This window comes from Pseudomonas sp. SA195 (assembly GCF_054131565.1).
Genome location: NZ_CP096392.1, coordinates 4421076 through 4477144, shown reverse-complemented (window position 1 = coordinate 4477144; position 56069 = coordinate 4421076). Strand labels below are relative to the sequence as shown.

Genomic DNA, 56069 nt, shown 5'->3' with positions numbered 1-56069 from the left:
CGTGAACTTCTCCCACGTTCACGGCAGCGGCCTGCCGCCGTCGGCCAGCGCCCACCGGCCGGAACTCGCTGGCCGCGGTTTCGAGGCGCTCGGTGTGTCGCTGGTGATCCACCCGCACAACCCTTACGTGCCGACGTCGCATGCCAACGTGCGCTTCTTCATCGCCGAGAAGGAAGGTGAAGAGCCGGTCTGGTGGTTCGGTGGCGGCTTCGACCTGACTCCCTACTACGGCAACGAGGAAGACTGCGTGCACTGGCACCGGGTCGCGCGCGACGCCTGCGCGCCCTTTGGCGCCGACGTCTACCCACGCTACAAGCAATGGTGCGATCGCTACTTCCACATCAAACACCGCAACGAGCCGCGCGGGGTTGGCGGGCTGTTCTTCGACGACCTCAACGAGTGGGATTTCGACACCTGCTTTGCCTTCATGCGCGCCGTGGGTGACGCCTACCTCGAGGCCTACCTGCCGATCATGCAGAAGCGCAAGGCTATGCCGTTCGGCACGCGTGAGCGCGAGTTCCAGGCGCTGCGCCGCGGGCGTTACGTCGAATACAACCTGGTCTACGACCGCGGCACGCTGTTTGGCCTGCAATCGGGCGGGCGCACGGAGTCGATCCTGATGTCGTTGCCGCCTTTGGTGAGCTGGGGTTACGACAAGCATCCCGAACCGGGCACTGCCGAGGCGCGTCTGACCGAATACTTTCTGCAGGATCGCGACTGGCTGGGCGCTGAACCGGCCGCTTGAGCCGGACAGCCGCGCCAGACCCAGCACGCCTCGACCTTTTCCCTATTCGATTCAGGTAACTCATGGACCGTTACGGTGTATTCGGCAATCCCATCGGGCACAGCAAGTCCCCGCAGATCCATAAGTTGTTCGCTGAGCAGGCCGGCCATCAGCTGAGCTACGAGCCGCTGCTGGCCCCATTGGACGATTTCCCCGGCTTTGCCCGTTCCTTCTTTCAACAGGGCCAGGGCGCCAACGTCACCGTGCCCTTCAAGGAACAGGCGTTTCGCCTGGCCGATCAGCTGACTGCCCGCGCTCAACGAGCCGGTGCGGTGAACACCTTGAAGAAGCTCGACGACGGGCAGCTGCTCGGCGACAACACCGACGGGGTCGGCCTGGTCCGCGACCTGCTGGATAACGCGGGCATTGCGCTGCGCGACCAACGGATTCTGCTGCTCGGAGCAGGCGGTGCGGTGCGCGGCGTGCTCGAGCCCTTGCTGGCGCAGGCTCCGGCAGCGCTGGTCATCGCCAACCGTACACCGGAGAAGGCCGAGGCGTTGGCCGAGGCGTTCGCCGATCTTGGGCCGGTGCGTGCGAGCACCTTCGAGGCGCTTGTGGGCCCGTTCGATCTGATCATCAACGGCACCTCCGCCAGCCTCGCCGGCGGGCTGCCGCCGCTGGCCGACAGGCTGGTCGCTGCGGGCGACTGCCTGTGCTACGACATGATGTACGGCGCCGAGCCCACGGCCTTCTGCCGCTGGGCCAGCGAGCGTGGCGCCCGCGCGCGCGACGGCCTGGGTATGCTGGTCGAGCAGGCCGGCGCGGCGTTCGAACTATGGCGGGGTGTGCGACCGGATACGCGGCCAGTGTTGGAGCAGCTTCGCGCGCAACTGGCTGCGCGCTAAAGCGAATCAAAGACGCAGGCGGATCTGCTCGCGAACATGTTGGGAATTCTCCAGCTCATCGACGATGCCGGCTGCGATGCGCCGCAGCTGGACACGCCGGTCGTCAGGCGCGAGGCCGCCGAGCTCGGCGAAATCCTCGATGGACAGGTCTTCGCCGGAGGTGGGTATATCGACCAATGTCCAGCGAGACGGGTGCGCCGCGATGCGCTGCAGCGCGGCATCCACCTCTGGCCCGCCCCTGTGTGCGCTGAAATCGCTGACCAGCAGCAGGCGTTCCACCCCGACTTTGGGCATGCCCGACAGCAGCGCATCGACCGCCGCGTAGAACCCCTTCGGCTGATGCGCCGCCGCCTCACCTGATGCGGAGGGCACCGAGGGGCTGTCATAAAGGCAGATCACCGCATCCATCCCGGCCACGCTTTGCGACACGCTGATGGCATCGAACAGGTCGCCGGTTTTGGCGCGCAGGCCAGGGCGCACTGTCATCGAGTTGAGATCGTCCACCAGCGTCACGGCTTCATGCTGACGGCTTAGCAGCTCGCACAGCAAGGCGTTGCCCAAGCTCGAATGGGCACCGAAAAGCGCGAATTTGAGCCTGGGTGTCTCGGCGTTGAGCATGACGGGCGGCCGGGATTAGCGGCGAGTCACCAGGTAGCCAATCATCGCAACCGCGCCAGCAGCGAGCGCAAGGGTGCTGAGCGGATGCTCGCGGGCGCAGTCACGGGCCATACGGCCAGCTTCGCGGCCACGGCGGGTCAGGTGCTCGCGATGGCCGTCCAGGTCGGCGTCATGCCACAGCGACTCGGCACGTGCGCGTAGGGAATTGAAGCGATGACGTGATTCACGCGAGGCGTCGTGCTTGAGCTCGTCGAGCGCGGCCATCAGGTTCTGGATTTCGCTTTCGATTTCGTCGCGGGTGGTGGGTCGGCGGCTGAAGCGGGACATGTCGTTTCTCCCTCGAAGTGTGTGCAGTTTTGGACCTTACGAAGCGGCGAAGGTGCGCTCTTGCGCGTGTGACGGCCTTCGGCCCGGCTGAATTTGCACAGTAGCGGTGCTGCATACCGGTGGCGTTCGCTAAGGCCACTAGTAGCGGACCAGAGGGCGGGCGTCGGGTTCCGCCCGTCGTGTCGGGTGCGGAAAAGCGCCGCATGGCCGATGAGTGAGAACGGCAGCGGCGCAGGCGAGCCGGCGATTGTTCTTCTACACTGCGGGCAGTTGCGCAGTGCTGGGTAGGAAGGCGCGTGTCGCGACCTGCACAAGGCATGTGCCTTGCCCTATTCGTGGCGCCTGCAGGCGCCGAAATAGCTGGGCTGCAGCCCTCCCGGCAGGTGTGCTTGACGTATACTGCGCGGCGCGCCCGAACCCCGGGCGCTTTTTTTTAACGGCCAATTCATCGGTGTCTGTCTTGAAACTACGTCATACCCTCCTGAGCCTGCTGCTGGTCTGCGGCAGTACCTTGTCCTCCCCTGTTTCCTTCGCCGCACCCAAGGCGCCTGTCCAGCAGGAACTGGCCTCCGGCAGCGCACTGCTGGTCGACCTGAAGACCAACGAAATCCTCTATTCCAGCAACCCCGACATGGTGGTGCCCATCGCCTCGGTGACCAAACTGATGACCGCCATGGTCGCGCTCGATGCCAAGCTCCCGCTCGAGCAGCCGCTGACGGTCACCATCCGCGACGCGCGCGAGATGCAGGATGTGTACTCACGAGTACGCATCGGCAGCGAGATCAGCCGCCGTGACATGCTGCTGTTGACATTGATGTCGTCCGAGAACCGCGCCGCGGCAAGCCTCGCCCATCACTACCCGGGCGGCTACTCGGCCTTCATCCAGGCTATGAACGCCAAAGCCAAGGCGCTCGGCATGACCCATACCCGCTATGTCGAGCCGACCGGCCTGTCGGAGCAGAACGTCTCCAGTGCCAACGATCTCGTGAAGCTGCTCAAGGCCAGCAAGGCCTACCCGCTGATCGAGCAGTTCAGCACCACCAGCGAAAAAAACGGTCGCCTTCCGCAAGCCCAACTACACGCTGGGTTTTCGCAACACCAACGCGCTGGTACGCAAACCGGACTGGAACATCCAGCTGACCAAGACCGGTTTCACCAACGCTGCCGGGCATTGCCTGGTGATGCGCACCGTGATGAATCGTCGTGACGTCGCCTTCGTGGTCCTGGATGCCTTCGGCAAGTACACCCACATGGCCGATGCCAATCGCCTGAAGAAATGGCTTGAGACCGGCAAGGTCACTCCGGTCGCCCCGGCGGCGCTGGCCTACAAGCAACAGAAGATGGCGCAGCGGCAACTGGCTGGGCAGCCGGCTGACGCAGCAGCGGCGGTGGCCGGCGCGCGCTGATCGAAGGGCCGTAGGGCCGCCTGACGCAAGCCCGCGTCGTTCCCAGCGATTCAATCGCGCCGGCCCTGTCCGGTGCGGTCGCCTGATGCTCAGTGCGTTTTCGATGCAACGATGCCGGGGCAGTCGACTCAAACGTCTACATTGACCCAGAGCGCAACGGGGAATCGAAGGCCGTTATGAGCACGCCAGACAACACCTACATCGAGTGGCTGCAAAACCAGTCCATGCTCCATGCCGCCCGCGAGCGGGCGCGTCTCTACGCCGGCCAGGCGCGCCTCTGGCAGCGCCCTTACGCGCAGGCGCGACCGCGCGATGCAAGCGCCATCGCCTCGGTCTGGTTCACAGCCTACCCCGCTGCCATCATCACCCCCGAAGGCGGCTCGGTGCTTCAGGCGCTCGGTGACGAGCGGCTCTGGAGTGCGCTGTCGGAGTTGGGTGTGCAAGGCATACACAACGGGCCGATGAAGCGCTCCGGCGGGCTGCGCGGACGCGAGTACACGCCAACCATCGACGGCAACTTCGACCGCATCAGCTTCGAGATCGACCCCAACCTCGGCACCGAGGCCGAGATGCTGCAGCTCAGCCGAATGGCCGCCGCACATAACGCCATCGTCATCGATGACATCGTCCCGGCGCACACCGGCAAGGGCGCCGACTTCCGCCTGGCCGAGATGGCCGTCGGCGACTATCCCGGCCTTTACCACATGGTCGAGATCAACGAGGAAGACTGGCCGCTGCTGCCGGACGTACCCAAGGGCCGCGACTCGGTGAACCTCTCACCCGTCGTCGTCGACCAGCTCAAGGACAAGCACTACATCGTCGGCCAGCTGCAGCGGGTGATCTTTTTCGAACCCGGCATCAAGGACACCGACTGGAGCGCCACCGGAATCGTCACAGGTGTCGACGGCAAGCGCCGTCGTTGGGTCTATCTGCACTACTTCAAGGAAGGTCAGCCCTCGCTGAACTGGCTCGACCCGACCTTCGCCGCGCAGCAGCTGATCATTGGCGATGCGCTGCACGCGATCGACGTCGCGGGTGCGCGGGTGTTGCGCCTGGATGCCAATGGTTTCCTCGGGGTGGAGCGCCGTGCCGAGGGCACCGCCTGGTCAGAAGGCCATCCGTTGTCGGTCACCGGTAACCAGCTGCTCGCGGGGGCGATTCGCAAGGCCGGTGGCTTCAGCTTCCAGGAGCTGAACCTGACCATCGACGACATCGCCGCCATGTCTCACGGCGGTGCCGACCTCTCCTATGACTTCATCACCCGCCCGGCCTACCACCACGCGCTGCTGACCGGCGACACCGAGTTCCTGCGCCTGATGCTGCGCGAGGTGCACGCGTTTGGCATCGACCCGGCCTCGCTGATCCATGCGATGCAGAATCACGACGAGCTGACGCTAGAGCTCGTCCATTTCTGGACGCTACATGCCTACGACCATTACCACTACCACGGCCAGACGCTGTCCGGCGGCATCCTGCGCGAGCATATCCGCGAGGAAATGTACGAGCGGCTGACCGGCGAACACGCCCCCTACAACCTCAAGTTCGTCACCAACGGGGTGGCTTGCACCACCGTCAGCGTCATCACCGCGGCGCTGGGCATCCGTGATCTTTCCGCGCTCACCCCAGCGGACGTCGAGCAAGTCCAGCGGTTGCACCTGCTGCTGGTCATGTTCAATGCCATGCAGCCCGGCGTCTTCGCCCTCTCCGGCTGGGATCTGGTGGGCGCGCTGCCGCTGGAAGCCGAACAAGTCGAGCATCTGATGGGCGACGGCGATACCCGCTGGCTGCACCGTGGCGGCTATGACCTGGCCGACCTCGCACCGGAAGCCGAAACCTCCAGCGAAGGCCTGCCCAAGGCACGCTCGCTGTATGGCAGCCTGGTCGAGCAGCTGCAGCAACCGGGCTCCTTCGCCTGCCAGCTAAAGCGCATCCTCAACGTACGCCGCGCCTACGACATCGCCGCCAGCAAGCAGATCATGATTCCCGATGTTCAGGCGCCCGGGCTGCTGGTCATGGTTCATGAACTGCCCGCTGGCAAGGGCGTGCAAATCACCGCGCTCAATTTCAGCGCCGAGCCCATCAGCGAGACGATTACCCTGCCCGGCATCGCCCCTGGCCCGGTGGTCGACATCATTCACGAGCGCATCGAGGGCGACCTGACCGAAAGCGGTGAGATGGAGCTCAACCTCGACCCGTACGAGGGCCTCGCCCTGCGTGTCGTCAGCGCCGCGCCTACGGTGCTCTGAGCCAACCGCCCGGCCGCATGCGGCCGGGCCCAGACGGAACCGCCATGCCAGTCACCGTGACCAAGCTGATGGGTCAGGACATCCCAGAACACCTGCGTCAGCCCGGCGTGGAGGTTGTTTTCCGCGTGCTCGACGAGCAGGGGCAGGAGCGCTATCTGCTCGATGACGTGGAGGCGGCCAAGGTGGCTGTGCAGGCCAGCGAGGCGCAGCGCAACCCGGACGCGTAACCGCCTAGCAGGCCGCACGTCGGGTTATTTCGAAATGCACTAAAACCGACCTGCCCGGCCGGTCAACTTCGCCCTGTCGGGGCCGATATCCATGATCTACACATCGGCGTCTCCACGCCTCGCCCGCGAGAGGTTCAGCGGTCATGGAATCTGCTACATCGTCACCCGATCCGGTGCTGGTCCAGGCGTTGCTCGACGCCATTCAGGAATTCATCGTCATGAAGGACGGCGACGGCCGCTGGCTGATCGTCAACCGGATCGTCCTCGAAGCGTACGCGCTGAACGGCGTGAACTACGTTGGCAAGACCGATCTCGAGCTCGCGGCTCATAGCCCGCAGTTCACCGAGGCCTTCGCTTACAACCTGGACACCGACGAGCAGGCCTGGCGCAAAGGCAGCGCGCTGATGATCGAGAAGTCGTTCATGGGCCGCGACGGGCGCATCAATACCTGGGAAGTCGTTAAAACCCCCATCTTCGATGCCCAGGGTCGGCGTGAACGGCTGGTCATCGTCAGCCGCAACATCACCGAGCGAATCGAGGCGCGACAGGCTCAGCTGGAAAGCGAACGCAAATACCGGCTGATCGCCGAGAACATGAGCGACATCATCGGTGTGTTCAATGTCGACGGCTCGCTCAAGTACGTGTCGCCGTCGTTGGAGCCCGTGCTTGGCTACCGCGCCAACGCGGCGACGGCCGAATCGGTAATGAGCATCGTGCACCCCGACGAGCAGGCCGCGATGAGCCGGGCCTTTCGACTGCTGCTCGAACGTAACGCGCAGCAGGAAAAGGTCGAGGGCCGCCTGCGCACGCTCGAAGGGCGCTACCTCTGGTTTGAGGTCGGCTTCTCCACGGTGCTGGCGAGCGACGGTCAGACGCTGGAAGGCGTGGTGTTCGCCTGCCGCGATATCACCGCGCGCAAGGAACACGACGAGCTGATGCGTCTGATGGTCAACCAGGACCCGCTCACCGGCGTGCACAACCGCCGCTACCTCATGGATCAGCTGCACGCCCGCCTGACCGCGCCCGCCGCACGCCAGCGTGGCTTTGCCGTGCTCTATATGGATCTGGACCGGTTCAAGGGCATCAACGATACCCTCGGCCACGATATTGGCGATGAGCTGCTTTGCCGAGTCGTCGAGCGGCTGCAACAGGGGCTGCGCACGCAGGACCTGCTGGCGCGCATCGGTGGGGATGAGTTCGTCATCGTGCTGGCCGACGTCGACCAGGCCGAGGCCCGACAGATCGCCGAGCGGCTGTGCCAACGGCTGCAGGACAGCTGGGCGCTGAGTTGTGGGGCGCTGAACACCACCTCTTCGGTAGGCGTCGCGCTCTACCCACGTGACGGCGATTCGGCGCACACCTTGCTGCGCCGCGCCGACGAAGCGCTCTATGCCGCCAAGCGCGCCGGCCGGTCGCAAGTGAAGTTCATCTGCGAAGTGACCGCCGGCTAAGCGTCGGCGGCCTGGCCCTACGTGGGCCAGCAGGCTGGTCAGCGCGTGTGGCCGTGCACCCAGCCGAGCAGCACATCGGCCTCCATCGGCCGGGCGATGTGGTAACCCTGCCCTTCCTCGCAGCCCCACTGGGCAACCAATTCCAACACGTGCTGCGTCTCGATGCCCTCGGCTACGACCCGCAGATCGAGGCGCTTGGCCAGGTCGATGAGCGTGCGGACCAGGCGCCGGTCCTTCTCGTCGTCGCTCAGGTGGCGAATGAAAGACTGATCCAGTTTCAGGGTCGTCGCCGGCAGGTCGCGCAGGTACGTCCAATTGCTGTAGCCGGTGCCGAAGTCGTCGATCGCCACATCCATACCCAAGGTGCGCAGGCGCAACAACTGGCGTCTCACCTCGGCCGGATTGCGCATCAGCGCGCTTTCGGTGAATTCGATCTCGAGCATTTCGGCGGGCAGCGCGTGCCGCGCCAGCAGGCCGGTGATGCGGTCGGCGAAGGCAGGGCCGTCCAGATCCGCGGCGGATACGTTGATCGCTACCTTGAACTGCGCGCCCTGCTGCCGCCACGCCGCCCCCTGCTCGATGGCGCGCTCGGCGACCCACAGGCTCAGTTCGCGGATCAGTGCGGTTTTCTCGGCCAGGGGAATGAATTCCGCCGGGCCGATCGGGCCGAGTTCGGGGTGGGTCCAGCGCAGCAACGCTTCGACCGAGGTGCAGTGCCCGTCCGCGAGGCTGATACGCGGCTGGTAGACCAGCCGTAGCTGGCCGTCGCATAGCAACGCGTCGGACAAGCCGCTCAACAGGCTGAACGCGCGTTGCTGGGCGACGTCCAGGCGCGGCTCGTATTTCGCCCAGCCGATGCCACGGCCACGCGCATCGTCCGCCGAGGTGATCGCCAGGCGCAGCCAATCCTGCTCCTGTGCGCCGGTCTGCAAAGGCATCACGCCGATGCCGACCTGCGTTTTGACCGGGATGCCCTTGCACGCCACCGGGGCCTCGAACGCTCCGATGATGCGGTCGTTGAGCGCGTGCAGCTCCCTCTGCTCCGTGGGTGCGAGCAGAAAAGCGAAGCGCGTCGGGCTGATGCGGTACAGGTCGCATCCGGTCGAGAGTTGCGCCTGCAGGGTGGCCTTCATGCACTGCATGACGGCCTGGGAAAAGTCGTACCCCAGCACCCGGACGATATCGTTCAGGCGCGTCGGGGCGATGACATCGACCACCACGAGCGTCATCCCGGGCTCTTCCGCAGCGCCGTGCGCCACGTCCTCCTCCAGCCGAGAGCGGTTGAACAGGCGGGTGGGCTGATCGATGAAGTTCTCGCTGCGCAGTGACAGGATGCGCGCCATGGTCAGCCGCGCCAGATGGCCGAGCATGGACAGGTCACGGTCGCTCAACGCTTCGCGCGGCTGGGTGTCGATCACACACAGGCTGCCCAGCCCCAAGCCGTCCGGCGTGACCAGCGGCATGCCGGCGTAGAACCGTATGCCGGGTTCACCGGTGACCAGAGGATTGTCCTTGAAACGCGGGTCCTTCGTGGCGTCCAGCACCTCGAACGGCTCGTTGGTCAGGATTGCATAGGCACAGAACGAATCCCGCCGAGGCGTTTCCTGCGCCTTCAGGCCAACCCGTGCGGTAAACCACTGGCGCTGCTCGTCGACGATGGAAATCAGGGCGATCGGCGCGTCGAAGTACTCCGCCGTCATCGTCACGATCTGCTCGAACACCGCATCCGGCGTCGAATCCAGCCGGCACAGCGCACTCACCTGCTGCAGCCGTTGCGCTTCGTTGATGGGGATGGGGGCACCAGCCATAAGGATGTACTGCCTGCGAATCGGTGACCGTGCCGTCGGTTGACGTCAGCGGAGCGGCCATCGCTTAAACGAAGCGAGCGCGCATCCCTGCGTATCGGCGGGCCGTTTCGTTCCTTGACCGCGCTGGCGACGAGCGCGCACGTACAGGCCTGCGCCTTCCATCCAACAGCTGGAACCATCCTGCGTTTCGCAGCCTCTGCTGATGTACCTGCGTGAAAACCGCGCACCCGGCCAACGCACCGTTCTGGCCGCAACGACGAGGTATCCGCCATGACTTTGGAAGAGCGTATTCGCCAACGCGCCTATGAATTGTGGGAAGCCAACGGGCGGCCCGAGGGCCAGGAGTTCGAGCATTGGTCCCAGGCCCGTCAGGAGATCGAACCGTTCTACAAGGAAGGCGACGCAACCGCGGGCAGCGTAGAAAGCAGCGTCGCGATTCCGATGCCCCGCTCGGAATCCTCGGAATGATGAAGACGTGGCAGCGTGCGCACGACGCACCGATCATGCGCGCGCCTCGCCGTGGCGCGACGTTCGATCGCCGAAAACCTTAGCCGTACTTGATGGGTCCGTCCTCACCATGACACCACCGCTCGACTACAAGGCCATTTTCCAGGCCGTGCCCAACTTGCACCTGGTGCTCGCGCCCGACCCGGAGTTCACCATCCTGGCGGCCAGCGACGCCCAGCTACGCGCAACCAATACCCGCCGCGAGGAAAGCGTCGGCCGGCCCGTCTTCGAGGTGTTCCGCAAGAACCCGGACGACCCAGAAGACTTCGGCACCGCCGTGCTGCGCGCCTCGCTGGAACGCGTTCGGTGCACCCGCACGGCGGACAGCATGGCGATCACCAAGTACGACATCCCTCGACCGGCCGACCAGGGCGGCGGCTTCGAGGTGCGGTACTGGAAGCCTCTCAACGTGCCTGTATTGGGCGAGAACGGCGAATTGCGCTACATCATCCACCAGGTCGAAGACGTGACCGCCGAGGTGCTCAGCCAGCAAGGCACGCTTGGGCACCTCGATGAACGTTTTCGCGCCGCCCTGCTCGCCTCCGGCACCGGCACCTTCAATTGGTATCCCGACGACAACAGCCTGCATTTGGACAGCGCCCTGGCGCAGATGCTGAGGCTGCCGTTGCACCACCAGGCCGACACCTTCGAACACTTCTTCGAACAGATCCATCATGAGGATCGCCAGTCCGTGCGCGAGGCTTTCCAGCGTTACGCGAATGGTCATGACCACGCTGTCGAATTCCGCCTGGCGCGATCCGGGCCCGAGCAATGGCTGGCGTGCAAGGCACGGGCGTTTCGTGATGCTGACAGGCACCTGTCCTACGTCGCTGGTGCCTGCACCAACATCAGCGCCCGCAAACATGCAGAGGAAGCGCTGCGCGTCAGCGAGCAGCGGATGCGCCAGCTCAACGAAACCCTCGAAGCACGCGTCGCCGCCGAGGTCGCCGAACGCAGCCGTACCGAAGAAGCCCTGCGTCAGGCACAGAAGATGGAAGCGGTCGGCCAGCTCACCGGCGGCATCGCCCATGATTTCAACAACCTGCTGACCGGCATCATCGGCAGCCTCGACCTCATGCAGCGGCGGTACAGCCGGGGCGACGGTCAGGAAGTCGAGCGCTATATCAACGCGGCCGTCACCTCGGCCCAGCGCGCCGCCGCACTGACGCAACGGCTGTTGGCGTTTTCACGCCGCCAGACGCTCGACCTCAAGCCGGTGGACGTCAACCGCCTGGTTGCCTCGCTGGAAGACCTGCTGCGCCGCACCACGGGCGAGAACGTCACCGTAGTCACCGACCTCAGTGCCGGCCTGCAACCGGCCTGCATGGACGTCAACCAACTTGAAAGCGCCCTGCTCAACCTCGTCATCAACGCGCGTGACGCCATGCCCCACGGCGGCCGCATTACCGTCACCACCCGCAGCTACAGCAAAGACGCCACGCCCGATCCCAAGCGCCGCGGCCTGAGCGAAGGTGACTACGTGCTGCTCAGCGTGACGGACACCGGCTCCGGCATGACCGATGAAATCATCGAGCGCGCCTTCGAGCCGTTCTTCACCACCAAACCCATCGGCCAGGGCACGGGGCTCGGGCTCTCGATGGTCTACGGCTACATCAAACAAGCCAAGGGCTATATCCACATCGACTCCGAGCCCGGCCGCGGCACCAGCGTCAGCCTGTTCCTGCCCGTCCACCACGGCGACACCGCGAGCCCCACGGCCGAAGCCGAGCAGACGCCCCGTGGCACCGGCGAAACCATCCTGATCGTCGAAGACGAACCCGTCGTGCGCGGGCTGGTCGTCGAAGTGCTCGATGACCTCGGCTACCAGACCCTCGAAGCCGGCGACGCCACCGAAGCCCTGCCCATCATCGAAAGCCCGCAACGCATCGACCTGCTCATTTCCGACGTCGGCCTGCCCGGCATGAACGGCCGTCAACTCGCCGAATTCGCCCGCCTGCAACGCCCCGGCCTGAAGATCCTCTTCGCCACCGGCTACGCTGAAAGCGCCACCTCCAGCGAATTCCTCGACACCGACATGGCGTTGATCGCCAAGCCGTTCGCCATCGATGCGTTTGCGACAAAAGTGGGAGAAATGCTGGGCGCCCAAACCGGCCGCTGAATGGCTGTTCCTCTGCCGCCGACCGCCTCGGCAACACCGCGCAAAGCCGAACCGCACATCGGGTAGCCGCACGAAAAGAAAGGATTAATCTGCCGCACCGCTTTACCGGCTCAGACGCTCGGCGGTAACGTGGCGCACTCGTGAAGCATGCACGCAGCATCACACTTGCCCACCGGCCCAGCCCCAGCGCGGGCATCGACCACTACCACGGAAGGTACAGATGGCGCGCTTTTCCCTGTCTTCGCCACCGAACTGCTCTCTGGCCATGATGCCGGCGGGAATAAGGGGGACAGATCTATTTATCACGCTCTCCGCTGGAAGATAGAGCGTTCATTCAAAGCCACCTACGCTCTTCCTTCAGCGCCCCGTTCGCTTAATTACAAGGTCACATGTCATGAAACAGTCGTTTTCTTTGCTCCCGCAAAGTTTCGTGATCGCACGTTTAGAGCCAAATGCTGACCTGCCGAGCGCGGTGTTGGCGTCACCTGAGTTCTTTTCGATCACTCGGACGGGCGATGAACTTTCCGTTGTCTGCGCTGAGGGTGTCGCAACCGGAACCACCCGAGTGGATGGGCCTTGGCGTGCGATCAAGGTGCAGGGCCCGTTTGCCTTTGATCAAACTGGAATTCTGGCGTCCTTTCTTGACCCGCTCGCGGCTGCTGGCGTCGGCATCTTCGCGATGAGCACGTTCGATACGGACTACATATTGGTCAAGTTAGAGAATCTGGATAAAGCGGTAGAGGCTTTGAAAGAAGCCGGACACCGGCTCTTGGGAGAATGAAGGTGAGAGGGCAGAGTGGTTTGCCTGCCCGAAGCTCGCCTAGCTACAACCCCGTCACTTTGTTCGGCATAAATCAGTCTTCAATCCCAAGGTAAGAATCCATGCAGCTAACGTCACTCCTGGTCCCAACCTACACGCAGATGCTCAAGACGCTCGCCGGCTGGCTGAGGAAAGCGCAGGCGCAGCTGCCGGAAGCCGAAGCACAAGCCCTGTTATCCGCACGGTTGGCGCCCGACATGTATCCGCTGTCGACTCAGGTTCGCTTTGCTTGTGTGCAGGCGCGAGAGGCCATGTGCCGGTTGCGGGGCGAGGCGTTCCCGCCGGCTATCAACGAGCTATTGAACGAGGGGCGGCAGGCTGTCAAAAGCCCCGGATCGCTCGCTGAGGCCTATGCCCGTATCGATGAGACGGTCGCGTTGCTCGACGGCCTCGCCGTCGATGCGCTCGATGTAGCAGGGGATAAGCCCATCGCCCATGAGCTCCCGAACGGGATGGTCCTGGATCTGACCGCCGACCAATACGCCCGTGACTGGACGCTGGGTCAGTTCTATTTCCACGTCATGACCGCCTATTCGATCTTGCGTAAGGAAGGCATCAATCTCGGCAAGGCGGATTACGTGGCGCACATGCTGCCTCTTGTGCGTCCGGAAACGATTCCAAAGGGTTAATGAACCTATCCCGACCGAACGCCACTCCCCGAGGCGACCATGACTCAGATTGCCCAGACACCCGAACCGCCGTACTACGCCGTGATATTCACCTCGCTCAGGGCCGAGGGCGATCAGGGCTACGGCGCGATGGCCGGGCGAATGCTGGAGTTGGCTGCGATGCAGCCGGGCTTTCTCGGCGTTGAGTCGGCCCGCGATGGTGTGGGGATCACGGTTTCGTACTGGGCGAGCCTGGAGGCGATCCGGCGCTGGAAGCAGCAAGCCGAGCATCTGGAAGCGCAACGGCTAGGCCGCGAGCGCTGGTACTCGACGTTTAAGGTTCGGATCGCCTGGGTCGAGCGCGACTACGGGGTATAGGAAAAAGGAGAGGCCGATTTATTTATCCGCCCCCTCCGCTCTCTTTGTGGCTCAGCCATTCGGCACGACCTCGTAGGGCGTATTGCTGAAAAAGATGTTGCGCCAGTCCGAGCGCCATTGAGGGATGCTCAGCGTAAAGCCTTGGGTGCGCTTGTCGAAGGCAATCCAGGTCACGCCCAGGCTTTGGCTGTCCTCGCTTGCCCGCATGTCTACAGAGCGCGTGGCGAAGAGCGGGCTACGAAAGACCTTCGACCCATCCGCACGGTCGACGATGCGCAGATAGGACAGGCCACCGCCAGGGGCCAGTAAGCCCTGTACCGGCACGCTTTCGATCAAGTAACCACCCCCCGGGCTGATTTGCGAAATCGACGGCGGCGCGTTCAGCGCATCAATCACGCTCCAGCCAACGAGCAGGGCGAGCGCCGTGAGCAAACTGCAGCCAACGAGCATAGATTTCTGCCGAGCAACGTTTCGGCAGGCTGATGGCGGGCGCGCCAGATGGCGAGGCTCGATCACGTATCCGGCCCTTCGAACAGCTCCTCGATACGCGCTTCGAACAACCGCGCAATCTTGAAGGCCAGCGGCAGGCTGGGATCGTAGCGGCCGGTTTCGATGGCGTTGACGGTTTGCCGCGAGACGCCCAGCTTCGCGCCCAGGTCGGCCTGCGACCAGCCGCGCTCGGTGCGCCGCTCGCGCACGTGATTGATCACCGGTAGCGCCTCCAGGCGAAGAAGCTGCCAATTGCCCACAGCGGGCCCATCAGGCTCCAGACCGCGAACATGGACAGCCGCGGGAAGCCGGCGGTTTCGAGGAAGCCATAGCTGAAGGTGATCAACGCGGTGCCAACGAATGCAACCGCCAAGCCCTCCAGATGAATCAATCGCGCAAGCTCGTCGAGGTGGCGGATTTGGCGGATCACGACGGTCGCGACCGCAAGCATCGGCAGGATCGGCAGCAGAGCGGAGAGGGTGCGCAACACGGCGCCGTGGACGTTGGCGAGCAGCAGGCTGCTGATCACGACGGCGACCACATAGGCACCCATCGCGAAAGAAAACTGAATAAGAAAACGCTGATGCGCCATGCTGCCCGGCTCCGTATGGAAAGTGAGCTTTACAGTAAGGCCGCATTAATTGACGAGTCAAGTTCGCTTTACATAAGGCCGCGTCTCACTGCACGGGAGCCGCTGAATGGATGGGCTTGAGGCCTGTGCGTCACTCAGGCGACAGGATGCAACCTACCCGGTGCCCAACCTGGGGACTTACTCAGGGCCATGGTGCGGGCTAACCGCCTCAGAACGTTACGCCAGCAATCAGCGCGATATTGCTGTAGGGGCGGCACTCACCGGTGCGGATCTGCACGCGCGCGGTGCGGCATGCGGCCTTGAGGTCGTTATGGCTGACAACTTGCCGCTCACCCAACTCACCCTTGGCGGTCAGCGCCTCAATGGCTTCCAGGGCCAGGGGTGACACCTCCAGGGTCTCGCGCGCCAGCAGATGGCTCTGTACCTGCATTTCGCTCAGCACCACCTCCAGCGTGGTCACGAAATCCGGTACGCCGGCGGTGAGTGCCAGGTCGATGCATGGCGTACCGGGCGGGATCGGCATGCCGGCATCACCAATGACGATAACGTCGCCATGCCCGAGCCGGGCGATGGCGGCAGACAGTTCGGCATTGAGCAGTGGCGTCTTTTTCATGTGGGCAACTCGTGGCGATGGGGAATCGAGGGTTGAGCGCCCGGCCGGGTGACGGCGAGCGCGGCGGCTTGCTGGCCAAGGGCGATGGCGCCTTCAAGGCCCATGCCTTCCGCCAGGCCCGCAGCGAAGCCGCCCACGAAGGTGTCGCCAGCGGCGGTGGTGTCGACGGCTACCACCGGCGCGACGGGCACGTGGAGGTGGCGGGTGGGGTCGGCATACAACACGCCCTGGCGGCCGAGGGTAATCAGCACGCGCGGGGCGCCTGCCTCGAGCAATCGCCGTGCGGCGCGAAGGGCCGTCTCGGGGGCGTCGACAGGCAGGCCGGTTAGCAGCGCGGCCTCGCTTTCGTTAGGAATCAAATAATCCACCAGCGCGTACCAGTGCGCCGGCAAAGGGCCGACAGCGGGAGCGGGGTTCAGGATGACCGTGCGCCCCAGCGCGCGGGCGCGGGACAAGGTGGCCTCGACGGTGGCCGCCGGCACTTCCAGTTGCGCAATCACCACATCGGCCGCCGCCAGCAGGCCCTCGTGGCGGGCGATGCGCGCGGGCGTCATCTCGCCATTGCCGCCGGCGACGATGACGATGGCGTTCTGGCCGGCGTCATCGACCAGGATCGAGGCGATACCGCTGGGCACCCCGGCAGCAACATCGACCGCGCTGCAGTCGATACCCTCGGCCAGCAAGCCACTGCGTAGCTCGCTGCCATAAGTGTCGTCGCCGACGCAGCCGATCATCGCCACGCAAGCGCCCAGGCGTGCCGCGGCTACCGCCTGGTTGGCACCTTTGCCGCCCGGCGCCGTGGAAAACCCGTGCCCGGCCAGGGTTTCGCCGCCGATCGGCAGCCGCGGCGCACGCACGATCAGGTCCATGTTCAGGCTGCCCATCACCACTACGTTCGCTTGCATTGCAGGTGTTCCTCTTCCGTCAACGGGCAGGCGCCGGGCCTTCCGCAGGTCATGCGCCGGGCGCTGCGCTGGATTCGCGCAGCACCAGAGTGGGTTCGAGCAGCCGCTGCGTGACAGCAAGGTCCGGCGTGCGGATGCGTTCCAGCAGCCGGGCGGCCACTTGTTCGCCGAGCTGGCCGATGCACTGGCCGACCGTGGTCAGCGCCGGATGCAGGTAGCGGCTCACTTCGATGTCGTCGAAGCCCACCACCGACAGTTGCTGCGGCACCTGCAGCTCGCGTTCGGCGGCGGCGCGCAGCACGCCCAGGGCGATCATGTCGTTACCGGCGAAGATCGCCGTGGGCCGGTGCTCCCCAGCCAGCAGCGCCAGGGCGGCGGCGTGCCCCGCCGGGCTGGTGAATGGGCAATCGACTACCGCCAGGGGTGCGATACCGGCCTCTTGCAGCGCGCGCCGGTAGCCAGCAGCCCGCAGCTGGGCGACCTGCGTGCTGGCCGGCCCACCGATACAGACGATCTGCGTGTGCCCGAGGCCCAGCAGATGGCGAGTGGCCAAGTATCCGCCCTGCTCGTGATCGATCCGCAGCTGGTCCGCGCTGACACCGTCTAACGAGCGGTCGACGAGCACCAGCGGCACCCGCAGCGTCGCCAGTGCCCGCGCGAAGGCGGCATCGCTGGCCACGGTGGCGACGATAAGGCCGTCGATGCGCCGCTCCAGCAGCACGCGCAGGTAGCGCAACTGCTTGTCGAGGTCGTCGTCGGAATTGCACAGGATCACGCTGTAGCCGTTGCGCTCGGCATGGTCTTCGATGCCACGGGCCAGCTCGGCGAAGTAGGGGTTGCTGGCGTTCGGCAACAACAGGCCAATGGTGCCGGTGGCGCGGGCTCTGAGCGAACGTGCTACGCCGCTGGGCACGTAGCCCAGTTCGGCGATGGCAGCTTCGACCTTTTCGCGCACGGTGTCGCTCACCGGCCGCGTGCCGTTCACCACGTGAGACACGGTGGTGTAGGAAATGCCCGCCCGCGCGGCGACGTCCTTGATGGTAGCCATGCGCGGTCAGGCCCGGCGCTTGGCGCGGTAGCTGCGGTAGGTGTCGAGGATCACCGCGATGACGATCACCGCGCCGGTGATGATGCGTTTGGTCGGCTCGGTGGCGCCAATTTGCGCCAGGCCCGCCGCCAGCACGGAAATGATCAGCACACCGAAAAAGGTGCTGATCACCGAGCCGCGCCCGCCCATCAGGCTGGTGCCACCGATCACGACCGCCGCGATTACCTGTAGCTCCAGGCCGGAGCCGGCATTTGGATCGGCGGCCTCCAGGCGGGAAATCTGAAACAGCGCCGCCAGGCCGGCGAGCAGGCCCATCAGGGCGAACACCGATACCTTGTACGGCTTTGGGTTGATGCCGGCCAGGCGAACGGCCTCTTCGTTGGTGCCGATCGCGACCAGATACCGGCCGAACACCGTGCGGGTCAGCAGCAGCTGTGCGGCGACGATCACCAGCAGGGCAATCACGAACGAAGGTGAGATGCCCGCGGCGAACGGTGTCGACAACCAGGCGTAGGCATCGCCGATGTATGCGGTGCGCGAATCGGTGAGCTGGTAGGCCAGGCCACGTGCCATTTCCAGCACACCAAGGGAGACGATGAACGACGGAATGCCCCAGGCTACGGTGATGATCCCGGTCACGCTGCCGGTGAGCGCCGCGCAGGCCATCCCCAACAGCGCGGCCGGCAGAATTCCCCAGCCGAAGCCGAGGGTGGCCACACTGACGACCGCCGCGGCCAGCGCCAGTACCGAGCCCACCGACAAGTCGATGCCGCCGATGATCAGGATCAGCGTCATGCCCACTGCCAGGACCATCAGGTCGGGAATCTGGTTGGCCAGGGTGGTGAAGGTCGCGTAGGACAGAAAATGGCTGCTCAGCGAGGAAAACAGCACGATCATCGCCAGCAGCGCACCGGCCAAGCCCAGGTAGGTGCCGAGGCCCTGGTGCGTGCCACTGCGCTTGGCCGGCGTGACGGATGGAGTGGTCATTGGGAAAGCTCCTGTAACGGGGGGGCGACCTCGCCGAGCATGGCGTCGCGGCTGCGGTAGCCGGCGAAGGCGGCGGCCAGCAGACGGTCCTGGGTCCAGTTGTCGCGGTCGAACGTTTCGATCAGGCGGCCAGCGGACAGCACGCCGATGCGGTCGCAGATCAGCATCAGCTCGCGCAGGTCACTGGACACGACCACCAGGGCTTTGCCCTGGCGCGCCAATTCGCCGAGCAGGCCGTAGATTTCGAATTTGGCGCCAACGTCGATGCCGCGAGTCGGCTCGTCGAACAGCAGCACCTGGCAGTCACGTTCCAGCCAGCGGCCGATCACGACCTTCTGCTGGTTGCCGCCCGACAGCTCGGCCACTGCCTGGTGAGCGCCGTTGCAGCGAATGCGCATGGCATCGATCTGCCGCTGCGCCAATGCCTGCTCCGCCGACGGGCGCATCACGCCATGCCGGGATACGGCGGGCATATTGCCCAGCGCAAGGTTGGCCGCGATCGGCTGGCCGAGCAGCAGGCCTTCGCCCTTGCGATCTTCGGTGATCAAGGCGATGCCGTGGCGCACCGCTTCGGCCGGTGAGCGCACCTGCACGGGTACCGGCGGATTGCCGATGGCCACCTCGCCGCCGTCGGCGCGGTCGGCACCGTAGATCAGGCGCAGCAACTCGGTACGGCCGGCGCCGATCAGGCCGGAAATACCGTAGATCTCCCCGGCCCGAACGCTGAACGAAACGTCCTCGACCTTGCCCCGGCGGCTAAGGTGGCTGACCTGCAACAGCGGGGCGCCGATCTGCCGCTCGCCCAGGTCGATTGAGTCGCCGACCTCGCGGCCAACCATCAGGGTGACCAGCTCGTCGCTGCTGTAGCGGTCGATGGGCTCTACCGCCACCAGCTGGCCGTCACGCAGCACGGCCACGCGCTGCGCGACTTTCGCCAGTTCTTCGAGGCGATGGGAGATGTAGACGATGGCCACGCCTGCCGCGCGCAGCCGCTGGATTTGCTCGAACAGCAGGTCCACCTCGCGGGCGGTCAGCATCGCCGTGGGCTCATCGAGCACCAGCACGCGGCACTCGCCGATCAGGTTGCGAGCAATCTCGACCATTTGCTGATGGCCGACGCCCAATGCCGCGACCGGCGTGTCCGGGTCGACCGCATCGAGGCCGACCTGGGCCATGGCCTGGCGCGCCATCTCACGCAGACGCCCGCGGGCAATCCAGCCGCCACGGCTCGGCAGGTTGTCGAGGAACAGGTTTTCGGCCACCGTCAGGGTGGGCAGCAGATTGAGTTCCTGCAGCACCATGCGCACACCGAGGCGCTCGGCCTCTCGGCGGCTGGCTGGCGCATAGGGCTGGCCAAGATAGGTCAGGGAACCGGTGGTCGGTTGCTCCAGGCCGCAGAAAATCTTGGACAGGGTACTTTTGCCGGCGCCGTTCTCGCCGGTCAGCGCCAGCACTTCACCGGCGCGCAGCTCCAGCTCGACCCCGCCCAGCACAGGCTGGACGTAGGTCTTGCCGATGTTGCAGGCGGCGAGAACGGTCTCGCCGGCCGCTACGGCTTGGGTCACGGCTTGGTCACGAGTTCGACGGGGGTTTCGATCACGCCGTCTTTGGCATCGGTGGATTCACCTTTGACCAGCTTGAGCGCCGCCTCAATGCCGAACACCGCCTGGCGCGCGGCGAACTGGTCGGCGGTGGCGAGTACGCGGCCGTCTTCGAGCATCGGCTTGATGGCGTTGATGTTGTCATAGCCCACCACCTCGACCTGGCCCTTCTTGCCCGCTGCACGCACGGCCGAGACGGCACCGAGCGCCATGCTGTCGTTACCGGCCAGCAACGCTTTGAGGTTCGGGTATTCATTGAGCATGGCCGAGGCCACCGCGTTGCCCCGGTCGATTTCCCAATTGCCGGACTGCACGCCGACGATCTTCATGCCGGCCGCTTCCATGGCGTCCTTGAAGCCTGCGGTGCGCTGCTGGGCGTTGGTGGTGGTGGACACGCCTTCGATGATGCCAACTTCGTCGCCGGCCTTGAGTTTCTCCTTGGCCAGGTATTCACCGACCAGGCGCGCGCCCTTGCGGTTGTCCGGGCCCACGAACGGCACGTCCAGGCCTTTGCTCTTCACCACCTCAGGGTCGAGGCGGTTGTCGATGTTGACGACCTTGATGCCGGCATCGCTGGCTTTCTTGATTACCGGCACCAGCGCTTTAGAGTCGGCCGGGGCGATCACCAGCGCATCGACATTGGCCACAATCATCTGCTCGACGATGCGGATCTGGGCGGAAGTGTCCGTCTCGTCTTTGATGCCATTGGCGATCAGCTCGAACTGGTCGGGATGTTCTTTCTGATAGGCCTTGGCACCGTCTTCCATGGTGCGGAAGAACTCGTTGGCCAGGGATTTCATCACCAGCGCGACCCGGGGCGGCTCGCTGTCGGCGGCATGGGCGCTGGAAAAGCTGACAAGGGCGGCAGCGCCGAGGGCGATGGCCGCGACGAGACGGGCAGGACGAAAACCAGACATGGTCAAACTCCTTAGCTATTGTCGTTATTGTGCATACGCAAACGTTTGCGCTTGCATAAAGCTAAGAATCAGTCGGGAATTTGTCAAACCGGCTTTTCGACGTGCTCACTTTAATCGGGGGTGCCGTCTCGTTGGTTTACCGGGCGGCTCAACGCGCCTCCAAAGGCTTCGCACACCCGTATCATGCGCATCCACTTCAGCTTAGATCAGGCTCCATGACCCCCCTCGAACTCATCGCCTCCGCCCTTGGCGTGCTCGCCGTCTGGCTCACCGTGCGACAGAACCCGCTGTGCTGGCCCATCGGGCTGGTGATGGTGTCGCTCTACGCGTGGTTCTTTTTCGAGGTGCGCTTGTATTCGCAAGTGCTGCTCAACGGCGTCTTTGCGGCGATGCAGGTGTATGGCTGGTGGCAGTGGACGCGCGGCAGCGGTCACGAAGGCGGGCGGCCGGTGGTGGGCGTGACGGCGATCGAAGCCGGCGTTGGGTTGGTCGTGGCGGCGCTGGGTAGCGTCGGGCTGGGCTTGTTGATGACGCATACCGAGGCGGCTTATCCCTGGCCGGATGCGGCGCTTACAGCGTTCAGCTTGCTGGCGCAGCTGTGGATGGCGCTCAAGCGTTGGCAGTGCTGGGTACTGTGGATCGTCGTCGACGTGCTCTATGTAGCCTTTTTCATCTTCCAGGACTACTGGCTCACCGCCGGGCTGTACGGGTTGTTTACCTTGCTGGCGATCATGGGTTTGCGTGAATGGCGGCAGACGAGGTTAACGACGGGCGCGACGTGATCGCTCGTCGGAATGGTCATCAAAGCCTGCCGATGCGGAAACGTGGCTGAGCCGGTGGCGTCCAACGGGCAGGGCGTGACGCCGCTGGCCCTGCAACGCCGCTGGCCCTGCAACGCCGTTGGTCATGAATGCTGCTAGGCTGCATCGGCGAAACCCACGTGCCAGAGCGCTTCGATTCACTCCTATTCCCAAGTGTCCGCTGTGTTGCATCGCAGCGACACTCACTCGCCAAGAGCAGAACCCACCTCATGCTGTTCCGCCGTTTCGAAAACCTGATCGACGTCTTCAAGCCCAGCCCGGACGTTGCGCCGCCCGACGGCATGCTGCGGTTCTATGCGCATTACCTGAAGCAGGTGTGGCCGCCGATGACAGCGCTGCTGGTGGTTGGCTTCTTCGTCGCGGTGATCGAGGTTGCGCTATTCAGCTTTCTGGGGCGGCTGATCGACCTGGCGCAGGCGACGGGCGATGCGCGCGCTTTCTTCAGCGAACACCGCAACGAGCTGCTGTGGATGGCGCTGGTCGCGCTGGTTATCCGGCCGCTTATGTCCGGCCTGCACAACTTGCTCACCCATCAGGCCATCAACCCGGGGCTGACCAACCTGATCCGCTGGCAGAACCACCGCTACGTGCTCAAGCAGAGCTTGAACTTCTTCCAGAACGATTTCGCCGGGCGCATCGCCCAACGCATCATGCAGACCGGCCCGTCGCTGCGTGATTCAGCGATGCAGGTGATCGACGCGCTGTGGCATGTGGTGGTCTACGCCGGCAGCGCGCTGTATCTGTTCGCGGCTGCCGACCTGCGGCTGATCGTGCCGCTGGTGCTGTGGATCATCGGCTACAGCGCGGCGCTGTGGTACTTCGTGCCGCGCATCCGGGCGCGCTCGGCGGCAGCTTCGTCGGCGCGCTCGAAGGTCATGGGCCGGGTGGTGGACGGTTACAGCAACGTCGCCACGCTCAAGCTGTTCGCCCATTCGCGTGAAGAAGAAGGCTACGCGCGCGAGGCGATGCAGGAGCTGCTCGGCAAGTTCCGCCTGCAGTCGCGCACCATCACCAGCCTGGATTTCCTGATCACCTGCATGAACGGCCTGTTGATCGTCGGCACCGGCGCGCTGGCGCTGTGGCTGTGGAGCGAGGCGCTGATCACCACCGGCGCCATCGCCCTGGCGCTGGGCCTGGTGATCCGCATCAACAACATGGCCGAATGGATCATGTGGGTGGTCAACGGCATCTTCGAAAACGTCGGCACCGTGCAGGACGGCATGCAGACCATTGTCCAGCCACGCCACGTGCTCGACCGCGAAGGCGCCAAGCCGCTGCAGGTAGAGCAGGGCGGTGTGCGTTTCGAGGACGTGCATTTCCACTACGGCAAGCAGGGCGGCGTGATCAGTGGGCTCAGCATCGACATTCGCCCCGGCGAGAAAATCGGCCTGGTCGGGCCGTCGGGTGCGGGCAAGTCCACGCTGGTCAACCTGCTGCTGCGCCTCTATGACTTGGAAAGCGGGCGCATCCTCATCGACGGCCAGAATGTCGCCGAGGTCAGCCAGGAAAGCCTGCGTGCCAATATTGGCGTGGTCACGCAGGACACCTCTTTGCTGCACCGGTCGATCCGCGACAACCTCCGTTACGGCAAGCCCGATGCCAGTGATGATCAGCTCTGGGCGGCAGCGCGCAGAGCCCGTGCGGATCAGTTCATCAAAACGCTGGACGACAGCCAGGGTGGCTTGGGCTTCGAGGCGATGGTTGGCGAGCGGGGCGTGAAGCTCTCAGGCGGCCAGCGTCAGCGCATCGCCATTGCCCGGGTGCTGCTCAAGGACGCGCCGATTCTAGTGCTGGACGAAGCCACCTCGGCGCTGGATTCGGAAGTCGAAGCAGCGATTCAGGAGAGCCTCGACAGCCTGATGGAAGGCAAGACGGTCATCGCCATCGCGCACCGGCTGTCCACCATTGCCCGCATGGATCGTCTGGTGGTGATCGATAAGGGCCAGGTCATCGAGACCGGCACCCATGCCGAGCTGATCGCGCAGGGCGGCCTGTACGCGCGCCTGTGGCAGCACCAGACCGGCGGTTTCGTGGGTGTGGATTGATGCGCAGCGCCAGGTGGCCCCTGCAATGAAGGTGCTGGTGCTGACCGGCGCCGAATCGACCGGCAAGAGCTGGCTCGCCGCGCGCCTGCAACAACGCTTCGGTGGGCTGGTGGTGGGCGAGTACGTCCGGCATTTCATCGACAGCGAGCGGCGCGACACCTGTCTGGGCGACATCCCGGCCATTGCCCGTGGCCAACTGGCCTGGGAAGACGCCGCCCGCCGCCAGTGCCCTGAACTGCTGATCCTCGACACCCACCTCTTGAGCAACATGCTCTGGAGCCAGACGCTGTTCGGCAGCTGCCCCGCGTGGCTCGAGGACGAACTGCTCGCCCGTCACTACGACCAACACCTGCTGCTCTCGCCAGAGGGCGCTGAGTGGCATGCCGATGGCCAGCGCTGCCAACCAGACGCTGCCGAGCGGCTGCGCTTTCACGGTGCCTGCCGCAGCTGGCTCGAGCGCCACGATCAATCCTTCGTGGAGATAGCCGGCGACTGGTCGAGCCGGGAGGCCGCAGCCATCGCGCATGTGCAGGCGCTGCTCGGGTAACGAACGCGGCGACGAGACGTCTGATAGAGGCAGATGATTCAGCGACGGAGGAGCCAAACGTGGATGGACGAGGGTTTGTCTGGGCGCACTTCAAACTCAACGCCGAGCAGCGTTTGCGCGGCTTCAACTTCTTCGTCGTGTTGGCGATCTTCGCCGATGGCGGCGTGCTCGCCGCGCTGGAGCGCGGTTTCTCGGCAGGGGTGCTGACGTTGCTGGGCGCCTTTACCGTGCTGCTGGCCATGGTCTTCTGGCTCGTCGATGCGCGCAGTCGCCAGCTGCTGCAGATCACCATCACCGCGCTGAAGGAAATCGAGGCCGAGTACCCCGCGAGCCACCGCCTGTTCGCCATCGATGCATTGGGGCAGAGCCGGGTGATCAGCTACACCTTCGCCATCCGCGCCCTGCTGATCGCGCAGATGGGCTTTGGCCTGGGTGTGCTGGGGTACGGGGTCTACGACTGGTGAGACTGCGCCCCAGGAAGGGCAGTGCCCTCCCTGGTGCGGACCGTTCAATCCACCCGCTGAATCCGCCCTTCGATGCGGCCGGTAAACGGCTGCGGCAAACCTTCGATGTAGGTCACTAGCGCATCCAGGTCCACCGGGCCTACGACGCGGTTCTGGCCTTCGGTAAGGATGGTGAAGTTATCGCCGCCGCCTGCGAGGAAGGAATTCACCGTAACGCGGTAGCGTGCGGCAGGGTTGATCAGCGCACCGGTGGCGTCGCGCATTTCGATCACGCGGTTGCCTTCGGGGCGGCTGGCGGACCAGCTGTACTGGATGCCAGAAGGCTTGAGCAGGCGCGCGTAACTCTGGCCGATCCACTGCTGTTCGAGCAGTGTCTTGATCTGCGCACCGGTCAGGTCCATGGACACCAGATCGTTGGCGAAGGGCTGGATGGCGAACAGCTCGCCCCAGGTGACTTCACCACTTGGCAGATCCGCACGAATGCCGCCCGGGTTCATGAAGCTGATCTGCGCATCGGTCGCCACACGCTGGGCATCGGCGATCAGGTTGCCCAGTGCCGACTCACCGGCCGGCGTTTCAACACGGGTGATGTCGCCCTGGGCCAGGCCCACCACGCGCGCCACCAGCGGTTCGACCCGGTTATCGGCCTGTGCCACCAGCGCGGCGACCTCAGGATCGGGTGTCAGCCCGGCGCCCTGGTCGGCCCACGTGGTGTACACGGCCGCGGACTTCTCGACGATGTCGCGGCTGCGGCGGCTAATCTGGAGCTGGATGTCCGCGTAAGCGGTGCCGGCCGAGAACGCCTGGGTCACCAGGATCGGCTTGCCGTTGGCGTTGGGCACCAGGGCGTTGCTGAAGCCGTGGGAATGGCCAGAGATGACCACATCCACCTCGTCATCAAGGCGCTCGATGATGTCGACGACCGGGCCGGTCAGGGTGTCTGCTTCCGGGTTGGTCGGGCCGTTGTAGCTGGTCTGCTGGCCGCCCTGGTGCAGCGCGACGACGATGGCGCGCACGCCGTGGCGGCGCAGGTCGGCGACCGACTGGTTGATCGCATCGGCCTCATCGACAAAGCGCAGGCCTGCCACGCCGGTGGGCGAGACGATACTGGGCGTTTCCTTGAGTACGGCACCGATCACGCCGATGCGTACGCCGTCCCGGTAATGGATGGAGTAGGGCGGCAGCAGCGATTGCCCGGCGGATTCGTCAATCACATTGCTCGACACCATCGGAAAGCGCGCGCCTTGCCATGGGTCTTCCAGAAACGGGCCGTTGGGGTGGTTGCCGCCGGTGAGCTGACGCAGCAGTTCTGTCTTGCCGTTATCGAACTCATGATTGCCAAGCGTGCCGAGCAGGTTACAGCGCTGCTGGGCGAAGGGCTGGGTGTGGCGCGGCATCTCCAATTGACGTCCGAACGGGCGGCAGTGCGGGTTCGCCAGCAGGTTGAAAAAGCTGATCGAGGGTTCGTCGCGCAACAGCGCGGAGTTCGGTGGCGAGGCGCCGACCTGGTCACCGTCATGCACGATCAGTGTGTTGTCGTTGCTCGCTGCCTTCAGGTAGGCCGCCAGCACGGCCGCGCCGCCCGCTGGCCGACCGGCCACGGCGCGTGGGGAAAGCTGGCCATGGAAATCGTTGATGCTGAGGATGTTCAGCGAAACCACTGGCTCGGGACGCCATTGCGGGTCACGCCAGCTGCGCCGTTCGGTCGCCTGTTGGCGCGCCTTGAAGCTCTCTTGCTGTTCCTGACGGGTGTCCCGCTCGGTGGAGCCGTGGGGTGTCTCGGTTTGTGCCAGCGTCGGGGTGGCGATGCCGACCAGGCTGGCTGCGATTAGCCATTCCTTGATGCGCGTACGCATTGCGAATTCCTCGGTGCGGTGGGGTGCGACCGACACTAGAAAGCGCAAATGGCAGGCTGATGACGTTCCGCTGGCGTTTCTTCGAGAGGCGACGGGCGGTTGGCGCGGCAGCTTGCTCAGCCGGCCGCGCCGACGCGCCGGGCTTTTGCTATGGTGGCGAGCATCGTGCCGGGCCCCAGCTGTAGCTCGCCCGGTATCCACTGTCACAGGAATTGCCCGCGTGCTCAGCAACGCCGTTCGCCGACCGGCCCGCCTCATTCCCCTCGCCTTTCTCGCTGCCACCGTGCTGGGTACGCTGCTGCTGTCCTTGCCAGTGGCGACTGCCGGGCCGGATAGCGCGCCGCTGCTGACGGCGCTGTTCACAGCCGTCTCGGCAGTGTGCGTGACCGGGCTGATCGTGCAGGACACGGCCACCTACTGGTCCTTCTTCGGCCAGTGCGTGATCTTGCTGCTGTTCCAGATCGGAGGCTTCGGCATCATGAGCGGCGCGACCCTGCTCGGTTTGATGGTCAAGCGACGCCTGCAATTGAGCAGCCGACTGGTCGCGCAGCAGGAGACGCGTTCGCTCGGGCTCGGTGACGTTACCGGCGTGTTGCGGCTGATTCTCCTGGTGACCTTGGGTGTCGAGCTGGCGGTCATGGCGATCCTCACCGCTCAGCTGCATGTCCGCTACGGCCAGCCGTTGCCGGAGGCGTTCTGGAACGGGTTGTTTCATGCCGTCTCTGCCTTCAACAATGCCGGCTTCTCAACCTACTCCGACAGCCTGATGAGCTTCGCCACGGACCCGGTGGTGCTGGTGCCGATCATGCTCGCGGTGATCATCGGCGGCCTCGGCTTTCCGGTGCTCTACGAGTTCCGCCGGGACCAGCGCGGCAAGCCGTGGACCATCCACACGCGCATCACGCTCTGGGGCTCGGCGCTTCTGCTGTTCGGCGGCACGGTCGCCATTCTCGGCTACGAGTGGGGCAACCCGAACACGCTCGGTGGCATGAGCCTGGGCGACAAGTTGCTGTCGGCGCTGTTCAGCTCCGCGGTGGCACGCACGGCCGGCTTCAACAGCCTGGACGTCGGCCAGTTCGAGGCGCAGACGCTGGCGGTGCACTATTTCCTGATGTTCGTCGGTGGCGGCAGCGCAGGCACTGCCGGTGGGATCAAGGTGACGACCTTCTTTCTGTTGTTCTTTTTCATCTGGGCGGAAATCCGTGGCAACGCCGATACCGTGGCTTTCCGCCGCAGCATTTCCTATCAGACGCAGCGCCAGGCGCTGACGGTGCTGTTCCTCGGCTCACTCACGGTGGCCGTCGGCACCATGCTGCTGCTCAGCGTGACGAATCTGGAACTGGGGGTGGTGCTCTTCGAGGCCATATCCGCCTTTGCCACCTGCCGCCGTCCGGCCAGTTGGTGATCATCGCGCTGATGTTCATCGGCCGGGTCGGCACCATTACGCTGGCGACAGCCCTCGCGCTACGCAGCGTGACCAAACACTATCGCTACCCGGAGGAGCGCCCCATTGTTGGCTAATCTGTTCGGCAAGAAATTCGAGAATGACAGCGTCGCGGTCATTGGCCTGGGGCGATTCGGCTCGGCCGTCGCCGATTCCCTCACCTCGATGGGCCACGAAGTGCTTGGCATCGACAGCAATAACGCGAACGTCCAGCAGTGGGTCGATCGGCTGACCCACGTGGCGCAGGCTGACTCTACCGACATCCGCGCGCTGCGCCAGCTCGGCGTCGATCAGTTTCGGCACGTCGTGGTGAGCATCGGCACCGACCTCGAAGCCAGCGTGCTGACCGTTCTCGCGCTGCAGGAGCTGGGCGTGCCGGACATTTGGGCCAAGGCGCTGAGCAAGCGCCACGGGCTGATCCTCGAACGCACCGGCGCGCACCATGTCGTCTACCCGGAAACCTCCATGGGTGAGCGCGTGGCGCATCTAGTGACCGGCAAGATGTTCGAGTTCATCGAATTCGACGACGGCTTTGCCATCGCCTCGACCCATGCGCCCGCGGTGATCCACGACCAGACCCTGGCGGAGGCCGGCGTGCGCGAGCGCTATGGCGTGACCATCATCGGCGTGAAGCGGCACCGGACCGATTTCATCTACGCCAAGCCGGAAACCAGGATTCACTCGGGCGACATTCTCATCGTCGCGGGTGAAACCAAGCGAGTAGAGAAGTTCGCCGCGGTCACTGCCTGACCGCTCGGAGCCCCGGGGGAACGGCGGCCGTTGTCGATCGGTCGCACTTGAAAGCCTCCGAGAGACACTCACCATGACCCGAACCAGCAGCATCCTACTGGGCGCGCTTGCCCTCGGCCTTGTGACTGGCATGCGCAGCACGCTGGCACCCACGTTGGTCAGCCGTGCGCTGGCCGACCGCGACGACCTTGAGTTCGCCGATGAGCCGGCTCGCACGCTGGGCGCGCACCGTACCCGGCAGATCCTTATGCCGCTGGCCGCCGGCGAGCTGCTGGGCGACAAGATGCCCTTCGCGCCGGACCGGACCATCGCGCCTTCGATGCTGTTTCGCGCCCTGTCCGGCGGCGTGACGGCGGCTGCCCTTGCCGGTGCGCAGCGACAGCCAATCTGGTTGCCGGCGATCGTCGGCGCGACGGCAGCGTTGGTGGCCTCGAAAATCGGGCTAGCCCTGCGCAAGCCTTATCAGCCTCATGCGCTGACAAATGCGGCGCTCGGGCTGGCCGAGGACAGCATCGCCCTGGCCATTGGCACGGCTGGCATACGTCAGGCGCTGGGCAACGGTCGGTCTGCCTGAGAACGCACAACGGGCCGCTTATGCGGCCCGTTGCGGTGGTGGGTGTACTGGCCGATGGTCAACTTGGCCGCTGGATCACGCAGACGCGGTCGGTACAGGTGCCGGCTTCGCGTGAGCCGACCCCTTGCGGCATTTCGGTAGCGCCCGTTCCCGGCCCCGCCACGCCGCCTCCGGTGGGGTTCGCCGTGGCGGCTGTATTCGGGTAGTCCGTACCGGCACGCTTGGCACTGCTGCCTACACCATGGCCGTCGGCTGGGGGCACCGATGAGGCGGAGCCGGCCGCCGCGGTACTGGTGAAGTGCTTGTCGAGATGGCTGTCTCCGCCCGTCGCGCCGGCATAAGGGCTGCTCGGCCCGGGATAGCCCGCACGGCCGGTTCCGGTTCCGGTTCCGCGATCGTCGATGCTAATCGCGCCGTTGTACTCCAACGCATCGCGGGCCTTGGCGAGCTGGTCCTCGTCATCGGCGTCCACCGCGATCACCAGCGCACCGCGACGCACCGCGTCCGGATAGGCGGTGGCATGGCGGCGATGATGTTCGTGCGGCTCGTGACCGAACAGCGACTTGAAGAAATGAGCGACCTTGGACTCATGATGGTCGCGGTCCAGGCTGCCTTCGGTGGTCGAGTAGGGGGCGTCGTAGCTGTGGATCTCGGCGCTGTCGGCGCCCACCGAATGAATGCGCTCGCGAGCGATGCCGCGTGACATCAGGTCACCGCGGGTGCGGTTGACATCGGTCAGGTTGGCGAATGCGGCTACCAGTGTGTGTTTCATGGTTCACCTCTCGTTGTGTTGAACAACTGGGTAGGTGAGCGTGCGCCGCGCCGGCCGGATCCCGGCGGCAGGGCGCAACGCCCATGAAAGTTTGGGTCGGACCGCCGGGTGAGAGTTCAGCCGCGCGTGATCAGCGGTCGGCCCAGAGGGCGGAGCGCCACCCTGCGCTCAGTCCAGATCAGACGCCTGGTGCCGCTCTGGTGCCTGCTCCGATTCCTCGCCCCAGGTGCGGTTGACCTTGCGTCCGCGTACCACGGCTGGGCGCTCGGCGATCTCGGCTGCCCAGCGCTGTACATGCCTGTAGTCCTGCACCGAGAGAAACTCGCCGGCCTCGTACAGCTCGCCACGGGCCAGCACGCCGTACCAGGGCCAGATCGCCATGTCGGCAATGCTGTAGTCGTCTCCGGCGATGAAGCGGTTCTCGGCCAATTGGCGGTCGAGCACATCGAGCTGGCGCTTGACCTCCATGGCGTAGCGGTTGATCGGGTACTCATACTTTTCTGGCGCATAAGCATAGAAATGCCCGAAGCCACCGCCGAGGAAGGGCGCCGAGCCCATCTGCCAGAACAGCCAGTTGAGCGTCTCGGTGCGCGCGCGAGCTTCGGTCGGCAGGAAGGCGCCGAACTTCTCCGCGAGGTAGACCAGGATCGAGCCGGACTCGAACACCCGCAGCGGCTCGCCTTCGACGCTATGATCAGCCAGCGCGGGGATCTTCGAGTTGGGGTTGATCTCGACAAAGCCGCTGCCGAACTGATCGCCATCGCCAATCTTGATCAGCCATGCGTCGTATTCGGCGCCGCGGTGGCCGAGCGCAAGCAGCTCTTCGAGCATGATGCTGACCTTCACACCGTTGGGCGTAGCCAGGGAATAAAGCTGCAGCGGATGCTTGCCGACCGGCAATGCTTTCTGCTCCCGGGCGCCGGCGGTTGGTGCGTTGATGCTGGCGAACTTGCCCCCAGAGGGCGCGTCGTGCGTCCAGACCTTGGGCGGAACGTAAGTGGGGTCACTCATGGCATATCCTCGACGCGTCGAAAGTGGAACGCGGGTTTACCTGAAGGGTAGGTATCACCTGCGCAGACATGAAGCCTGCCATTTCCGACCGCATGAAGTCGATGAGGGTGCCCGCGCGCGCCGCCGCCGGATCAGCCCGCCGCCCTGGCTCGCGCCGCGTGCAGCTTCTTGTAGCTTTCGACTAGGCGCTGGTGCCGGTCGAGACCTTCCAGCTGCAGGCTCGTCGGTGTCAGACCGTGGAAGCGCACACTGCCCTCCACCGAGCCGATCGCTGCGTCCATCCGCGCATCGCCAAACAGGCGGCGGAAATTCACCTCGTAATCGGCCAGCGCCATGTCGCTGTCCAGTTGCACTTCCAGCACGGCATTCAGGGCCTGATAGAACAGGCCGCGCTCGACGGTGTTGTCGTTGAACTGCAGGAAGGTTTCGACCAGCTCCTTGGCCTCGTCGAACTGCTTGAGGGCGAGGTGAACGAGTAGCTTCAATTCGAGGATCGTCAGCTGGCCCCAGACGGTGTTGTCGTCGAATTCGATACCGATCAGCGTCTTGATGTCGGTGTAGTCGTCCAGCTCGCTGTCTTCCAGACGCTCGATCAGGGCCTGGAGTTCGTCATCGTCGAGGCGGTGCAGGTTGAGGATGTCGGCACGGAAGTGCAGCGCCTTGTTGGTGTTGTCCCAGATCAGGTCCTCGACCGGGTAGATCTCCGAGTAGCCCGGCACCAGGATGCGGCAGGCCGGTGCGCCGAGGTCGTTGTATTCGGCGACGTACACTTCCTTACCCATCGCTTCGAGGATGCCGAACAGCGTTGCGGCTTCCTCGGCGTTGGAGTCGTCGCCCTGGCCGGAGAAATCCCACTCGACGAATGCGTGATCGGCCCTGGCGCTGAAGAAGCGCCAGGAGACCACGCCGCTCGAGTCGATGAAGTGCTCCACGAAGTTGTTCGGCTCCATCACCGCCTGGCTTTCGAAGGTCGGCTGCGGCAGGTCGTTCAAGCCCTCGAAGCTGCGGCCCTGCAGCAGCTCGGTGAGGCTGCGCTCCAGCGCCACCTCGAAGCTCGGGTGCGCGCCGAAGGAGGCGAACACGCCGCCGGTGCGCGGGTTCATCAGGGTCACGCACATCACCGGGTATTCGCCGCCGAGCGAGGCGTCCTTCACCAATACCGGGAAGCCCTGTTCTTCGAGGCCCTGGATGCCGGCGAGAATGCCCGGGTACTTTGCCAGCACGTCCTGCGGCACATCGGGCAGCGCGATCTCGCCCTCGAGAATTTCACGCTTCACCGCGCGCTCGAAGATCTCCGACAGGCACTGCACCTGCGCCTCGGCCAATGTGTTGCCCGCACTCATGCCGTTGCTGAGGAAGAGGTTCTCGATCAGGTTGGACGGGAAATACACCGTCTCGCCGTCCGAGCGGCGCACGAAGGGCAGCGAGCAAATGCCACGCTCGACGTTGCCGGAGTTGGTGTCGTACAGGTGCGAGCCGCGCAGCTCACCGTCCGGGTTGTAGATGTCCAGGCAATAGGGGTCGAGGATTTCCTTGGGCAGCGCATCCCGGCGGCCCGGCTTGAACCAGCGCTCGTTGGGGTAATGCACGAACGGGGCGTTGGCGATCTCTTCGCCCCAGAACTGATCGTTGTAGAAGAAGTTGCAGTTCAGCCGCTCGATGAACTCGCCCAGCGCCGAAGCCAGTGCGCTTTCCTTCGTCGCGCCCTTGCCATTGGTGAAGCACAGCGGCGACTGCGCATCGCGGATATGCAGCGACCAGACGTTGGGCACGATGTTGCGCCAGGAGGCGATCTCGATCTTCATCCCCAGGCCGGCGAGGATCGCCGACATGTTGGCGATGGTCTGCTCGAGGGGCAGGTCCTTGCCTGGAATGTAGGTGCGCGTCTCGGCGTCGGCGGGAATCAACAGGGCCTGGGCGTCGGCGTCGAGGTTATCGACCTCCTCGATGACGAACTGCGGCCCGGTCTGCACCACCTTTTTCACGGTGCAGCGGTCGATCGATCGCAGGATGCCCTGACGGTCTTTGTCGGATATGTCTGCGGGCAGCTCGACCTGGATCTTGAAGATCTGGTTGTAGCGATTCTCCGGGTCGACGATGTTGTTCTGCGACAGCCGAATGTTCTCAGTGGGGATGCCGCGCGTCTGGCAGTACAGCTTGACGAAGTAGGCCGCACACAGCGCCGAGGACGCGAGGAAGTAATCAAATGGCCCCGGCGCCGAGCCGTCGCCCTTGTAGCGAATCGGCTGGTCGGCAACCACCGTGAAATCATCGAACTTGGCCTCGAGGCGGAGGTTGTCGAGAAAATTGACTTTGATTTCCATGGGGATTACCAGAGCGACGCGAGTGGGCCGGCCATTATCCGGCTTCTCGCCGAGATGTCTTTTCCTTTCGGATCGGCCGTCGGGAGGGCTTGAACGCGGCAGCCCGGATTAAACGGGTAGGGCAGTTGCGCCCGCAGAAACGAAAAAGCCCCAGGCATTGACCTGGGGCTTTTGCAGCTGGCGCATCCGGCGGGATTCGAACCCACGACCCCTGCCTTCGGAGGGCAGTACTCTATCCAGCTGAGCTACGGATGCGTTGCGGGGCGCAATCATACGCATGTCGTCTGCGGTCGTCCATGGCGCTTCGGCGGCTGCGTGGGTGATGGTGCGGACCATGGGGCGGCGATCCGGCCGGTCATCAGGCTGGGCTATGGCGCGTTAATTTTTCCGAACATGGTGTTGTCTGCTAACCGGCGTTAGGCCTAGGATTCGTTCGAGATTTCAAACGCTCTGTCATGCAGGAGGAACCCCGAGGCCTTCGCTCGTTCTGACTAAGGTCAGTCGGAATTCCACTGCTATTGCCCCCTAGTGGCCTCACGGCCTTGGTTCACATCCGGTTCCTTGCCGGCGCTCAGGAGACTGCCATGCAACTCAAAGACACTTCGTTGTTCCGCCAGCAGGCCTATATCGACGGAGCCTGGCAGGACGCGGACAGTGGCGAGACCATCAAGGTCAACAACCCGGCCAGCAACGAGATCCTTGGCACCGTGCCGAAAATGGGCGCCGCCGAAACCCGCCGCGCCATCGAGGCGGCCGAGCGCGCCTTGCCGGCCTGGCGCGACCTGACCGCCAAGGAGCGCTCGCAGAAGCTGCGTCGCTGGTTCGAGCTGATGATGGAGAACCAGGACGACCTGGGCCGGCTGATGACACTTGAGCAGGGCAAGCCGCTGGCCGAATCCAAGGGCGAGATCGCCTACGCTGCCTCCTTCATCGAATGGTTCGCCGAGGAAGCGAAGCGAATCTATGGCGATACCATCCCGGGTCATCAGAAAGACAAGCGCATCATCGTCATCAAGCAGCCGATCGGCGTGACCGCAGCCATCACGCCGTGGAACTTCCCGGCGGCCATGATTACCCGTAAAGCCGGCCCGGCACTGGCCGCGGGTTGCACAATGGTGCTCAAGCCCGCTAGCCAGACACCGTTTTCCGCGCTGGCGCTCGCCGAGTTGGCCGAGCGTGCCGGCGTTCCGAAGGGCGTCTTTAGCGTGATCACAGGATCGGCCGGCGACATCGGCAACGAGCTGACGGCCAACCCGACGGTACGGAAACTCACCTTTACCGGCTCCACCGAGGTCGGCGCCAAGCTGATGGAGCAGTGCGCGCCGGGCATCAAGAAAGTTTCGCTGGAGCTGGGCGGCAACGCGCCGTTCCTGGTGTTCGATGACGCGGACCTCGACGAGGCGGTCAAGGGCGCCATGCAGTCCAAGTACCGCAACGCCGGGCAGACGTGTGTCTGCGTCAACCGCATCTATGTGCAGGACGGCGTCTACGAGGCCTTCGCCGAAAAATTCAAGGCGGCAGTGGAGAAGCTGAAGGTCGGCAACGGCCTGGACGAGGGCGTCGACATTGGCCCGCTGATCGACGACCGTGCGGCAACCAAGGTGCGCGAGCACATCGAGGACGCCGTCGCCAATGGCGCCCAGGTGCTCACCGGAGGCAAGGCGCACGAAATGGGCGGCAGTTACTTCGAGCCGACCTTGATGGTCAACGTGCCGCACACCGCTAAGGTAGCGAAGGAAGAGACCTTCGGCCCGCTGGCGCCGCTGTTCCGCTTCAAGGACGAAGCCGAGGGCATCGCCCTGGCGAACGACACCGAGTTTGGTCTGGCCGCCTACTTCTATGCGCGTGATCTGGGCCGGGTGTTCCGCGTGGCCGAGGCGATCGAGTCGGGGATGGTGGGGATCAATACCGGCATGATCTCCACCGAGGTCGCGCCCTTCGGCGGCGTGAAGTCCTCTGGCCTCGGCCGCGAAGGCTCGAAATACGGCATCGAGGACTACGTTGAGATCAAGTACCTCTGCCTGGGGTTGTAACACCCATCCGTCGCGCCCGGCCGTTTTTGTAGGAGCGAATGAATTCGCCCTGGCGGGTTTCGCAGGCTATCCGGGCGAATAAATTCGCCCCTACGGGCGTTTGCGTTTGGCTGTGGGGCGAAATCGCCCCCAAACGGGCGGCGTCTGTCTGTAGGGGCGAACTTGTTCGCCCACGCTCGCGCGCATCACGGCGCCTTGCCTTGCTCGCCGCTCGTCTCTCGGCAACCTGATCTTTCGCGTCACCGTCTGGACGCCTCTAAGGTTGTTCAACCAGGGCGGGTGCTGACTCACCTATCGACATCCAGAAATGGCTCGACTATTCTGCTGTGCGAAACATGGTTTCGTAAAAATAAGTCCAATTAATCTCTCGCTATAGACGGAGGTCTGCCATGTCCGATGTCGTTCACCTCGAACGCCGGGGCTCGATTGCCCTTATCACGGTCAACAACCCACCGGTCAACGCGCTCGGCGTGGCGGTGCGCCAGGGGCTGCAGCAGGCCTTTCAGGCGGCCGACGCCGACCCGGACGTAAAGGCCGTGGCGCTCGTGTGTGACGGCAGCACCTTTATTGCCGGTGCCGACATCAAGGAGTTTGGCAAGCCGCCGCAGGCGCCGAGTCTGCCAGACGTCATCGATGTGATCGAAAACAGCCATAAGCCGAGCGTCGCTGTAATCCACGGCACCGCGTTGGGCGGCGGCCTGGAGGTTGCGCTGGGCTGCCATTACCGCATCGCACGTGAAGATGCCAAGGTTGGCCTGCCGGAGGTTAAGCTCGGCTTGCTGCCCGGTGCGGGTGGCACCCAGCGGCTGCCGCGCTTGGCGGGCGTGGCCAAGGCGCTCGACATGATCGTCAGCGGCGAGCCGATCGGTGCGAGCGAGGCAGTCGAGCACCACATCGTCGATGAGTTGTTCGAAGGTGATCTGGTCGAGGCCGGCCTGGCTTATGCGCAGCGCCTGATCGACGAAGGCCGTGCCCCGCGGCGCACCGGCGAGCAGACGAGCGGGCTGGAAGGGGCGGACAACGCCGAGCTCATCGCCGCCAAACACGCTGAAGTCGCCAAGCGCATGCGCGGGCTGTTCTCACCGCTGCGCTGCGTTGCTGCGGTCGAAGCGGCGACGACGCTGCCGCTGGCCGAAGGCCTCAAGCGCGAGCGCGAGCTGTTCGTCGAATGCCTGAACTCGCCGCAACGCGGGGCCTTGGTGCATAGCTTTTTCGCGGAACGCCAGGCCGGCAAGATCGCTGACCTGCCGTCGGACGTGAAGCCACGCACGGTCAAATCCGCCGCAGTGATTGGTGGTGGCACCATGGGCGTCGGTATCGCGCTGTGCTTCGCCAACGCTGGCATTCCGGTCAAGCTCCTGGAAATCAACGGGGACGCGCTCGCGCGCGCCCTGCAGCGCGCCCGCGATACCTATGGCGCCAGCGTCAAGCGCGGCAGCCTGACCGAGGCGGCGATGGAGAAGCGTCTCGCGCTCGTCGAAGGCGTCACCGACTACGCCGCGTTGGGCAACGTTGACTTGGTGATCGAGGCCGTATTCGAGGAGATGGACGTCAAGCGGCAGGTCTTCGAACGCCTCGATGCGGTGTGCAAGCCGGGCGCGATCCTCGCTAGCAACACCTCTTCGCTGGACCTGAACCAGATTGCCGCCTTTACCCAGCGCCCCGAGGACGTGGTCGGCCTGCATTTCTTCAGCCCGGCCAACGTCATGCGCCTGCTGGAAGTGGTGCGTGGCGCGAAAACCAGCCACGAGGTGCTCGCCACTGCGATGGCGGTCGGCAAGCAGCTGAAGAAGGTTTCCGTGGTGGTTGGCGTCTGCGACGGATTCGTCGGCAACCGCATGGTGTTCCAGTACGGGCGCGAGGCGGAGTTCCTGCTCGAAGAAGGCGCCACGCCAGGGCAGGTGGACGGTGCACTGCGCAACTTCGGCATGGCCATGGGACCGTTCGCGATGCGCGACTTGTCCGGTCTCGACATCGGCCAGGCGATCCGCAAGCGCCAGCGCGCCGAGCTACCGGCCGATCGCGACTTTCCCACCGTGTCGGACAAGCTCTGCGAAGCCGGCATGCTCGGGCAGAAGACCGGCGCCGGCTACTACCGTTACGAGCCGGGCAATCGTATGCCGCTGGAAAACCCCGATCTCGCGCCGATGCTCGAAGCCGCTTCGCGCGAAAAGGGTATCGAGCGGCGCGAGCTCGATGAGCAGTACATCATCGAGCGGACGATTTATGCGCTGGTCAACGAGGGCGCGAAAATTCTCGAGGAAGGCATTGCCCAGCGCTCCGGCGACATCGATGTCATCTACCTCAACGGCTACGGCTTCCCGGCGTTCCGCGGTGGCCCGATGTTCTATGCCGACAGCGTCGGCCTGGACCAGGTGCTGGCGCGGGTCAAGGAACTGCACGCACGTTGCGGCGACTGGTGGAAGCCTGCGCCGCTGCTGGAAAAACTGGCCGCCGAAGGCCGCAAGTTCTCGGACTGGCAAGCCGGCCAATGAGCCCGCGCGCCACAACCATGCTGAACGATCAGAGGATGTATTCATGAACGTCAATTTCACAGCCGAAGAGCTCGCGTTCCGTGACGAAGTGCGGGCCTTCCTCGAAAGCGAGCTGCCGGCGGACATTGCCGCCAAGGTGAAGCTCGGCAAGCATCTGTCCAAAGAGGACCACCAGCGCTGGCAGCAGATCCTGTCGAAGAAGGGCTGGTACGTGCCCGGCTGGCCGGTGGAGTTTGGCGGCACCACCTGGGGACCGGTCGAGAAGCACATCTTCGACGAAGAGCTGGCCGCGTACGGCGGGCCACGCACCATCCCGTTCGGCCCGAACATGGTCGCCCCGGTGATCCTTAAGTTCGGCACCCAGCAGCAGAAGGATTACTACCTGCCGCGCATTCTTTCGGGCGAAGACTGGTGGTGCCAGGGTTATTCCGAGCCGGGCGCCGGCTCCGACTTGGCGAGCCTGAAGACCCGCGCGGTACGCGATGGCGACCACTACATCGTCAACGGCCAGAAGACTTGGACCACCCTCGGCCAGTACGCCAACATGATTTTCTGCCTGGTGCGCACCGACCCGGAAGCCCAGCAGCAGCGCGGCATTAGCTTCCTCTTGATCGACATGAGCACGCCGGGCATCAGCGTGCGGCCGATCATCACGCTCGACGGTGACCACGAGGTTAACGAAGTCTTTTTCGATAACGTCCGCGTGCCGGTGGAAAACCTGGTCGGCGAAGAGAACAAGGGTTGGACCTGTGCCAAGTACCTGCTGACGCATGAGCGCACCGGCCTTGCCGGCATCGGCGCCTCGAAGGCGGCGCTGGCGCACCTCAAGCGCATCGCCATGAAGGAAACTGCCGGTGGCCAGCCGATGCTCGAAGACCCGCTGTTCCGCGCCCAGGTCGCCGAGGTGGAGATGCAGCTGATGGCCATCGAGATGAGCACCCTGCGCATTCTCGCTGCGGCGAAGGAAGGCGGCGTGCCGGGCGCCGAATCCTCGATCCTCAAGGTCAAGGGCACCGAGATCCGCCAGGCGATCACCCACCTGCTGCGCAAGGTCATCGGCCCCTACGCGCTGCCGTTCCTGGAGGAAGAGCTGGAACTCGACTACGAGGGCGAGCTGCTGCATGAGGACTACAGCGCTTCGCTGGCCGGTGACTACTTCAACATGCGCAAGCTGTCGATCTTCGGCGGCTCCAACGAAATTCAGAAGAACATCGTCTCGAAGATGATTCTCGAGCTGTAAGGGGGCACCGCAATGGACTTCAAACTGACTGAAGAGCAGCAAATGCTGCAGGACACCGCGGCGCGGCTGGTACGCGACGCCTACCCGTTCGAGCAGCGCGAGAAATATCGCGAATCCGAGCAGGGCTTTTCCCAGGCGTTCTGGAACCAGCTCGGCGAGCTGGGCCTGACTGCCGTGCCCTTCGCCGAAGAGTTCGGCGGCTTCGGTGGCAGCGGCGTGGAAACCATGCTGGTGATGACCGAACTGGGCCGCGGCCTGACGCTCGAGCCCTACCTGCACTCGGTGGTGTTCGGCGGCGGCCTGATCGACCAGCTCGGCAGCGATGCCCAGAAGCAGGGCCTGCTGCCCCAAGTCGCGGCTGCCTCGCTGCAACTGGCAGTGGCCCTCGAAGAACCCCAGAGCCACTACTACCTGAACGACGTGCAGACCCGCGCAGAAGCCGCCAGCGATGGCTTCAAACTGTCCGGGCGCAAGGCGGTGGTTATCGGCGGGCACACCGCCGGCACGCTCATCGTCTCGGCACGGGTCAGCGGCGAGCGTTTCGATGAGCAGGGCATCGGCCTGTTCCTCGTCGACCCGAGCGCACAGGGCGTGACCCGCCGCGTTTATCCGACCATCGACGGGCGCAAGGGCTGCGAGCTGTTCCTCGACAATGTCGAGGTCGGTGCCGACGCCGTGCTCGGCGCGCCGGGCCAGGCCTTCGCCGCACTGCGGTACCAGCAGGGCCGCGCCATCGCTGCCCAATGTGCCGAAGCGCTGGGCAACATGGACGAGGCCTGCAAGCTGACCCTCGACTACCTGAAAACCCGCAAGCAATTCGGCGTGCCGATCGGCAAGTTCCAGGTGCTGCAGCACCGCATGGTCGACATGCAGACCGAACTGGAGCAGGCGACCAGCATGGCGATTCTCGCAGCCACCTTCGCCGACGCCGAAGACAACGACGACCGTCGCCGCGTGCTGGCCGCCGCCAAGTACATCTGCACCCGCGCCGGCCGCAAGATCGCCGAGGAAGCCATCCAGCTACACGGCGGCATCGGCATGACCTGGGAATACAACCTCGCCCACCACGCCAAACGGCTGGTCATGATCGGCCATGAGTTCGGTGACGAGGACCATCACGTCAAGGCGTTTGCGGGATTGATGCAGGTGGCATGAGGCGCGTTTAGCGGGCGCAGACCTTTCCCTGGCAGTCGAGCGGCGGGGAACCAGACCTACCCGGTTCCCCTGGTCGTTTAAGCGGCCCTCTCGCTACGAAGCCCGTCGTGAGCTTACAGACTGTCCAGCTGCGGATTCAGGCGCTCGAGCATGCGCTCCTGACGGCTCGGGTCCTGCAACGACATGAGGTCGGTCAGGCGGATGCGCTCCTTCGGCTCGATGGTCAGGCGGACACCGCTGATCTCGCCCAGCATGGCTTCACCCAGCAGTTCGCAGGCATCCTCGAACCCCGCCGGGAAACTGGCGGACTCGCGCTCGCAGGTTTTCTGCGTGTCTGCCACGACCTTGCGGTAATGCGCCTTGCGTTGCGCATCGGCGTCTCCGGCGCCGGGGTCTAGCGGCGTGTTGTAGCGCTGATAGAGGGCGATGCTGCGGGCGGCCGCGCCGCGGTCCTCCAGGCTGACCATGGTGTCGCCCAGCTCGGCACGCTCGACGCTCGAGGCCAGCGCGCCGAGCGGGTTGGTCAGGCCGAACGGCGTCTTCGCCTCGCCAAGCTCATCGGCCAGCCGACGCAAGGTACGGTTGAGGTCGCGCAGGTTGCTCAGCCGGTAACTGACGCGTGAATCGAACAGCTTGGGCATGCCAACGGACAGGTCCGTTTCGAGCGTGCCGTTGTCATCGTCGATGTCCAGGTACAGCTCGAGCGTGAAGGGTTCGAGGTCGGTCAGCCCGCTGCTCACTGCCGGGCTAAATCCGCGTAGCAGGCCGAACCCCCCGGCCAGGGAGTTCAGCGCGCCCAAGGCGGAGCGGTCAGCCTGTACGCCCTCAAGCTGCAGGCGCACGCGGGTGCGCTCGTCGCTGATGTCGCGATCGCTGATCACAAGCTGCTCGATGTAGAGCTGCGGATCGTTTTTGCCAAACTCAGCGCGGACCCCATTAAGCGTCACTCGTCCGCCGAGAGGGCTCGAGGAGACCGATTCCCAGCTCAGGTTGTTGCCCAGGTCGTGGTCGTAGACCCAGTCCTCGAGCAGGCTGTCGGCCTGGCTGCTGCTGTAGGCGCTGAGGCCGAAATAGCCGCCGGCGATGACCACTACGGCGGCGCCGAGGATAAGGGGAAGGCGGCTCATTGATTGTCTCCTTGCTGGGCGGCGCGCTCTGGCCATGCCTGTTCGATGCGTTGTCGCGCCAGTTCTGGCGTCCATTCGGGGTCGCCGATCTGGTGGCGGACCAGCGCCAGCGGGTCGAGCAGATCCGTGCAGCCGTCTTTCTCGCAGGGCTGGACCGAGGCGGCGGTGATCCGAGTGAGCGGCAGGCCTTGCTCATCTTTGCGGGTGCTGTCCAGGCGGGCTTTGCCCTTGACCAGAAACCAGCCTTCGTCGAGTGCGGGCTGCTTCTGGTCGGCTTCGAGTTCCGCCGCGTAGGGGTAGTCGAGCGTCCAGCCGCCGTCTGCTTTACCGTCGATATGCACGATCTGGCTATACGTTTGCTCGCCGCCCCGCATCATCGCGCCGTAGCCACCGCCGCCGAAGGGCGTATAGCTCGCGTCGGTCAGCAGCTGCCGGTAGAGCATTTGCGGGTCCCGCGCCTGGTCCTGCATCTGCTCGTAGAGCTGCAGGCGTTGTTCGGCCTGGCGCCCTGCCAGCTGGCGCTCCAGCTGCGCCTTGCGCTCGCGCTCAGCCTCGGCCTGGCGCTGGCGTTCGGCCTCCTTGCGTTCGAAGGAGAAGAGGTGATTCTGCGCGCGGGCAGGGTTGTATTCCCATTGTTTGGTCCGGTAGTGACGGTTCAGACCGATCTCGTAGAGCCAGTAGTCACGGTCGTGCGCCTGCAGCGCCTTGTCCAGGTCGCGAACGCCGACGAACTCGATCGCGCCGATTTCAGGGGCTTTCTGGGTCAGGTAGGCGGTCGCGAGGTCGAGGGTCAGGCGAATGCTGTCCAGCTCGCGGAACAGATCCCGGTTCTCGGTGAGGCCAACCAGCGAGGCGCTGCCGCCGCTCCAGTGGCCGCCGTAGCGCTGGAATTGCAAGCGGATGAGGTAATGCACCTTGCTGGCCGGCTCGCTGTGCAGCAGCAGGTAAAGGTCGTGATTGGCGGCCATACCGACCACCGGCAATTGCGGGGCTTTGCCGTGTATCGCGAGGCCGTTGATGAAGGTGCCATTGAAGCTGTGCACCCGCACGCCGTCCCGGCGGATGAGCTCGAATCGGCCTTTGCCCTGGGCATAGCCATCCGGGCCGCAAGCGGTGTCAGTCGAGCGCAGGGTGACATTCGCGAGGCCGTCCTTGGGCGTAAAGGCCAGGCGGAAGCGACAGCCGTTCTGGTCGGCGATCTCGTTCAGGAAATCCGCCTTCGCGAATACCGCTTCGGGCGCCTCCGGCTGCCAGCCAGCGACACTGAAGGGTTTCGCCACTGGGCTTGCATCCGGCTGCTCGGCGGTTGGCTCAGTCGCAGGCGCTGCCTGGGTGTTGTCCTCGGTGGGCGACGGTCGCGGCGCGGCTGTAATGATGGGCTCGGCCTGCTTGGTAGCGGTGTCAGGCGATGGAGACGGCGCCGGAGCGGGTTCGGTCGGCTTGGCAGGAGGAGTGGCCTCGGCAGCGGCGTTGGCGATGTCTTGTGCTGGTTCTTCGCGGGGTGATGCGGGTTCCGGCGCGGGTGCTTTGGTCGCGACTGCATCGGTAGCGGGGGCCGTTGCCTGTTGCGCTGCCCAGTCATTGGCGCGGCTCGCGGTGCCTGTCAGCGCGGCGGCACTGCTCGGCGTCGTGGCGGTCCAGCTAAGCGCAGTCGCCGCCGGGCACTGGCTGCGCATCAGTCCGCCGAGCTTGGGCAACAGCCGGTCGACGGCGGCCTGCTCGACCTCGCCGTCGAAGACGAAACGCAGCTTGAGGGCGTCGCTGCACCAGGGTTGGCCGTCGGCGTGGTCGACGAATACTTCGACCTTCTCGGCTTTCGAGTACGCGAGGCGGTGTGTGGCCGCCTGTACGGAGACGGCGATCGTGAGTAGCGGAAGGGCCAGCAGGGCGCCGGTGCGTGCATTCATCAGATCAGCTCCCAGGCGCCGTCCGAGGCCTGGCAAGCCTTGGCCGTTTCGACTTCGTTACTGCCCTGGGTCGTGACGTCGTACTGGATCGTGCGACAGGTGGTTTGTGCTGTCACAGGCTGTTCGACCGGCAATGCGTCGAGATCCACGGCGTCCAGGTCGATACCTTTGCTCGAGGCGGTGGCGACATCGATGCTGTCGAGGTCGGTGGCGGTGTCCGCTTTGGCCGTCTGTGCCGTTTGCGCCTCCACCTTGGCTACCAGCGGCGCGTAGACATAACCGATGGTCACGCCACGGCGGCCGACCATGATCCAGTCGTTGTCGGTGCGGCCGATGGCCGTGAAGGTGGTGCCGGTCGGCAGCCCGGCCACCTTGTCGGCGTTCAGGTCAGGCGCGTTGCGTACGTTGGCCGACTTCAGGGCGCGGTATGGCTGGTTGATCAGCGTCATGTTGGCGACCGGCTGCACCTTCGGTGTGCGCTTGATGGCGATTTGACGCTCGACTGTTTCGGTCTTGATCGGGGTGATGGTGGCCTTGGCGTCGCTGTGGGTCGATGACCATTGCGTCGCCTGGCCATCGCTGGCGTGCTGCAGCGCCTGCTGGGTCTGGACGGCCAGTGCTTCGCGGTCTTGTGCGTCCAGCTTGGCGCCGATCGTCTTGCCCAGATAACCGCCAGCCAATGCGCCGGCGATCATCGCCGCAGTTCGCCCGCTGCCACCGCCGACCTGGCTACCGACGAGAATGCCGGCCGCGGTGCCGACCAGCGTGCCGATGTTTTCCTTGTTGGCCCACTCGTTGTCCGCCATGTTGGCGCAGCCGGAGCTGATTGCGAGTGCGCTGCCAAGCAGCAGGGTGCTGGTTTTCTTGACGAAGCCCATGGAGCTGTCCTTCTTCGAATGGCCGGCTGATGATCGGACTGATGCGACGGCAGGTGCCACGCCGAAGGGCTGCCGTTCAATCCATGAAGTGGCGAGCAATTACACACAATTCTCACCGGTATCACAAACCGAAAGGCTCTAGCACGAGGGTTTCAGCGGTATAGGAGGGATTAAGTCGGGCGCGCTCGGTCGCGGTCGGATAACCCGTTTCGGTTATAGGCCAAGCGCAGATGCGGCTAAAAGAAGCGAAACGCCCGGTGTTTGCCGGGAGTTTTCGTCTAGCCAGGGTTAATCCTTATTCTGCTGCTGATGCTCGGCCTGTGCACTATGTCGCGGCCTTCGGCTTCCACGCCTCCAACCGATCCAGGCTGGCGCGGTAGTGCTTGAGGCCGATGCTGAGCAGAATGATTGCGCCGACCAGGGCGATGCCGGTGACGATCAGCAGCGAGTAGCGCAGGGCGTTGTCGTCGCCAAAGACGAAGTCGGTACCCAGCGCGACGGCGGTCGGGCCGATGCCGAGGCCAACCATGGTGATGACGAACAAGTAGACCGCGGACGCCTGGCCGCGCATGGCGTTGGGCATGATCTCCTGGATAGCCGCCGGGCCGACGCCGAAGGGCATGGCGATGGTGAAGACGTGGAAGGCGATCAGCGTCAGCGCAAGCTCGCCACTGCCAGCGAGGTAGGCGAGGTTGAGCGGTAAGGTCAACGCGGCAGAGACGATCGCGACTCTAAGCGGTGCATCGCGGTAGCCGCGGCGGTGCAGCAGATCGGATAGCCGCCCTCCGGCGATGATGCCCAATGACCCAGCCACCGCCACCACCGAGCCGTAGAGCACGCCGACGTCGCTGGCCGACCAGCCGTAGGTGCGGATGAAGAAGGTGGGAATCCAGGCCGAGCTGCCATAGGCGGCGAACGCCAGGCAGGCGAAGCCGAAATTGTGGCAGAGCACGGTGCAGCGATTCTGCCGAATGTAGCCAGCCACTTCGCTCAGCGGAACCTCGATGCCCGCCCCGACGCCCTTGCGTGAAGGTTCGCGAATCACCAGAAGTACCGCGGTAAAGAGCACGCCAGCGGCGCCCAGTACCAGGAAGATCAGCTGCCAGGGGCGCACCATGCCCAGTATGGGTAGGGCGACATCGCCCTGCGCCGAGGCGAACTTGACCACGAGCCCGCCCAGTAGGAAGGCCAGGCCCGAGCCGATGTAGATGCCCATCGAATACACGCTCATCGCTGTGCCGCGCAGCTTGGGCGGAAAGCTGTCGGCGATCAGCGAATAGGCCGAGGGCGACAGCGCGGCCTCGCCCACGCCTACGCCGATACGAAACAGCAAAAATTGCCAGAACGTGCGCGCCGTGCCGCACAGGGCGGTCATCAGGCTCCACACCAACACGCCGATCGCGATGATGCCGCGGCGGCTTTTGCGGTCGGCGAGGCGCCCGATAGGAACACCGCAGATGGTGTAGAACACTGCGAACGAGAAGCCCATCAGCAGGCTCATGTGGGTGTCGGTGATATCGAGATCGCGCCGAATCGGCTCGACCAGCAGGTTCAGGATCTGCCGGTCGACGAACGAGAGGACGTAGGCGAGCATCAGGATCGCGACCGTCATCCAGGCGCGGGTGCTCGACGGATAGCCGTTATTGTTGTTGGACATGGCAGCTCCGATAGCAAGTGGCTTTTCAGCCTCCTCACTCTTGTAGGAGATCAGCCAGAGGGCAAGATCAATAACGGCCGCATATGTTTCGAAATATGCTGCAAGTGTTTCGCTGTGCGAAATTATCCTAGGCGGCCGTGCGGCCTTTTTCGCTCAGCTCCGGTAGCAACCAGCGGGTCCAGAGGCTGTCAGCGAAGCTGCGCCGAAAAAAGCCGAAGTGTCCGATGCGCTTGGCACCCACGTCTCGCGGATCGATGCGGTGCATGGTCTTTGGCGCGGAGCGATAGAAGCTGTGCAGCGATTCAGTGTTGCGTGCCGACATCATTTCGTCGTCGCTGAACGACAGCGAGGTTAGCGGCGTGCGAACGGCGTCGAAGGCGCGCTGAACAGATTCCCCCTCCACGCCAATCAGGTACTCCGGGTGCAGGCACCAGCGGCGCCACTGGCGGATCACGCCGGCGGGCAGGTCGCCAACCGCCCCGATGCGGCCGCCTGGGAAGTACCCAGCGATAGCCGTCAACGTAGGGGCCAGACCGTGCCAGAGCAGCCACGCTTTGCGACGGATCTGCGGGCTGTTTTCGCGCCAGTAGCCGCTACCGGCGGCAATGGTGACGATGCGGGCCAGGCGTTCATGGCCGCTCACCAAAGGCAGGATTTGCGCGCCGACGCTGTGTCCGATCCAGTACAGCGGGCGGCCCGCCGCCGCGTCGGTCAGGCGGGCCAGCATGGCGCTGCAGTCATGGCGCGCCCAGTCGAGGATGTCGATGTCCAGCTGCCGCAGCGGCACCTGGCGCGAGCGGCCCATGCCCAGGTAGTCGAACGTCACCACGAGATAGCCGCGCTCGGCCAGCCAGCGAGCGAAGTCCGTGTAGAAGCGCTGCGGTACGCCCATGGCTGGGGCGATCAATACCGCACCCTGAAACGCGCCTGCCGGACGGTACCACTGGCTCGCCAGCTGGTGGCCATTGCCGTTATCGATCGAATGTTCTTCTACCTGTATCGTCGCCATCTTGTTGTTCTCCACGCTTTCTGGACCGTCGCGATCGGTGCAGTATAGGGCGAGAAGAAAATTACTCTAGAAAATAATTCTAGTAATGGAGGCCGGATGGCCCGCAGTAGCCGCAAACAGGAAATTCTTCAGGCCGCGCTCGCCTGTTTCACCGAATTCGGTGTCGAGGCGACCACCATCGAGATGATCCGTGACCGCTCGGGCGCCAGCATTGGCAGCCTCTACCATCACTTCGGCAACCGCGAGCGGATCATTGCGGCCCTCTATATGGAAGGCATTGGGGAATATGCCGCGCTACTAGAAGCCGGGCTGATCGAAACGCTGGATGCGGAGGCGTGTGTCCGCTTGTTCGTGACCAGTTACATCGACTGGGTAGTGGCGAATCCGGACTGGGCGCGCTTCGTCCTGCACAACCGCGGCCGGGTCGAGGCAGGGGAGCTGGGGGAGCAGCTACGGGACGTCAACCGCGCCCATGGCGAGCGGGTCGGGGCCATCCTACGACGCCACCGTGAAAGCGGTGCATTCCGGCGAATGCCAGGCGATTGTTTTCTCGCCGTAGTCATCGGCCCGTGCCACGACATGGCGCGCAACTGGCTGGCCGGTCGCTCGCGCACGGCGCTGGCGGATTGTCGCGAGCTGCTCGCTGAGATCGCCTGGGCCAGCGTCCGGGCTTGAGTGGGGTCACACGCCGAGGCTTTCGATATCTCGGGCGAGCATCTCCAGCTGATGCGCCAGCGAGCCCTTCAGCGTTTCCTCACTGAGCTGAAACGAGGGCGCGCCGCAGGTCAGCGACATGATGCTGCCGTCAGCCAGGTGCAACGGCACGCCGGCGGCCTTGACATTGCGGTCCCAGTCGCCGAGCGACAGGCAGAAGCCGTGTTGCTGGAATTCCTCGAACGACTCCTCCAGCGACTGCTTCATTGCGGGCCACTGATCGCCGTACTTGGTCTCCAGTGCAGCCATCAAATGGCCGCGTTCCTTATCGGGTGTGGCGGCGAGAAACGCGCGGCCGGCAGCGGTGGTGGCCAGCGGCAGGCGCACCCCGGCATCCATGCGTAGCGTCGAAACCTCAGCGGGGCGGCAGTTCTCGATGTAGATCATCGACAGTCGGTCGCGGCAGGTCAGGCCCACGGTGGTGTTGGTCCTGCGCGCAAATTCGTCCATGTAGGGCTTGGCCAGCTGGCGTACGCGCAGATTGGAGACATAGGCATAGCCCAGTGCGAGCACGCCGGAGTCGAGCTGATATTTTTCCAGCTGCTGCGAATAGCTGAGGTAGCCAAGTTTGGTCAGGGTGTAGGTCATGCGCGAAACCGTTGGCTTGGGCAGCCCGGTGATACGCGCGATGTCCTGGTTGCCCATGACCACCGAGCCGTGGGTGAAGGCGCGCAACACGTCCAGCCCGCGCGACAGCGCCTCGACGAATTTGCGGTCCTTGGGGTTCTCGGTATCGATGTCTTCTACGTCGCTCATGCTGTCTCGGTCTGTCTGTGGGCGGCAGGCATCGCGCCGCCAAGGTAACGGTGGTCGCCATGGTAACCAAAACGGCCGTTGATTTCGCAGAGTAAAACAAAGGCGCGACGCGGCGACGAATGGCGCTAGCCGCCGAGGCGGCGCAACCCTGCAGCCCGGCGGCGCTGCGGCATCCGTGGCCGTTTCCTAGGGTGAATCCGTGCTTGTTGCGTGGGGGGCTTTCTGATATAAAGCAGCGCTCTTTTCTAGGGGCCCGGTTTCTTCGCTTGCTGCGTAGCCGGTAAGACCCCAATGAAACGTGGCGCTGAGCGCCGAAAGACAAGTGATTTCAAGCGGCCAACCCATGCCGGGTTGGGCATGTGGTTTTAGAGGGCTGAGGCATGTCGAGAGTCTGTCAAGTTACCGGTAAGGGTCCGGTAACCGGGAACAACATTTCCCACGCAAACAACAAAACCCGTCGTCGTTTTCTTCCGAACCTGCAGCATCATCGCTTCTGGGTCGAGTCCGAGAACCGCTTCGTTCGTCTGCGCCTGACTGCCAAAGGCATGCGCGTCATCGACAAGCGCGGCATCGACGCTGTCCTGGCTGAAATCCGCGCTCGCGGCGAAAAGGTTTAAGGAGAACTATCATGCGTGACCTGATCCGTTTGGTGTCCAGCGCCGGTACCGGCCACTTCTACACCACCGACAAGAACAAGCGCACAACGCCCGACAAGATCGAGATCAAGAAGTACGATCCGGTCGTGCGTAAGCACGTGATGTACAAGGAAGCCAAGATCAAGTAATTGATCGGCCCCTTGAAGGAAAACCCGCCAATTGGCGGGTTTTTTCGTTTCTGGCATCCGGTTACGCATCGCGCCGTGGCAGGCGGCCCCTTCGGTTGGCGCCGCCCGTGGCCAGCGGATCGTTCAGGCCGTTTTGCGAATGGCGTCGGCCAGGCGGTCGATGATCGCGTCGATGTGTTCGTGCTCGACGATGAGTGCGGGCGACAGGGCGATGGTGTCGCCACTGGCGCGCACCAGCAGGCCGTCGGCAAAGCATTGGCTGAATATCTCGTAGGCGCGCTTGCCCACACCGTCAGGATGGGAAGCGAACTGGATGCCAGCCACCAGACCTACGGTCCGGATATCCACCACGTTCGGCAGTCCTTGCAGGCTGAACAAGGCGTCCTGCCAATAGCCTTCGATCTCGATAGCCTTCTGGAACAGGTTCTCGCGTTGATAGATCTCTTGGGTTGCCAGCGCCGCGGCACAAGCCACCGGGTGACCGGAATAGGTGTAGCCGTGGAAGAACTCGATGGTGCTTTCCGGGCCTCGCATGAAGGCGTCGTGAATCGTCTCGTCGACGAACACCGCGCCCATCGGAATGGCCCCGTTGGTCAGCCCCTTGGCGCAGGTGAGGATGTCCGGCGTGACGCCCCAGCGCTGCGCGGCAAACGCCTCGCCGACCCGACCGAAGCCGGTGATCACTTCATCGAAGATCAGCAGAATGCCATGCTTGCGCGTGATGTCCCGCAGCCGCTGCAGGTAGCCCACCGGCGGCAATATCACTCCCGCCGAGCCGGACATCGGTTCGACGATGACCGCGGCAATGTTTTCGGCGCCATGCAGCGTGACCAGCCGTTCCAGTTCGTCGGCCTTTTCTACCCCGTGAACTGGCAGCCCACGGGAGAACGCGTTGCGCGGGAGATCGAGCGTGTGTGGCAGATGGTCGACGCCGGGAAGCAGGGTGCCGAACGCCTTGCGGTTGTTCGCCATGCCGCCGACGGAGACACCACCGAAGCCCACACCGTGATACGCCAGTTCGCGGCCTATCAGCCGGGTGCGGCTGCTCTGTCCGATGGCGCGCTGGTAGGCCAGCGCGATCTTCAGCGCGGTATCGGCCGATTCCGATCCCGAATTGGTGAAGAACACGCGGTTCAGTCCAGCTGGGCTGATCGACGCCAGGCGCTCGGCCAGCTCGAAGGGCAGCGGGTGGCCCATTTGAAAGGTTGGGGCGAAGTCGAGCTGGGCGATTTGCCGGCTTACCGCCTCGGTAATTTCACGCCGACCATGGCCCGCATTGCAGCACCAGAGCCCGGCCGTCCCATCAATGACCTGTCGGCCCTCAGTGTCGGTGTAGTACATCCCCTCGGCACGCTCCAGCAGGCGCGGGTTGCCCTTGAACTGGCGGTTGGCGGTGAAGGGCATCCAGAAATGTTCGGCTGATGCGGCACGATCGGTGGTCATGGAGGGCTCCGGCAGGACGTCGGGTTGGGCGGCTATGCTGTAGCGCGACAGCACCCGGGCGCACAGCGGTTTCGGCGAGTCTATGTTTAATAAAACGAACAAAACAAGGCGATGGAGCGCGCCGCGTAAAAAATATTGATAGCCCCGGCGCCGCTGGTTTAGGGTGCCCTACCGATCATTCGACAGACACCGAGGACGCCCCATGACCACCCTGACTCTCGCCGACTGGCAACAGCGTGCCCGCGACCTGCGCATCGAAGGCCGGGCCTTCATCCAGGGCGAATACACCGCGCCCAGCGCCGGCGCCAGCTTCGACTGCATCAGCCCGGTCGACGGGCGGGTGCTGGCACAAGTGGCGAGTTGCGACGAGGCCGACGCCGACCGCGCCGTGATCAGTGCGCGTATGGCGTTCGAATCCGGTGTCTGGTCGCGCATGGCGCCAGCCAAACGCAAGGCGACCATGATCCGCTTCGCCAACTTGATCCAGGCCAACGCCGAGGAGCTGGCGCTGCTGGAAACCCTCGACATGGGCAAGCCGATCAGCGATTCGCTGGGCGTCGACATACCCGGCTCGGCCAATGCGCTGCGTTGGGCAGGCGAGGCGATCGACAAGATCTACGACGAAGTCGCACCGACGCCGCACGACCAGCTTGGTCTGGTTACGCGCGAGCCGGTGGGCGTGGTGGCGGCCATCGTGCCGTGGAACTTCCCGTTGATGATGGCGTGCTGGAAGCTCGGCCCCGCCTTGGCCGCGGGCAACTCCGTGGTGCTCAAGCCGTCCGAGAAGTCCCCGCTGACCGCCATCCGCGTGGCACAGCTGGCCATCGAGGCAGGCATCCCCGCGGGTGTGCTCAACGTGCTGCCCGGCTACGGCCATACCGTGGGCAAGGCACTGGCGCTGCACATGGACGTCGACACCCTGGTCTTTACCGGGTCTACCCGCGTCGCCAAACAACTGATGATCTATGCCGGTGAGTCGAACATGAAGCGCGTCTGGCTGGAGGCTGGCGGCAAGAGCCCGAACATCGTCTTCGCCGACGCGCCGGACCTCGAGGCTGCCGCCAAGGCCGCCGCCGGCGCCATCGCCTTCAACCAAGGCGAGGTCTGCACGGCCGGTTCGCGGTTGCTGGTCGAAAGCTCGGTCAAGGAGCGCTTCTTGCCGATGGTGGTCGAGGCGCTCAAAGGCTGGAAGCCGGGCAATCCGCTGGACCCGGCGACCAATGTCGGCGCACTGGTCGATACCCAGCAGCTCGATACCGTGCTTGGCTACATCGAGGCCGGTCGCAACGATGGCGCTAAGGTGCTGATCGGTGGGCAGCGGACGATGCAGGATACCGGCGGCCTGTACGTCGAACCGACCATTTTCGATGGCGTCAGCAATGCGATGAAGATCGCCCGCGAGGAAATTTTCGGCCCGGTGCTGTCGGTGATCACCTTCGATACGGCGGCCGAGGCCGTGAGCATTGCCAATGACACCCTCTACGGGCTGGCCGCCGCGGTATGGACCGCCGATATATCCAAAGCCCACCGCACAGCCCGTGCGTTGCGGGCCGGTAGCGTCTGGGTCAACCAGTATGACGGCGGTGACATGACCGCACCCTTTGGCGGTTTCAAACAGTCCGGCAACGGTCGGGACAAGTCGTTGCATGCATTCGACAAGTACACGGAGTTGAAGGCGACCTGGATCAAGATCTGACGACACCCGTGGGGTGGATGTCGCGTTTGACATCCACCTTGTTGCACAGCTTCGGTGGATCGATGAGGCGTGCTCCGCCCTGCTGTTCTAACGGTCAGCTAGCCTTGCCCCCACTGCCCGCTGCGGCGCATCGCGCCCCACTGATGTTTGCGACGTGAAAACCACTGCCACAGGCCGCGACAGCGCCATAGCGTGTTGAGCTGGCGATAGCCGAAGTTCTCCAGCACGGCCATCAGAAACAGCCGAAGCATGTCGCGGCGGCGCTCGTAGACGCGGAACGACATGGTTTCCAGCAGCAGGCCGTTGACCGAGAGCAGGATGCCCATGCCGATCGCGACGAGCAGGAAGGCGGCCAGCGCTGCGTAGGACACGACGCCGAGCACGAAGCCGCCGATCATGAAGCCATAGCCGACCAGCTCGATCAGCGGCCCCAACCATTCGAACAAGGCCATGAAGGGCCATGCCAGCCAGCCAGGCGTGCCGCCGCGCAGGCTGAAGGCGAGGCGTGCGTGGCGGCCCAGGCTTTCGGCCAGGCCGCGTTGCCAGCGGCTGCGCTGGCGGCCGAGGGTGCCGAGGTCTTCAGGGCATTCGGTCCAACAGATCGGGTCGGGCAGGTAGCGGATGCGGTAGGGGATGCGGTGTTCGCGGTGATAGCGATGCAGGCGTACCACCAGTTCCATGTCCTCGCCGACGGTGTCGGTGCGATAGCCACCGACAGCCATCACCCGCTCGCGGGCGAACAGCCCGAAGGCGCCGGAGATGATGAGCACGGCATTCATCGGCGACCAGCCCAGGCGGCCAAAGAGGAAGGCGCGCAAGTATTCGACGATTTGAAAGCGTGCCAGCCAGTTACGCGGCAGCCCGGCGCGGATTAGAAAACCGCCACGCACTTCTGAGCCGTTGGCGATACGCACGGTGCCCCCGGCCGCTACAGTTCGCTCGTCCTCGAGGAAGGGCTGAACGACCCGCAGCAGGCTGTCGCGCTGCAGGATGGAGTCGGCATCCACGCCGCAGAACAGCCCGTGGCGCGCCGCGTTGATTCCGGCATTGAGCGCATCAGCCTTGCCTCCGTTGGCCTTGTCGATGACGCGCAGGTTGGCGTAGCGCCGCGAACGGTAGATCGCTAACACTGGTTGATGCTGCACGGCCTGGCGCAGGGGTTCGGGGTGCGGCACCAGCTCGAATTCTTCGATCAGAACGGCAAGGGTGTCGTCCTTGGAGCCGTCATTGATCACCACCACTTCGAACTCGGGATACTGCAGCTGCAGCATCGAACGGACCGAGGTGCGGATCGTCGCTTGCTCGTTGTACGCCGGCATCAGCACCGAGACGGGAGGTTCGACACCCAGGTAGGGCGCAATCTCGCCCGTCTCGGCGCGTTGGCGGATATAGCCCATGAGGCTGATCATCGACAGCACGTTGAGCAGCAGGTACATGCCGTTGAGCAGCAGGAAATAGAGGATGAAGCCCAGTTGTAGCCACCACAGCCAGTCAATCGTCAACGCCTGACCTCCGCAATCGCGCGGCGCAGGGCGTCCTGGCCGTAGCGGTCCTCGACCTGCATGAGCAGCGTCTGTAGCTGTTCGGGCGTGACGCCGGGGAGCCGCGCTAGACTGTCCGCGGCGGCCTGACGGACCCACCAGCTGGTATCGGCGAGCAGCGGCAGGAAGACTTCGCTATCTTCACTGCGGGCCTGCTTGTCCAATGCTTGCAGTGCCGCCAGCCGTACGTTGGGTTGGTCATGCTGCAGGGCGCGCAGGAGACGGCCGCGATCCCGTGGATCGCCCAGCTCGCTCAGGCAGCGCAGTGCGACCTGCAGCTGTTCCGGCGGCGCTTCTTCCTCCAGGCGCGCGCGTGCCCAGGGCGCGGCGTACCGGGGTTCGCCGTGAGCCAACAAGGGGATAAGCCGTTCGCGGCGTGGATCCTCCGAGCTGGTTAGGGCAATCAGCAGCGGCTGGGTCACGGTCTGCTCGCCAGCTTGCTGGCAAAGGTTGGCCAGGCGCGGTAATGCCCAGTCCGGCCGGGTCACGGCAGCAGGCAGGATCAATCGCATCGCGCGGGTGGCGTCCATGGCGATCAGGGTTTGGGCCGCGGCGAGCGAGACGGTGAGGTTGCGGCTCATCAGCAGGGGTTGCGTCGCGTCCCAGTGCGCTGGGTCTGCGAGGTTGCGCAAACAGGTCAGGCCGATCAGCTTGCTGCGCACGCGCCCCCGCAGCAGCGCCAGCGCCTGGCGGTCCATGCCGAGGGCGATCAGCGCGCGGTTCATTCGTTCACGCGCGGCGCCACGCAACTGCAGCTGGGTGCGGTTCCATTGCAGCAGAAACCACAGCTGGCGGCCGCGCGGCAGGGCGGGTACCGGCTCGGGCAGTTCATCGCCGAGCGAGCACAGCGCGAAAAAGGGCCGCCATTGGTCGTTGAATTGCTGGCGGCGGGCGGCGCGGCGCCGGGACACCTCGCCCAGCAGCATCACTTGCACCATCACCAGCATGGTCAGCGCGCCCAAACCCAGCGCGCACCAGAGTGCCAATTGCAGGATGCCGTCTTCTGGCCAGATCGACAGCCAGGCTTGGGCGGGTAGCTCGCACAGCCAGGGCGGGCATTGGGTGATCAGGTCAGAAAGCATGCCGCAGACCGATCTGCAGCCAGCGCCGCGTGTAGTAATCGCCCTGCTCGTGATGGCCCAGTTCCCAGGTCAGCGCCCAGCGGCTGTCGAGCCAGTGGCGCCCTTGCAAGCTGATGGCTCTGACGTCGCTGGTGATCAGTTGCTGTTCCTCGACGGCCTCTTCCTCGCCCGCGGTCAGGCGCAGGCCAGCGTAGCTCAGGCCGCCATAGAAATAATCCAGCGCAACGTCGTGGCCGATGGGCGTGCCGGCGTTGGCGACATCAGTGATGTTCAGCGTGTAACCGGCGCGCCAGGCGCCCCAGTAACGTTCAGCACTCAGCGCCAGGCGATCGACGCGCGTCGTCTCGTATTCGGTTCGGCGGATACTGGCGGCACCGAGGTAGCCCGCGGGCAAGCGTCGCTGCAGACGCAGGTCGGCATGCCATTCGGGCAGAAAATAGGGCGACGGCTGGAAGCCGACTTCCGGCTGCAGCGTCCAGTTCTCGTCGAGCGCAATCACCGCGCCGGCCTCGACGCCTTCGTCCCACTCGCCGAAACGTTGCTCGCGCAGCAGGGCACCGTACCAGCCAAGGCCCTCCGGCTGGGTCGAGGTGTAGTCCAGGCGCTGGCTGCGCCAGTCGTCGAAGCCGTTATCGAGCCAGTCCTGGC

The 56069-nt window shown here is 64.5% G+C and carries 51 protein-coding genes, 1 tRNA gene and 1 pseudogene (2 of these 53 cut by a window edge); 26 read left to right on the top strand and 27 right to left on the bottom strand.

The window, feature by feature from the left end:
- Positions 1 to 745, top strand: partial view of an oxygen-dependent coproporphyrinogen oxidase gene (gene hemF, locus M1D78_RS20830; RefSeq protein WP_437421847.1) — the 3' portion only. 179 nt of this gene lie to the left of the window's left edge; only the last 745 of its 924 coding nucleotides appear in the window; its start codon lies off the left edge, out of view; the stop codon is at positions 743 to 745.
- A 62-nt stretch (positions 746 to 807) separates the two neighbouring features.
- Positions 808 to 1629: a shikimate dehydrogenase gene (aroE, locus tag M1D78_RS20825; protein ID WP_437421846.1), complete on the top strand. Its 822-nt coding sequence runs from the start codon at positions 808 to 810 to the stop codon at positions 1627 to 1629.
- Positions 1630 to 1635: 6 nt separating this feature from the next.
- On the opposite strand, the gene M1D78_RS20820 is transcribed toward aroE, so the two are convergent.
- Complete coding sequence (locus M1D78_RS20820) at positions 1636 to 2247, bottom strand: NAD(P)-dependent oxidoreductase (protein ID WP_437421845.1); 612 nt, start codon at positions 2245 to 2247, stop codon at positions 1636 to 1638.
- A 15-nt stretch (positions 2248 to 2262) separates the two neighbouring features.
- On the bottom strand, positions 2263 to 2574 hold the full coding sequence (locus tag M1D78_RS20815; RefSeq protein WP_437421844.1) for a DUF883 family protein: 312 nt from the start codon (positions 2572 to 2574) through the stop codon (positions 2263 to 2265).
- Between the two features lie 460 nt (positions 2575 to 3034).
- Here M1D78_RS20815 and pbpG point away from each other — a divergent pair.
- The 4 genes and pseudogenes from pbpG (at position 3035) to M1D78_RS20795 (ending at position 7904) form a co-directional block, all read left to right on the top strand.
- A pseudogene (gene pbpG / locus M1D78_RS20810) lies at positions 3035 to 3980 on the top strand (D-alanyl-D-alanine endopeptidase).
- A 176-nt stretch (positions 3981 to 4156) separates the two neighbouring features.
- Complete coding sequence (gene treS / locus M1D78_RS20805) at positions 4157 to 6226, top strand: maltose alpha-D-glucosyltransferase (protein ID WP_437421842.1); 2070 nt, start codon at positions 4157 to 4159, stop codon at positions 6224 to 6226.
- 44 nt (positions 6227 to 6270) lie between these two features.
- Positions 6271 to 6453 carry a hypothetical protein gene (locus tag M1D78_RS20800; protein WP_437421841.1) on the top strand — a complete coding sequence of 61 codons (183 nt, stop codon included), beginning with the start codon at positions 6271 to 6273 and terminating at the stop codon, positions 6451 to 6453.
- A 143-nt stretch (positions 6454 to 6596) separates the two neighbouring features.
- A complete protein-coding gene (locus M1D78_RS20795; RefSeq protein WP_437421840.1) occupies positions 6597 to 7904 on the top strand; it encodes a diguanylate cyclase domain-containing protein in 1308 nt (435 codons plus the stop codon).
- Positions 7905 to 7942: 38 nt separating this feature from the next.
- On the opposite strand, the gene M1D78_RS20790 is transcribed toward M1D78_RS20795, so the two are convergent.
- Complete coding sequence (locus M1D78_RS20790; RefSeq protein WP_437421839.1) at positions 7943 to 9712, bottom strand: sensor domain-containing phosphodiesterase; 1770 nt, start codon at positions 9710 to 9712, stop codon at positions 7943 to 7945.
- 270 nt (positions 9713 to 9982) lie between these two features.
- Between M1D78_RS20790 and M1D78_RS20785 the strand changes: the two genes are divergently transcribed.
- From M1D78_RS20785 to M1D78_RS20765, 5 genes are all read left to right on the top strand, one after another.
- Positions 9983 to 10180 (top strand): DUF2934 domain-containing protein, encoded by a 198-nt coding sequence (locus M1D78_RS20785; RefSeq protein WP_437421838.1) that lies wholly within the window; start codon positions 9983 to 9985, stop codon positions 10178 to 10180.
- Between the two features lie 109 nt (positions 10181 to 10289).
- Positions 10290 to 12338, top strand: a complete 2049-nt coding sequence (locus tag M1D78_RS20780) for an ATP-binding protein (protein ID WP_437421837.1) — start codon at positions 10290 to 10292, stop codon at positions 12336 to 12338.
- Positions 12339 to 12732: 394 nt separating this feature from the next.
- Positions 12733 to 13119 (top strand): ACT domain-containing protein, encoded by a 387-nt coding sequence (locus tag M1D78_RS20775; RefSeq protein WP_437421836.1) that lies wholly within the window; start codon positions 12733 to 12735, stop codon positions 13117 to 13119.
- 101 nt (positions 13120 to 13220) lie between these two features.
- Positions 13221 to 13787: a DUF1993 domain-containing protein gene (locus M1D78_RS20770; RefSeq protein ID WP_437421835.1), complete on the top strand. Its 567-nt coding sequence runs from the start codon at positions 13221 to 13223 to the stop codon at positions 13785 to 13787.
- A gap of 39 nt (positions 13788 to 13826) precedes the next feature.
- Positions 13827 to 14144, top strand: a complete 318-nt coding sequence (locus tag M1D78_RS20765; protein WP_437421834.1) for an antibiotic biosynthesis monooxygenase family protein — start codon at positions 13827 to 13829, stop codon at positions 14142 to 14144.
- Between the two features lie 51 nt (positions 14145 to 14195).
- Here the strand turns inward: M1D78_RS20765 and M1D78_RS20760 are convergent, their stop codons facing one another.
- From M1D78_RS20760 to M1D78_RS20720, 9 genes are all read right to left on the bottom strand, one after another.
- Positions 14196 to 14594 (bottom strand): hypothetical protein, encoded by a 399-nt coding sequence (locus M1D78_RS20760; protein ID WP_437421833.1) that lies wholly within the window; start codon positions 14592 to 14594, stop codon positions 14196 to 14198.
- A 62-nt stretch (positions 14595 to 14656) separates the two neighbouring features.
- On the bottom strand, positions 14657 to 14854 hold the full coding sequence (locus M1D78_RS20755; RefSeq protein WP_019341454.1) for a helix-turn-helix transcriptional regulator: 198 nt from the start codon (positions 14852 to 14854) through the stop codon (positions 14657 to 14659).
- Entirely contained in the window at positions 14851 to 15225 is a 375-nt protein-coding gene (locus M1D78_RS20750; protein ID WP_437421832.1) for a hypothetical protein, read from the bottom strand. Before M1D78_RS20750 ends, M1D78_RS20755 begins: the two co-directional genes overlap by 4 nt.
- 208 nt (positions 15226 to 15433) lie before the next feature.
- A complete protein-coding gene (gene rbsD, locus M1D78_RS20745; RefSeq protein ID WP_437421831.1) occupies positions 15434 to 15838 on the bottom strand; it encodes a D-ribose pyranase in 405 nt (134 codons plus the stop codon).
- On the bottom strand, positions 15835 to 16743 hold the full coding sequence (gene rbsK, locus M1D78_RS20740) for a ribokinase (protein WP_437421830.1): 909 nt from the start codon (positions 16741 to 16743) through the stop codon (positions 15835 to 15837). The genes rbsD and rbsK overlap by 4 nt, the downstream gene beginning before the upstream one ends.
- A gap of 49 nt (positions 16744 to 16792) precedes the next feature.
- A complete protein-coding gene (locus tag M1D78_RS20735) occupies positions 16793 to 17791 on the bottom strand; it encodes a LacI family DNA-binding transcriptional regulator (RefSeq protein ID WP_437421829.1) in 999 nt (332 codons plus the stop codon).
- A 6-nt stretch (positions 17792 to 17797) separates the two neighbouring features.
- Positions 17798 to 18778: an ABC transporter permease gene (locus M1D78_RS20730; protein WP_437421828.1), complete on the bottom strand. Its 981-nt coding sequence runs from the start codon at positions 18776 to 18778 to the stop codon at positions 17798 to 17800.
- Positions 18775 to 20343: a sugar ABC transporter ATP-binding protein gene (locus M1D78_RS20725; protein WP_437421827.1), complete on the bottom strand. Its 1569-nt coding sequence runs from the start codon at positions 20341 to 20343 to the stop codon at positions 18775 to 18777. Before M1D78_RS20725 ends, M1D78_RS20730 begins: the two co-directional genes overlap by 4 nt.
- Positions 20340 to 21296, bottom strand: coding sequence for a sugar ABC transporter substrate-binding protein (locus M1D78_RS20720; RefSeq protein ID WP_437421826.1), 957 nt, complete (start codon positions 21294 to 21296; stop codon positions 20340 to 20342). The genes M1D78_RS20725 and M1D78_RS20720 overlap by 4 nt, the downstream gene beginning before the upstream one ends.
- Before the next feature lie 215 nt (positions 21297 to 21511).
- On the opposite strand from M1D78_RS20720, the gene pnuC reads away from it, so the two are divergent.
- The 4 genes from pnuC (at position 21512) to M1D78_RS20700 (ending at position 25173) form a co-directional block, all read left to right on the top strand.
- Entirely contained in the window at positions 21512 to 22078 is a 567-nt protein-coding gene (gene pnuC / locus M1D78_RS20715) for a nicotinamide riboside transporter PnuC (protein WP_437421825.1), read from the top strand.
- Positions 22079 to 22326: 248 nt separating this feature from the next.
- Complete coding sequence (locus M1D78_RS20710) at positions 22327 to 24162, top strand: ABC transporter ATP-binding protein (RefSeq protein WP_437421824.1); 1836 nt, start codon at positions 22327 to 22329, stop codon at positions 24160 to 24162.
- 25 nt (positions 24163 to 24187) lie between these two features.
- A complete protein-coding gene (locus tag M1D78_RS20705) occupies positions 24188 to 24709 on the top strand; it encodes an AAA family ATPase (RefSeq protein ID WP_437421823.1) in 522 nt (173 codons plus the stop codon).
- 59 nt (positions 24710 to 24768) lie between these two features.
- On the top strand, positions 24769 to 25173 hold the full coding sequence (locus M1D78_RS20700) for a hypothetical protein (protein WP_437421822.1): 405 nt from the start codon (positions 24769 to 24771) through the stop codon (positions 25171 to 25173).
- Positions 25174 to 25217: 44 nt separating this feature from the next.
- Here the strand turns inward: M1D78_RS20700 and M1D78_RS20695 are convergent, their stop codons facing one another.
- Positions 25218 to 27029, bottom strand: coding sequence for a bifunctional metallophosphatase/5'-nucleotidase (locus tag M1D78_RS20695; protein ID WP_437421821.1), 1812 nt, complete (start codon positions 27027 to 27029; stop codon positions 25218 to 25220).
- 220 nt (positions 27030 to 27249) lie between these two features.
- Here M1D78_RS20695 and M1D78_RS20690 point away from each other — a divergent pair, with 220 nt between their 5' ends.
- The 3 genes from M1D78_RS20690 (at position 27250) to M1D78_RS20680 (ending at position 29797) form a co-directional block, all read left to right on the top strand.
- The gene (locus M1D78_RS20690) at positions 27250 to 28434 is read left to right on the top strand and encodes a TrkH family potassium uptake protein (RefSeq protein WP_437421820.1); all 1185 of its coding nucleotides are present in this window, start codon (positions 27250 to 27252) and stop codon (positions 28432 to 28434) included.
- 105 nt (positions 28435 to 28539) lie between these two features.
- Positions 28540 to 29223, top strand: a complete 684-nt coding sequence (locus M1D78_RS20685; RefSeq protein WP_437421819.1) for a potassium channel family protein — start codon at positions 28540 to 28542, stop codon at positions 29221 to 29223.
- A gap of 73 nt (positions 29224 to 29296) precedes the next feature.
- Positions 29297 to 29797: a DUF4126 family protein gene (locus M1D78_RS20680; RefSeq protein ID WP_437421818.1), complete on the top strand. Its 501-nt coding sequence runs from the start codon at positions 29297 to 29299 to the stop codon at positions 29795 to 29797.
- 58 nt (positions 29798 to 29855) lie between these two features.
- On the opposite strand, the gene M1D78_RS20675 is transcribed toward M1D78_RS20680, so the two are convergent.
- From M1D78_RS20675 to M1D78_RS20660, 4 genes are all read right to left on the bottom strand, one after another.
- On the bottom strand, positions 29856 to 30569 hold the full coding sequence (locus tag M1D78_RS20675; protein ID WP_437421817.1) for a hypothetical protein: 714 nt from the start codon (positions 30567 to 30569) through the stop codon (positions 29856 to 29858).
- Between the two features lie 168 nt (positions 30570 to 30737).
- Positions 30738 to 31580: a glutathione-dependent disulfide-bond oxidoreductase gene (yghU, locus tag M1D78_RS20670; RefSeq protein WP_437421816.1), complete on the bottom strand. Its 843-nt coding sequence runs from the start codon at positions 31578 to 31580 to the stop codon at positions 30738 to 30740.
- Positions 31581 to 31711: 131 nt separating this feature from the next.
- Entirely contained in the window at positions 31712 to 33904 is a 2193-nt protein-coding gene (locus M1D78_RS20665; protein WP_437421815.1) for an OsmC domain/YcaO domain-containing protein, read from the bottom strand.
- A 178-nt stretch (positions 33905 to 34082) separates the two neighbouring features.
- A tRNA-Arg gene (locus tag M1D78_RS20660) sits at positions 34083 to 34159 on the bottom strand.
- Between the two features lie 329 nt (positions 34160 to 34488).
- Here M1D78_RS20660 and gabD point away from each other — a divergent pair.
- From gabD to M1D78_RS20640, 4 genes are all read left to right on the top strand, one after another.
- Positions 34489 to 35937, top strand: coding sequence for an NADP-dependent succinate-semialdehyde dehydrogenase (gene gabD, locus M1D78_RS20655; RefSeq protein WP_437421814.1), 1449 nt, complete (start codon positions 34489 to 34491; stop codon positions 35935 to 35937).
- A 389-nt stretch (positions 35938 to 36326) separates the two neighbouring features.
- A complete protein-coding gene (locus M1D78_RS20650) occupies positions 36327 to 38432 on the top strand; it encodes a 3-hydroxyacyl-CoA dehydrogenase NAD-binding domain-containing protein (RefSeq protein ID WP_437421813.1) in 2106 nt (701 codons plus the stop codon).
- Positions 38433 to 38475: 43 nt separating this feature from the next.
- Positions 38476 to 39672: an acyl-CoA dehydrogenase family protein gene (locus M1D78_RS20645; protein ID WP_437421812.1), complete on the top strand. Its 1197-nt coding sequence runs from the start codon at positions 38476 to 38478 to the stop codon at positions 39670 to 39672.
- Positions 39673 to 39684: 12 nt separating this feature from the next.
- Entirely contained in the window at positions 39685 to 40827 is a 1143-nt protein-coding gene (locus M1D78_RS20640) for an acyl-CoA dehydrogenase family protein (protein WP_437421811.1), read from the top strand.
- 113 nt (positions 40828 to 40940) lie between these two features.
- Here the strand turns inward: M1D78_RS20640 and M1D78_RS20635 are convergent, their stop codons facing one another.
- The 5 genes from M1D78_RS20635 to M1D78_RS20615 form a co-directional block, all read right to left on the bottom strand.
- Positions 40941 to 41954 (bottom strand): hypothetical protein, encoded by a 1014-nt coding sequence (locus M1D78_RS20635; protein ID WP_437421810.1) that lies wholly within the window; start codon positions 41952 to 41954, stop codon positions 40941 to 40943.
- Entirely contained in the window at positions 41951 to 43861 is a 1911-nt protein-coding gene (locus M1D78_RS20630; RefSeq protein ID WP_437421809.1) for a hypothetical protein, read from the bottom strand. The genes M1D78_RS20635 and M1D78_RS20630 overlap by 4 nt, the downstream gene beginning before the upstream one ends.
- Positions 43861 to 44739, bottom strand: coding sequence for an SH3 domain-containing protein (locus tag M1D78_RS20625; RefSeq protein WP_437421808.1), 879 nt, complete (start codon positions 44737 to 44739; stop codon positions 43861 to 43863). The genes M1D78_RS20630 and M1D78_RS20625 overlap by 1 nt, the downstream gene beginning before the upstream one ends.
- 325 nt (positions 44740 to 45064) lie before the next feature.
- On the bottom strand, positions 45065 to 46396 hold the full coding sequence (locus M1D78_RS20620) for a spinster family MFS transporter (protein ID WP_437421807.1): 1332 nt from the start codon (positions 46394 to 46396) through the stop codon (positions 45065 to 45067).
- Between the two features lie 127 nt (positions 46397 to 46523).
- Positions 46524 to 47405, bottom strand: coding sequence for an alpha/beta hydrolase family protein (locus M1D78_RS20615; RefSeq protein ID WP_437421806.1), 882 nt, complete (start codon positions 47403 to 47405; stop codon positions 46524 to 46526).
- A 96-nt stretch (positions 47406 to 47501) separates the two neighbouring features.
- Here M1D78_RS20615 and M1D78_RS20610 point away from each other — a divergent pair, with 96 nt between their 5' ends.
- Complete coding sequence (locus M1D78_RS20610; protein WP_437421805.1) at positions 47502 to 48080, top strand: TetR/AcrR family transcriptional regulator; 579 nt, start codon at positions 47502 to 47504, stop codon at positions 48078 to 48080.
- 6 nt (positions 48081 to 48086) lie between these two features.
- Here M1D78_RS20610 and M1D78_RS20605 read toward each other — a convergent pair whose 3' ends face one another.
- A complete protein-coding gene (locus tag M1D78_RS20605) occupies positions 48087 to 48875 on the bottom strand; it encodes an IclR family transcriptional regulator (RefSeq protein ID WP_437421804.1) in 789 nt (262 codons plus the stop codon).
- Positions 48876 to 49255: 380 nt separating this feature from the next.
- Here M1D78_RS20605 and rpmB point away from each other — a divergent pair, with 380 nt between their 5' ends.
- Both rpmB and rpmG read left to right on the top strand, forming a co-directional pair.
- On the top strand, positions 49256 to 49492 hold the full coding sequence (gene rpmB, locus M1D78_RS20600; RefSeq protein WP_025243688.1) for a 50S ribosomal protein L28: 237 nt from the start codon (positions 49256 to 49258) through the stop codon (positions 49490 to 49492).
- Between the two features lie 11 nt (positions 49493 to 49503).
- Positions 49504 to 49659 carry a 50S ribosomal protein L33 gene (gene rpmG / locus M1D78_RS20595; RefSeq protein ID WP_045423166.1) on the top strand — a complete coding sequence of 52 codons (156 nt, stop codon included), beginning with the start codon at positions 49504 to 49506 and terminating at the stop codon, positions 49657 to 49659.
- A gap of 123 nt (positions 49660 to 49782) precedes the next feature.
- On the opposite strand, the gene M1D78_RS20590 is transcribed toward rpmG, so the two are convergent.
- Positions 49783 to 51102, bottom strand: coding sequence for an omega-aminotransferase AptA (locus M1D78_RS20590; protein ID WP_437421803.1), 1320 nt, complete (start codon positions 51100 to 51102; stop codon positions 49783 to 49785).
- Between the two features lie 202 nt (positions 51103 to 51304).
- On the opposite strand from M1D78_RS20590, the gene M1D78_RS20585 reads away from it, so the two are divergent.
- Complete coding sequence (locus tag M1D78_RS20585) at positions 51305 to 52798, top strand: aldehyde dehydrogenase (RefSeq protein WP_437421802.1); 1494 nt, start codon at positions 51305 to 51307, stop codon at positions 52796 to 52798.
- 98 nt (positions 52799 to 52896) lie between these two features.
- Here the strand turns inward: M1D78_RS20585 and M1D78_RS20580 are convergent, their stop codons facing one another.
- The 3 genes in view from M1D78_RS20580 to M1D78_RS20570 are tightly spaced (each overlapping or abutting the next) and all read right to left on the bottom strand, a layout consistent with a single transcriptional unit that may run on beyond the window.
- Positions 52897 to 54300: a glycosyltransferase family 2 protein gene (locus tag M1D78_RS20580; RefSeq protein WP_437421801.1), complete on the bottom strand. Its 1404-nt coding sequence runs from the start codon at positions 54298 to 54300 to the stop codon at positions 52897 to 52899.
- Entirely contained in the window at positions 54297 to 55421 is a 1125-nt protein-coding gene (locus M1D78_RS20575) for a HEAT repeat domain-containing protein (RefSeq protein ID WP_437421800.1), read from the bottom strand. Before M1D78_RS20575 ends, M1D78_RS20580 begins: the two co-directional genes overlap by 4 nt.
- Positions 55411 to 56069 carry the 3' portion of a YaiO family outer membrane beta-barrel protein gene (locus M1D78_RS20570; protein WP_437421799.1) on the bottom strand. It continues 478 nt past the right edge of the window, so only the last 659 of its 1137 coding nucleotides appear in the window; its start codon lies beyond the right edge, outside the window — the gene reads right to left on this strand; it ends in the stop codon at positions 55411 to 55413. Before M1D78_RS20570 ends, M1D78_RS20575 begins: the two co-directional genes overlap by 11 nt.

Bases quoted from the DNA above. Each gene is read 5' to 3' on its own strand.
- aroE (WP_437421846.1), top strand. From the start codon at position 808: ATGGACCGTTACGGTGTATTCGGCAATCCCATCGGGCACAGCAAGTCC.
- M1D78_RS20820 (WP_437421845.1), bottom strand. From the start codon at position 2,247: ATGCTCAACGCCGAGACACCCAGGCTCAAATTCGCGCTTTTCGGTGCC.
- M1D78_RS20815 (WP_437421844.1), bottom strand. From the start codon at position 2,574: ATGTCCCGCTTCAGCCGCCGACCCACCACCCGCGACGAAATCGAAAGC.
- treS (WP_437421842.1), top strand. From the start codon at position 4,157: ATGAGCACGCCAGACAACACCTACATCGAGTGGCTGCAAAACCAGTCC.
- M1D78_RS20800 (WP_437421841.1), top strand. From the start codon at position 6,271: ATGCCAGTCACCGTGACCAAGCTGATGGGTCAGGACATCCCAGAACAC.
- M1D78_RS20795 (WP_437421840.1), top strand. From the start codon at position 6,597: ATGGAATCTGCTACATCGTCACCCGATCCGGTGCTGGTCCAGGCGTTG.
- M1D78_RS20790 (WP_437421839.1), bottom strand. From the start codon at position 9,712: ATGGCTGGTGCCCCCATCCCCATCAACGAAGCGCAACGGCTGCAGCAG.
- M1D78_RS20785 (WP_437421838.1), top strand. From the start codon at position 9,983: ATGACTTTGGAAGAGCGTATTCGCCAACGCGCCTATGAATTGTGGGAA.
- M1D78_RS20780 (WP_437421837.1), top strand. From the start codon at position 10,290: ATGACACCACCGCTCGACTACAAGGCCATTTTCCAGGCCGTGCCCAAC.
- M1D78_RS20775 (WP_437421836.1), top strand. From the start codon at position 12,733: ATGAAACAGTCGTTTTCTTTGCTCCCGCAAAGTTTCGTGATCGCACGT.
- M1D78_RS20770 (WP_437421835.1), top strand. From the start codon at position 13,221: ATGCAGCTAACGTCACTCCTGGTCCCAACCTACACGCAGATGCTCAAG.
- M1D78_RS20765 (WP_437421834.1), top strand. From the start codon at position 13,827: ATGACTCAGATTGCCCAGACACCCGAACCGCCGTACTACGCCGTGATA.
- M1D78_RS20760 (WP_437421833.1), bottom strand. From the start codon at position 14,594: ATGCTCGTTGGCTGCAGTTTGCTCACGGCGCTCGCCCTGCTCGTTGGC.
- M1D78_RS20750 (WP_437421832.1), bottom strand. From the start codon at position 15,225: ATGGCGCATCAGCGTTTTCTTATTCAGTTTTCTTTCGCGATGGGTGCC.
- rbsD (WP_437421831.1), bottom strand. From the start codon at position 15,838: ATGAAAAAGACGCCACTGCTCAATGCCGAACTGTCTGCCGCCATCGCC.
- rbsK (WP_437421830.1), bottom strand. From the start codon at position 16,743: ATGCAAGCGAACGTAGTGGTGATGGGCAGCCTGAACATGGACCTGATC.
- M1D78_RS20735 (WP_437421829.1), bottom strand. From the start codon at position 17,791: ATGGCTACCATCAAGGACGTCGCCGCGCGGGCGGGCATTTCCTACACC.
- M1D78_RS20730 (WP_437421828.1), bottom strand. From the start codon at position 18,778: ATGACCACTCCATCCGTCACGCCGGCCAAGCGCAGTGGCACGCACCAG.
- M1D78_RS20720 (WP_437421826.1), bottom strand. From the start codon at position 21,296: ATGTCTGGTTTTCGTCCTGCCCGTCTCGTCGCGGCCATCGCCCTCGGC.
- pnuC (WP_437421825.1), top strand. From the start codon at position 21,512: ATGACCCCCCTCGAACTCATCGCCTCCGCCCTTGGCGTGCTCGCCGTC.
- M1D78_RS20710 (WP_437421824.1), top strand. From the start codon at position 22,327: ATGCTGTTCCGCCGTTTCGAAAACCTGATCGACGTCTTCAAGCCCAGC.
- M1D78_RS20705 (WP_437421823.1), top strand. From the start codon at position 24,188: ATGAAGGTGCTGGTGCTGACCGGCGCCGAATCGACCGGCAAGAGCTGG.
- M1D78_RS20695 (WP_437421821.1), bottom strand. From the start codon at position 27,029: ATGCGTACGCGCATCAAGGAATGGCTAATCGCAGCCAGCCTGGTCGGC.
- M1D78_RS20680 (WP_437421818.1), top strand. From the start codon at position 29,297: ATGACCCGAACCAGCAGCATCCTACTGGGCGCGCTTGCCCTCGGCCTT.
- M1D78_RS20675 (WP_437421817.1), bottom strand. From the start codon at position 30,569: ATGAAACACACACTGGTAGCCGCATTCGCCAACCTGACCGATGTCAAC.
- yghU (WP_437421816.1), bottom strand. From the start codon at position 31,580: ATGAGTGACCCCACTTACGTTCCGCCCAAGGTCTGGACGCACGACGCG.
- M1D78_RS20665 (WP_437421815.1), bottom strand. From the start codon at position 33,904: ATGGAAATCAAAGTCAATTTTCTCGACAACCTCCGCCTCGAGGCCAAG.
- gabD (WP_437421814.1), top strand. From the start codon at position 34,489: ATGCAACTCAAAGACACTTCGTTGTTCCGCCAGCAGGCCTATATCGAC.
- M1D78_RS20650 (WP_437421813.1), top strand. From the start codon at position 36,327: ATGTCCGATGTCGTTCACCTCGAACGCCGGGGCTCGATTGCCCTTATC.
- M1D78_RS20645 (WP_437421812.1), top strand. From the start codon at position 38,476: ATGAACGTCAATTTCACAGCCGAAGAGCTCGCGTTCCGTGACGAAGTG.
- M1D78_RS20640 (WP_437421811.1), top strand. From the start codon at position 39,685: ATGGACTTCAAACTGACTGAAGAGCAGCAAATGCTGCAGGACACCGCG.
- M1D78_RS20635 (WP_437421810.1), bottom strand. From the start codon at position 41,954: ATGAGCCGCCTTCCCCTTATCCTCGGCGCCGCCGTAGTGGTCATCGCC.
- M1D78_RS20630 (WP_437421809.1), bottom strand. From the start codon at position 43,861: ATGAATGCACGCACCGGCGCCCTGCTGGCCCTTCCGCTACTCACGATC.
- M1D78_RS20625 (WP_437421808.1), bottom strand. From the start codon at position 44,739: ATGGGCTTCGTCAAGAAAACCAGCACCCTGCTGCTTGGCAGCGCACTC.
- M1D78_RS20620 (WP_437421807.1), bottom strand. From the start codon at position 46,396: ATGTCCAACAACAATAACGGCTATCCGTCGAGCACCCGCGCCTGGATG.
- M1D78_RS20615 (WP_437421806.1), bottom strand. From the start codon at position 47,405: ATGGCGACGATACAGGTAGAAGAACATTCGATCGATAACGGCAATGGC.
- M1D78_RS20610 (WP_437421805.1), top strand. From the start codon at position 47,502: ATGGCCCGCAGTAGCCGCAAACAGGAAATTCTTCAGGCCGCGCTCGCC.
- M1D78_RS20605 (WP_437421804.1), bottom strand. From the start codon at position 48,875: ATGAGCGACGTAGAAGACATCGATACCGAGAACCCCAAGGACCGCAAA.
- rpmB (WP_025243688.1), top strand. From the start codon at position 49,256: ATGTCGAGAGTCTGTCAAGTTACCGGTAAGGGTCCGGTAACCGGGAAC.
- rpmG (WP_045423166.1), top strand. From the start codon at position 49,504: ATGCGTGACCTGATCCGTTTGGTGTCCAGCGCCGGTACCGGCCACTTC.
- M1D78_RS20590 (WP_437421803.1), bottom strand. From the start codon at position 51,102: ATGACCACCGATCGTGCCGCATCAGCCGAACATTTCTGGATGCCCTTC.
- M1D78_RS20585 (WP_437421802.1), top strand. From the start codon at position 51,305: ATGACCACCCTGACTCTCGCCGACTGGCAACAGCGTGCCCGCGACCTG.
- M1D78_RS20575 (WP_437421800.1), bottom strand. From the start codon at position 55,421: ATGCTTTCTGACCTGATCACCCAATGCCCGCCCTGGCTGTGCGAGCTA.